Raw genomic sequence first — 57,671 nt, forward strand, 5'->3', positions numbered from 1 at the left:
AGCTCGGCGTGCGCCGGCACCTGCACCTGGCCGAGTCGGCCTGGGAGGCGGAGTACACGATGCACGGCCGCGGCGACCTGGCGGAGCAGTGGCGCCGCTGGGGTTACGACGCCTTCCACCTGCTGCGCAACGGCGGCAGCGCGCTGCGGCCGGTGGCGTACGCGGAGACGATCGGTGCGCTCGGCGACGACGTGCACATCGCGCACGGGATCTACGTGGACGCGGACGATCGCGCGACGCTGCGGCGCACCGGGACCTCTGTGGCGCTGTGTCCGCGCTCGAACGCGGTGATCGGGCTCGACGAGGCACCGGTCGCCGACTACCTGCGCGAGGGGAACGCGATCGCGGTCGGGACGGACTCGCTGTCGTCGACGCCGTCGCTGGACCTGCTCGGGGACGTGGCCGAGCTGTGCCGGATCGCGCGGGCGCAGGGATACGCGGGGCGCGATCTGCACGCGCGGCTGCTCGCGGCGGCGACGCTCGGCGGCGCGGTGGCGATGGGGGCGGCGGAGTCCTTCGGCACGCTGGTGCCGGGGGCGCTCGCCGACCTCGCGGTGCTGGGGGTGTCCGGTTCTTCCTCCGACGACGTGCTCGCCGCGGTCGTCGAGGCCGGCGAGGGGACCGCCCTCGCCACGATCATCTCCGGGGAGGTCCGATGGCAGGCGCGGAGGTGAGCGGGTTCGTCGACCGGCTGAGCGTCGACGGGCGGGTGCTCGAGCGGGTGCGGCGGCCGGCGCTCGCCGAGACGATGGGGCTGGAGCCGCATCCCGAGGGCGGCTGGTATCGGCGGACGTGGGAGTCGCCGGAGCGGCTGACGCTCGTCGGCGCGGACGGCTCGGTGCGGGAGCGGCCGGCGGCGACGCTGATCGTCTTCCTGCTGCCGGCGGGTGAGGCGTCGGCCTGGCACCGGGTGTCCTCGGCCGAGACGTGGATCTGGAACGGGCCCGGGCGGGTGGCGCTGCAGTACGGCGGGCTCGGCGAGGAGCCGGAGGACGGCGAGACGGTCGTGCTCGGCTCCGCGTTCGAGGGGCTGCCGGTGCAGGCGCTGGTGCCGGCCGGCGTCTGGCAGCGGACGCTGCCGTCGGCGGAGGACGCGGTGGTGAGCTGCCTGGTGTCGCCGGGCTTCGACTTCGCGGACTTCTCGATGCCGGAGTAGGGGGCGGGGCGGGTCTCGAGACGCCGCTGTTGCATGCGGATCGAGTAGGCCGCGAAGCGGGCGTATCGAGATCCACCAGCGTCGGAACGCCGAGTCTGCAGACCCGCCCTGCTGAGGACGGTGGGTCTCGATACGCCCCTGCGGGGCTACTCGACCAGCATGTCTGCGGGCGTCTCTTCCCAGTAGATCCACCACCGTCTGCACCTGAGTTCGCAGACCTGCTCTGCTGGTGACGGCGGGTCTCGATACGCCCCTGGCGGGGCTACTCGACCAGCATGGACGGCGCACGCCGGCGGCTGCTCGGCCGGCGTGCGCCGGGTCACTCGAAGAGCGAGAGGGTGAGCGTCGAGCTGTAGTCGCCGGCGTCGATGGTGGTCGGCGTCTTGAGGGTCAGGGCCGCGTTCGCGGTCCAGGAGCCCTCCTCCGCCACTCCGGCGGAGTCGTTGGTGATCGCGAGGAGCTCCTGGTCGACGAGGCCGACGCCGTCGGGGCCGCCGTCGATGGCGGTGTCGACGACGTCGCCCTCGGCGACGAGGCCGGAGTCGCCGCCGTCGATCAGGTTCGGCGCCCAGCCAAGGTTCTCGGCGCCGATGGTGTCGCCGGTGGACGAGGTGAAGTCGCTGGCGGTTCCGAGGACGTACCAGCCGGCGCCGGCGGGGATGTCGGCGGCGTCGCGGGTGTCGGTGACGGTGACCGTGGGGAGGGTGCCCGTGAACTGGCGAGCCACGCTGGTCGAGCCGTTCTCGGTCAGGGCGGTGGAGCCGCTCGCGACGGTCATCGAGAGGGCGCCGCCGCCGGTGAGGGGGGCGATCTGCACGTTGACGTCGACGTCGTCGGCGCCCTGCTGCTCGTCGGCGAACGCGGTGCCGGCGACGCCGAGCAGGAGCAGGCCACCGGCCAGTCCGGCGGCGCCGCGGGTGAGCAGGGATCGGGTGGTGGAGGTGTGGTTCTGCATGCGGGTGTTCTCCGTTCTCGAGGCGGCGTCGTCGCCGTCCTGTCGGGCTGAGCGGGAGGGGTCGAGCGGGGTGGGGCGCCGTGCATCCGGCGCCCCACCCCGCTCGAGGTGCGACTAGCGGCAGGACGCCGCCGCGTACGCGGGCTTCTGCTGGTCGGTGAGCGTCGCTCCGTCGACGGTGCCGGTCGAGTCGACCGTCACCGAGCCGGCGTCGAGGGACACCTGGCGCGTGGTGAAGGCGCCGGTCGCGTTCTTGCCCGGCGCGACCGCGGTGAAGGTCTTCGATCCGAACGCCGACGTCATGACGATGTCGATCGGCGAGGAGCCGGTGTTCTTCGCCGTCGTCGTCAGCACGACCTTCCCGGCGACGCAGCGCGTCGTCGACGTGGTCGCCACGGAGAGCGCGCCGGTGGAGGCGACGAGCGGGGTGACCGAGATCCTGTCGATGTTCGGCGCGTACTGCGAGACGAGCTGGACGCCGGGGAACGTGTCCGACAGGTAGGTCTCTCCGTCGAAGCCGGGCAGCTCCTTCGAGGTGATTTCGATGCTGTTCGCGCCCTTCTTCAGCGTGACGGGCACGCTGAGGTCCCAGAGCTGGTTCTGGTGGAAGGTGTGCGGGAACAGGACGCGCTGCGTGACTCCGTTGACCGTGATGTCCGCGTGGCGGGCGATCGGGTCGGGGTTGTAGTGCGTCGCGGGGGACTGCTCCTCGTTGGAGTAGCGCAGCGTCAGGGCGTACGAGCCGTCGGCCGCCGCCTGCACGTCGCCGAAGACGATCTTCGACGCTCCGTCACGACCGCCGCCGATCTGGCCGACGGCCTTTCCGCCGGAGGCCAGCGAGAGATCGCGGACGACGGCGGGACCGGTGATCATCGCCGCCTCCGCCTCGTAGGAGACGGTCGGCTGGGGCGAGACGGCCTTCCCGATCACGACGCGGTCGACGAGAAGTGTGCCGCCGGTGCCGACGACCTCGATCTTGTTGACGCCGCCCGAGAGGAAGATCTGCCTCGTGCTGCTGGTGCTGACCGCTCCGATCCTCACGCCGTTGACCCGGAGGTCGCCGGTGCCGCCGCCGAGGGTGTCGACGGTGACCGCGGACGGCGCGTCCTTCGCGCTGTAGGCCCAGACGACGCTGCTCGCGCCGGTGGTGAGCTTCGCGGTGCCGGAGCCGGAGACGCCGGTGCGGGAGTAGTCGGCCGTCGCGCCCTCGCCGAGCGTGCTCAGCTCGGACTCGTAGATCGTCGAGGCGGCCGCGGCGCTGGGCAGCGACAGCTCGATCTTGTCGACGATTCCGTCGCCCTTCGTGCCCTTGGTCCCGGCGAGGTTCTTGGCCGAGAGGCTGATCGTGTGCGTTCCGGCGGTGAGCGTCACCTTGGTGTCCACGTGGTCCCAGACGACGAACTTGTACGCGAGAGGGAGGAAGATCTCCTGCTCGGCCGCGCCGTCGACGGTGAGGAACGTGTTGATCGGGCCCTGCTCCGCGTTGGCGGCGAAGGTGTTCTGCGAGTTGCCGAACACGCTGAGGTCGTACTCGCCGTCCTTCGGGACCGTGACCTGGAAGTCCACCTTCAGGTCGCCGCCCGTGCGGAAGCCGCCGATGTTGCGGCCGCCGGAGGTGTAGAAGCCGCCGACGTTGCTGGGCGAGCCCTCGGGTCCGTTGAGGAAGCGCTGACCCGTGAAGGGAGCGGCCTCGGCCTCGTACTTCTGGCGGAAGTCGACCGGCGACGAGGAGGGGGAGGTCGCGTTGGCGCCGGGGGTCAGGACGACCTCGTACGCCGAGTCGATGTCGAGCGCGGGGAGCGAGCCGCCGAAGTCGAGCACGACGCTGCCGTTCACGGGCGAGATGTCGAACTCCTTCACCGCCTGCGGCGCTCCGGAGTCGCCGACCTGGCCGGTCCAGCGGATCTCGCGGACCGAGACGTGCACCTTCGAGCCGAAGGTCGCGGCCGGGATGCGGTCGAAGCCGACGGTCTGCGGCCCGCCGGAGCCGCCGAAGATCGTCCTGGCCTGCTTCAGGCCGGTGTCGAGGGTGGCGACGCCCTGCAGGGTGTAGCTCTCGCCCGGCTTCGGCGGGGTCACGGCGACGGTCTCACCGCTCATCTGCGCGTAGGCGTTCAGCAGCCACCACTGGCCGTTGGCGCGGTTCGCCTGCACGGCGGAGTCGCTGAGGTTGCCGTCGATGTTCCAGTAGGCGATGTCGCCGTCGACCTTCTTGTCCTCGAGCGCGCTGATCCACTGGATCATCTGCCCGGGAACGGAGGTGTGGTAATTGAAGGCGTACTCGTTGAGGTTGACGGGCAGGTGCTTCCCGGCGTACTCGGTGCCGGCGAAGAGCTCGTCCTCCCACTCCCGGTAGCGGTCCACGTTCTTGCGGATCTCGCCGGGCGCGCTGAGCTCGTGCCAGGTCATCACCTCGGGCAGGGTGCCGGCCTCGAGGGTGTGGGTCATGAAGCCGCGGACCTGGGTGTAGAGAACGCTGGTGTTGGGGCCGGCGATGCGCGCGTCCGGCATCTTGGATTTGATCAGCGCGTGCGCGCGGTCCCAGGCGGCGAAGAAGTCGGTCGGATCGTTCAGCCAGCTCGTGCCGTCGTAGCTCCACTGCCCGTCGCCGAACATGTTGCCCTCGGGCTCGTTGAACGGGACGAAGACGATGTTGTCCTGGTACTCCTCGGGCAGGGCGAGGACCTGGTCGACCTGGGTGCCGATCTTGCCCAGGTAGTCGTCGAGCTTGGCCTCGGGAGTGCTGCCGGGCCACTCGTAGGGGAAGCCGCGGTAGATGTCCGTCATGTAGATGTAGGTGTCGCCGTCGGAGGTGTCGGCGACCGCCCGCGCCACGTCGAGGGCGTCGGCGCCGGGGTGCTGCGGTCCGTCCTGCGCCTTCGTCGAGACGGTGCGCAGGTCGATGCCCTCGAGCAGGTTGTCGGAGGGGAGACCCTTGCCGTAGACGCCGTAGAGCGTGCCGGAGGCGCCGCCCATGAAGTCGCCGGTCGGCGCTCCGAGGTCGACGGTCAGCTCGCCGGCGGTGCGGACGGCGACGGTCGCGGTGACGGGGTCGCCGGTCTCCGTCACCGTGCCCTTCACGGTGAACGAGCCGCGCGCGGCGTAGGAGGAGGGAGCGACGGCGTCCCAGGTGACGGGGGCCGTCCGGTCGATCCCGTCGGAGTAGCGCCCGGGCACGCCGGGCAGCACCGGGGCGACGCCGAGGGCGGTGGTGACCTGGACGGTGCTCGAGACGAGGCCCGTCAGCGTCGGCGCCGTGCTGCCCGCGAGCCCGCGGATCTGGTCGGCGGTCAAGACGCGGTCGTAGACGCGGAAGTCGTCGATGGCGCCGTCGTAGTAGGGGTGCACGTTCCAGAGCGCGCGCCCGATGTTGCCGCTCTTCGAGGCCGACGGCGAGAACAGCTGCGCCGCCAGGTCGACGGAGGCGGGGGCCGTCGCGACCTGCAGGCCGTTGACGAAGAGGACGATCGAGGTGCCGTCCATCGTCGCGGTGACGTTGACCCACTGGTCCTTCTGCAGCGGGGTGGTGCTCGAGACGCCCGCCTCGCCGCCGCCCCGCAGCTGCTTGACGATCGCGCGGGCGCTGCCGTCGCCGTCGGTGAACGAGGGCGAGAAGGCGGAGGCGGCGTCCGGGCTGATGCCGAGGCACCAGAGCCACTGGAAGCCCGCGCTGCCGGACCATTTCGTCCACGCGGAGACCGTGGTCGCGCTCACGCCCTGGAAGAGGCCGTTCGGCACCGTGATGTACGGAGCGGTCGTCGAGTCCGCGGCTCCACCGGGCAGGTCGATCGCCGTGGTCCCGGGGGTCCGGCCCTCGACGTAGGCGGCTCCGGCGCTGTTCACGACGGTGCCGTTCAGCTTCTTCGAGCCCTGGTCGGTGACGGTCGCGCCGTTCACCTGGCCCTGCTCGAAGTCGTACTTCAGCAGCAGCGCCTCGGCGGGGATGGACGTGTCGGCCGCGACGGCGGCCGGGGCGCTCGGGAGAGCGACGGCGAGGGCGGCGAGGGTCGCGGCGCTCAGGGAGAGGGCGAGCGTGCGTGCTCCGCGCCTCCGGAGGGACATCGTTGTCACAGTGATCGCTTTCTGTGCGGCGGGCCGGCCGGCGAGGGCGGTGCGCCTCGCCGAGGTCGAGAGCGTCAGTGCTTCGAACCGGTTCGACGACAGTACGGTCCTCGCCCGTCGACGCACAAGGGCACGGTCCAGACCCGGCTCAGAGCGGGGCGGCGCTGCCGCGGTCGACGAGCCGGGCGTCGAGGAGCCGCACGGCGGGGTCCTCCGCGTGCTCCGGGTGCTCGATCCGCTCGACCAGGCGCTCCACGACGCGGGCGCCCAGCTCGGACGGTCCCGTCTCGACGTAGGTGTAGGGCAGGGAGAAGTCCCGGGCGAACTCGCCCGAGTACAGGCTCACTACGGAGAGCTGCTCGGGGACCGCGACGCCGCGGCGGCCGAGGATCGAGGGGAGCATCGCGACGGCCCGGTCGCTGTGCACGACCAGGGCGGTGAGACCCGGGTTCTCGTCGAGGAACCGCGTGATCATCGGCTCCATCGCCTGCGCGGTCGCACCGGCGGGCTGCACGGCGAGGTCGAGGTCGAGGGCGGCGGCGGCCTGCACGGCGGCGTCGCGGAAGCGGACGCCGTAGGTGCCGCCGCGCTCGAAGACGTGGGCGGGCGGGGTGATCACGCCGATCCTGCGATGACCGAGGCCGGCGAGGTGCCCGACGAGGACCCGCGCGGCGTCGCCGAAGTCGAGGTCGACGACGTCGACGCCCGCGGCGTCCAGCGGTACCCCGATCGCAGCGCCCGGCTGCCTCGCCGCCCTCAGTGCCGGGAGACGGTCGTCCTCCGTCGAGACGCTCAGCAGGAGCAGCCCGTCGACCATCCCCGAGCTCGCCACTCGGGTCAGCGCGGTGGCGCCGTCGGGCTCGGTGACCATCAGGATGTCGTAGCCGAGCTCCCTCGCCCGCGTCGTGATCGGGAGGATGTACTCGAGCATCGCGGGGGCGAACTCGTCCGGGTCGAAGTGCACGAGCAGCCCGAGCGCCATGGTGCGGCGGGTGGCCAGCGCGCGGGCTCCGGCGTTGACCGTGAAGTCGAGCTCGCGGATGGCCCGCTCGATCCGCTGCTGCGTGTCGAGAGAGATGGAGCGCTTGCCGGACAGGGCGTACGACACGGTGCTGCGGGAGACGCCGGCCGCCTTCGCCACGTCGCCGATCGTGGCCATGTCCGCCTCCTCGCCCGCGCATCCCCGGGTGTTCTCGGAGTGGTCGCCCCACAGTAGCTCCGCGATCGGCCGCTCCTCGGAGCGCGACGCGCGGGTTTCCGCGCTCGATACGCTGAGCCCATGGTGACCATCCGGGACGTCGCGGCCGATGCGGGGGTCGCCCGCAGCACGGTGTCGTACGTGCTGTCCGGCAACAAGAAGCTTCCGGAGGCGACCCGGCTGCGCGTCCTCGAGAGCGTCGCGCGGCTCGGCTACCGGCCCGACCCGATGGCGCGGGCCCTCGCGCTGCGGCGGACGAACATCCTCGGCTTCTTCGCCTCCGTCGACCCCGAATCGCGGCAGACCGACGTCGACGTCTTCATGCGCTTCGTGCGCGCTGCCATGTACGCGGCGCGGGCGCGCGGCTTCGACCTGCTGATGATGGGCACCGGCGAGGGCGAGCTCGCGCGCGACGTGCTCGCGGACGCGCTCGTGGTGATGGACATCCGCCGCGACGACCCGCGTCTGCCGATCCTCGCGGGCATCGGGCTGCCGACGGCGCTCGTGGGCTATCCCGGCGACGGCAGCCCGTTCAGCGCGATCGACCTCGACTTCGACAGCGCGGCGCGGGTGGCGGTGGACCACCTCGCCGACCTCGGGCACGCCGAGATCGCGGTGCTCGGGATGGGCCACGACGCCTACGAGAGCGGCTACGCCTTCGCGCTGCGGTTCCGCGAGGGCTTCCTCGATCAGTGCCGGATCCGCGGGGTCCGCGGGGCGGTCATCCCGAGCACCGAGCACGTCGACGACTGGTTCGAGCAGGCCCAGGAGCTGCTGCCCGGCCTCAGCGCGGTGGTGACGCACGGTCCCGGCGTGCTCGAGCCGTTCCTGCAGCGGCTGTCCGAGCTCGGGCTCGCCGTCCCGGGCGACTGCTCGATCATCACGATCGCGCCGGAGGCCGTGATGCGGCACGCCGACCGCCCGGTGACCGTCATCGACCTGCCCGGTGACGAGATGGTCTCGCGCGCGGTCGACCTGGTGCTCGACGAGCTGGCCGGCACGGCCGCGCCGGGGGTCACGGAGCTCCTGCCCGCCGTTCTCGTCGACCTCGGGACGACGGCTCCCTTCGCCGCCGGGGGCGGCCGCAGCGTCGTCGCCTCCTGGCGCCTCGCCCGCGGCTGACCCTGCTCCCGGTCCTCTCGACCTCCCTCTCGCGCCGTCGGAGAACCGGTTCTCCGAAATCTATTGAACCGGTTCTCCAACTCGATTAGGCTCGCCACGATCTCAGGACGGACGCCCCCGGCGGGCGCCTCCGGAGGGCTTCCCGGCGCGAGCGCATCGCTCGACCCGACCGTATTCAGAGAGGAATACCGTGAAGAACAGCATCCGACGGGCCGCAGGCGCGGCCTCCCTCGTCCTCCTCGCCGGAGTCGCCCTCAGCGCCTGCAGCGCCGGGGGAGGGTCCGATTCCTCGTCGAAGTCGCTGACCCTGTGGGACAGCTTCACCCAGTACGACGCAGCCTCGCCGTACGGGCAGCTGCTCGCCGGCTGCGAGGCCTCGACCGGGATCACCCTGGAGCGCACGTCCGACCCGGACCTGACCACCAAGCTGCTGCAGTCGGCGGCGTCGAAGACCACGCCGAACCTGGTCGTCCTCGACAACCCCAACATCGCGAAGTTCGCCGACACCGGCCTCCTCGTCGACAACGAGACCTCGGGGCTCGACACCGCCGACGTCCTGCCCAACGTCCTCGCCGCCGGCCAGCTCGACGGCAAGACCTACGGCTCCTCGATCGGCTCGAACACCCTCGCGCTGTTCTACAACAAGGCGCTGTTCGAGGCCGCGGGCGTCACCCCGCCCACGACCTGGGCCGAGCTCACCTCCGCCGCCGCCGCGCTGACCTCGGGCGACGTGACCGGCATCGGCTTCTCGGCGGTCGGCACGGAGGAGGGCACCTTCCAGTTCCTGCCGTTCTTCTGGGGCTCCGGCGCCACCCTCGACGACATCTCCTCCGACGACGCGGTCTCTGCTCTCACGCTCTGGACCGACCTCGTGAAGAGCGGGTCGGCCTCGCAGTCCAACGTCAACGCGAACCAGCAGGACGTCCGCGACCAGTTCCTCGCCGGCAAGCTCGGCATGATGGTCAACGGCACCTGGCAGCTCTCGGCCCTCGACGAGGCCGGCATCGACTACGGCGTCGTGCCGATCCCCGCGGCGGACGGCGGAGCGGCACCCAGCCCCCTCGGCGGCGAGTTCGTCGAGGTCGTCACCAGTGACGCGAGCAAGCAGGCGCTCGCAGCGGAGTTCGCCCAGTGCGTCATCGCGCCCGACAGCCTGAAGGCGTGGGCGGCCGGCCAGTCGTACATCATGCCGTACGCCGACGCGGCCGCCGAGCAGGCGACCGAGAACCCGGAGCTCCAGCCGTGGGTCGAGGCGATCTCGGTCGCGCAGGGCCGCACGAGCGACCTCGGCGTCGCCTACCCCGACACCTCCAAGGCGATCTGGACCGCGATCCAGGAGGCGCTGACCGGCTCGAAGACGCCGCAGGCCGCGCTCGACGACGCAGCCGCGAGCCTGAAGAAGTAGCGCATGACCGACCCCGCCGTGCTCACGGCGCCGGTCGCGGGCGAGGCGGCCACCCGGCCGCCCGCCCGCCGTCGGCCCCGCTCCCACCTGAGGCTCGCCGCCGCCGCCTTCATGGCTCCCGTGGTGATCTTCCTCGCCGTCTTCTTCGTCTACCCGATCGTCCGCGGCGTCGTCCTGAGCTTCCAGGACTTCGGCCCCTCGGCCTTCGTCACGGGCGACGCGCCCTTCGTCGGATTCGGCAACTACGTCACCGTGGTCACGGATCCGATCTTCGGCAGCATCGCCTGGCACACGGTGGTCTTCACCGTCGTCTCGCTCGTCGGACAGTTCGCGATCGGCATGGCGCTGGCGCTGTTCTTCAGCCGCCGGTTCCCGCTCTCGGCCACCTTCCGCTCGCTGATCCTGCTGCCCTGGCTGCTGCCGCTGATCGTCTCGGCGACGGCCTGGCGCTGGATCTTCGACCAGCAGTTCGGCATCCTGAACGCCGCGATCGGCACGCAGGTGGGCTGGCTGACCGACCCGTCCGTCTCGCTCTGGGCGGTCATCATCGCCAACATCTGGCTGGGCATCCCGTTCAACATGGTGCTGCTGCACGGCGGACTGCAGGGCATCCCCGAGAGCCTCTACGAGGCGGCCGCGCTCGACGGCGCCACCCGCTGGCGCACCTTCTGGAGCATCACCTGGCCCCTGCTGCGCCCCGTCACCTCGGTCACGCTCCTGCTCGGCCTCGTCTACACGATCAAGGTCTTCGACGTGATCTGGATCCTCACCAAGGGCGGTCCGGCGAACAGCTCGCACACGCTCGCGACCTGGGCCTACGAGCAGTCCTTCACCGACCTGCAGTTCGGCGTCGGAGCCGCGGCCGGCCAGATCCTCGTGATCGTCGCCCTCGTCTTCGGCCTGATCTACATCCGCGCCCAGCGCAAGGAGGACCTCGGATGAACCAGATCACCACTCCGCTCCGCCGCGGCATCGACGTCGCCATCGCGATCGTGCTCTGCGGATTCCTGCTCTTCCCGCTCTACTGGATGGTCAACGTCTCGCTGACCAAGCCGCAGAACCTCATCCAGACGCCGCCGAGCCTGTTCCCCAGCGATCCCACTCTCGACGGCTACGTGCAGGCGTTCTCGACCCAGCTGCCGAACCTGGTCACGAGCCTCGTGATCTCGATCGGCTGCGTGATCCTCACCCTCGCGATCGCACTGCCCGCGGCGTTCGCCATGGCGAAGTTCCGGGTGCGCGGCACCGGTGCCGTGATGTTCGTCTTCCTGCTCGCGCAGATGATCCCGGGCATCGTGCTGGTCACGGCGCTCTTCGCGATCTACAACGCGCTCGGGCTGCTCAACACCTACCCGGGCCTGATCCTCGCCGACGCGACCGCCTCGGTCCCGTTCGCGGTGATCATCCTGCGCGCGTTCATGCTCGGCATTCCCGACGAGCTGATCGAGGCGGCCCGGATCGACGGGGCGAGCAACTGGCGCTCCTTCGTCTCGATCGTGATCCCGCTCAGCCGCAACTCGATCGTGACCGCCGGGCTGTTCTCCTTCCTGTTCGCGTGGGCCGACTTCCTCAATGCGAACTCGCTCACCTCGGGCAACAGCATCGTGCCGTTCACCCTCGGGCTCTACCGCTACATCGGATCCACCACCACCAACTGGAACGGGATCATGGCGACCGCTGTGATCGCCTCCATCCCCGCAGCCGTGCTGCTGATCGTCGCGCAGCGCTACGTCGCCGCCGGCGTCACGGCCGGCGCGGTCAAGGACTGAGCGCCGTGACGGCCTCGAGGAAGCAGGAGCAGATGGATACCGAGGCGTTCGAGCTCGACGACGTCCGCCTCGTCTGGCGGGGGGACGGCGAGACGATCGTCGTCGAGCCGTGGGGGAGGGACAGCGTGCGCGTCCGCGCGGTCCGTTCGGGCGAGGTGCTCGACACCGACTGGGCGCTCGTGAGCCCCGAGAGGATCGAGCCGGAGGTGACGATCGAGGGCGCGCGGGCGACGCTGCGCTCCGGCGGCCTCACTGTCGTCCTCGAGCAGCAGGAGGGCTACGGCTACCAGACCGGCTATCACGAGCTCTCCTGCTCCCTCTCCTTCTACGACCGCCGCGGCGATCTGCTGTTCTCCGAGCTCGGGAGCGGGGGAGCGCTCAAGCTGCGCGCCCGGGAGCAGCGGCCGCACCTCGGCGGCGACTTCCGGCTGACCGCGCTCTTCGAGACGGCGCCCGACGAGAAGCTGTACGGGATGGGGCAGTACCAGCAGGACATCCTCGATCTGAAGGGCTGCACGCTCGAGCTCGCGCACCGCAACTCGCAGTCCAGCGTGCCCTTCGTGCTGTCGAGCCGCGGCTACGGCTTCCTCTGGCACAACCCCGCGATCGGCCGCGCCACCTTCGCGGCCAACCGCACCGAGTGGTTCGCGGAGTCGTCGAAGCAGCTCGACTACTGGGTGACGGCGGGGGAGACCCCGGCCGACATCACCCGGGCCTACGCCGACGCGACCGGCCACGTGCCGATGATGCCCGAGCACGGGCTGGGCTTCTGGCAGTGCAAGCTGCGCTACTGGAACCAGGAGCAGCTCCTCGAGGTCGCCCGCGAGCACAAGCGGCGCGGTCTGCCGATGGACGTCATCGTCGCCGACTTCTTCCACTGGCCGCACATGGGCGACTTCCGCTTCGAGGAGGAGTTCTGGCCCGACCCGTCCGCGATGGTCGCCGAGCTCCGTGAGCTGGGCATCGAGCTGATGGTGTCCGTCTGGCCGCAGGTCTCGGTCGAGTCCGAGAACTACGTCGCGATGAAGAAGGGCAACCTGCTGGTCAAGGCCGAGCGGGGACTCGACCTGCACATGCAGTTCGAGGGCCCGAGCGCCTTCTACGACGCGACGAACCCGGCCGCCCGCCGCTTCGTCTGGGAGGCGTGCCGGCGCAACTACGCCGCGCACGGCATCCGGCTGTTCTGGCTCGACGAGGCCGAGCCCGAGTACGGCGTCTACGACTTCGACAACTACCGCTACGCGGCGGGCCCCACCGTGCAGGTCGGCAACCTCTACCCGCAGGCGTTCTCCCGCGGCTTCTTCGAGGGACAGCGCGAGAGCGGCGAGACCGAGATCGTCAATCTCGTGCGCACCGCCTGGGCGGGCAGCCAGCGCTACGGTGCGCTGGTGTGGTCGGGCGACATCCACTCGACCTTCGCGGATCTCCGGCACCAGATCACCGCGGGGATCCACATGGGCGTCGCGGGCATTCCGTGGTTCACGACCGACATCGGCGGCTTCGCCGGCGGCGACCCGACCGATCCGGCGTTCCGCGAGCTGCTGGTGCGCTGGTTCCAGTTCGGCGCCTTCAGCCCCGTGATGCGGCTGCACGGCGACCGCGCGCCGTCCGCACCGGTGCACGCCGCCGACGGATCCCGACGCGCGGCGACCGGCGCCGCGAACGAGATCTGGAGCTTCGGCGACGAGGTCACCCCTGTCCTCACCGGCCTCCTCGAGCTCCGCGAGCGGCTGCGGCCCTACACCCGGGAGGTGATGCGCGAGGCGCACGAGCTCGGCCAGCCGGTCATGCGCGCGCTGTTCCACGAGTTCCCCGGCGACCCGCTCGCCTGGGACATCGGCGACCAGTACCTCTTCGGATCGGATCTCCTCGTCGCTCCGGTCACGGCGGCCGGCGCGGTCTCCCGCAGGGTGTACCTCCCGGCCGGTGCCCGCTGGACCGAGATCAGCACCGGCGTCGAGCACGAGGGCGGGCAGTGGATCGTCGCCGAGGCGCCGCTCGCGGTCGTGCCGGTCTTCGCGCGCGACGGCCGGCAGGCCGGGCTCCTCCGGGGGGAGTGACGCGGGGCTGCTCGACACGCATGGTTCAGCGTTGCTGCGGCTGGATCACTCGAGACGTCGGGGGGCACGGATTCCGTCAACACTGACGTGAACCCGTCATCGCTGTGCTTCCGCCGCCCGCGATTTCTCTGGTGCGGTGGGAGGGCCTCACCCTGGTGTGCAGGTACGCCGTCGCCGACCGTGGCAGCGGTCGTACCTCGACACCACGGGAGACGCACTGATGGCGCACGACGACGATCGCCCGACGACCTCCGATGGTCGAAGCGCAGTGGAACGGCGGACGCTCGTCGCCGGAGGGGTCTGGGCGGTGCCCGTCGTCGCCCTGGCGGTGGCGGCTCCGGCCGCATCGGCGTCTCCTGCCCCCTGCCCGTCGGTCACCGATCCCGCCCAGTGGCGGCGCACCGACAACGGCTACGCCTACCAGGGGGCGTCCGGCATCGAGGAGAAGGACGGCTACGTCTACTTCCTCCAGCAGGCGGACGATGCAGCGTCCTATGAGGGGCTCAACCTGGAGGTCTGGTTCCGGGCCGCGCTGCCCGTCGTCGCGGGGACGACCTACACCTTCCTCTATCGGGCCGGCGGCGAGTACGGGCAGACCCGCGACCCGAGGACTCACGGTCCGCAGTACGCACGGCTCGAGATCGACGGTGCGGCCGTCTCGCCCGACTACAGCACCGACACGACCCAGTACGGCACCGTGCAGCTGACCACGGACTTCTCCTTCGTCGACTACTCCTCGCTCTGGGTGGCGAAGACCACGGGAATCGTCCAGCTCACCTGGCACTTCGTCGTCCCGGGGCGGAAAGGTCGGAGGACCGACGCGAACGACGACATCCGCATCACGCTGCCGCTCATCGCCTGCTCCCGGTAGGGGCGCCGAGTAGCCCGTGGGGCGGGCCTCTGCATGCTGATCGAGTAGCCCGTGCAGCGGGCGTATCGAGATCAACCGTGGCCTGGAGGGTGGGTCTCGATACGCCGCGTTCCGCGGCTACTCGGCCGGCATGAAGCGCGCGGCCTGCGGCTGGTCGGCCGGCAGGGGTGCGCGGACCGGGCGGGTATCGTGAGCGGCATCATGCCCGCTGACTCCGCCCTCGAGGCCTCCGGCTCGGGCAGACGCCTGCAGCGCCGGGTCGCCGAAGGGCTCGGGCGGGAGATCGCGTCGGGGGTCCGGCCGGCGGACTCGCAGATCGTGCCGGAGGAGATCGGCCGCCGGTACGACGTGTCGCGGACGGTGGTCCGCGAGGCCTTCCGGGCTCTCGAGGCGCGGGGGATGATTCGGGCCAGGCCACGCGCGGGGACGCAGGTCCAGCCGGAGAGCTCGTGGAACCTCCTCGATCCCGACGTGATCCAGTGGCGGGCGGCCGGGCCGGCGAGCGAGACGCAGCTGCAGGAGCTCCTCCTGCTGCGCGAGGCGGTCGAGCCGGCCGCGGCCCGGCTCTTCGCGGCGAGCGGCCGGACCGCCCGGCAGCAGGAGCTGTCGGCCGCGGCGGCGGAGCTGGCCCTCGCGGCCGAGGCGCGATCGCTGCCCCGATTCACGAGCGCCGATCAGAGCTTCCACCGGATCCTGGTCGAGGGGTCGGGCAACGCGGTGCTCGCCCAGCTGCTCGGCACCATCGCCGCGGCGCTGGACAGCAGGTACGGCAGCGGCGTTCCGACCTTCACCGCCGCGACCGATCGTGCGGTCGACCAGCATCGGCGGCTCGCGGCGGCGATCGCCGACGGGGACGCCGATCTCGCGGAGAGCGCGGCGCGCACGCTCGTCCGCGACACCGCCGAGGAGATCCGGGCGACGTCGACCGGCCGAGGGACGGCCTGAGCCGAGGCTGGCAGGGGTGCCCTCAGGCGCCAGACTCGATCACTCCGCGGTTGCGAGGCCCTCGTACGCGCGACTGGGGATCTGCGTGGCGAGCTTGCCGCCGCTGACGTCGACGAGCGTGCCGGTGATGTAGCTCGCGGCGTCGCTGGAGAGGAAGCAGAGCAGGTCGGCGATGTCGTCGGGCGTGCCCCAGCGGCGCAGGGTCAGCGTGTCGAGGAGCCGTGCCTTCGCGGCCTCCGGCATGTCCGCGAAGCCGTTCATCGCGGTGGGGATCATCCCCGGCGCGTAGGCGTTGACGGTGATGCCCCACGGCCCGAGCTCGCCGGCGAGGACCCGGGTGAACTGCACGACCGCCGCCTTCGAGGCTCCGTAGGCGGCGGCGCCGATGCTCGGGACGATCGCCGCGAACGAGGCGGCGTTGATGATGCGACCGCCGCCGCGCGCCTTCATCACCGGGACGACGGCCTGCGAGACGAGGAAGGTGCCGCGGACGTTCACGTCGAACGCGGCGTCCCAGCGCGACGGATCGAGGGTCTCGACGGTGCCCTCGACGTTGATGCCGGCGTTGTTGACCAGGACGTCGACGTGGCCGAACCGCTCGACCACCGCGTCGATCGCCGCCCGCACGGACGCCGGATCCGTGACGTCGCAGACCAGCTGCTGCGCGTCGCCCGAGGGGGAGGGGAAGGCCAGATCGAGGGCGGCGACCCGCGCGCCCTCCGCCAGGAAGCGGTCGACGATCGCGCGGCCGATGCCGCGCCCGCCGCCGGTCACCACGACGACCAGACCGGTGAGATCGATGAGCACGGCAGCCTCCTATTAGTATGATTAATCGATCGTCACCGTAGCATCGAAGGGACGCCCCATGGACACCGAAGTCGCTCGCAGAGTCGCCTGGATCACGGGAGCCGGCTCCGGGATCGGGGCCGCGTCGGCCGAGCGCCTGGCGGCGTCGGGCTGGACGGTGGCGCTCAGCGGGAGGTCCCGCGAGCGCCTCGACGCCGTCGCCGAGCGGATCGGCAGTGCCGGCGGGGACGCCCTCGTCGTCCCCCTCGACGTGAGCGACCGGGAGGCGGTACCCGCTGCCCGGGACGCGGTGCTGGCGGCGACCGGCCGGATCGACGCGCTGGTCCTCGCGGCCGGGCTCAACTCCCCGCGGCGGACCTGGGGGGACCAGCGGCTGAGCGAGCTCGAGGAGATCGTGCGCACCAACCTGCTGGGGCCGGTGGGCGTCATCGACGCGGCGCTGCCCGAGCTGAGGGCGCACGCCGGAGCGGTGGTGCTCGTCTCCTCCTACTCGGCCTGGGCGTTCGCCCCGATCGCGGGGGTCGGCTACAGCGCGAGCAAGAAGGCGCTGGCCGAGATCGCCCGCACTCTGAACGCGCAGGAGGCCGCCTCCGGGATCCGCGCCTGCCACCTCTGCCCCGGCGACGTCGCGACGGACTTCCTCCGCCACCGGCCGCAGGTGCCCGACGACGTCGCGCGCGCGGCGATGCTCTCGCCGGACGACGTCGCCCGCGCGGTCGAGTTCGTCCTCGAGTCCCCGGCCCACGTCCGCATCGACGAGCTCGTGCTCTCGCCGGTGTCGCAGCGCTGACGGGCTCCGTGCCTTCGTCGGCGACCGCTCGACGGTCGCGTTCGTGCCGGGCTGTGCCCGCGCGTCCGCGGACGGCCGACCCTGCTACTTCGGAGTCGGCTGCGTCTTCGGCTGGGCGGGAGACGCAGCCGACTTCCCGACGGAAGCACTGCTGCGGGTGACGTACCGGCCAGTGGTCGGGCTGATCCGCGCGCCGCTCACTCGGAAGCCGCCGTTGCCGAGGCTCTGGAACGAGTTGCTGCTGCTGTTCGTCATCGCTGTCTCCTTGTCCTTCGTCGATCGTAGTTGCGCGAGGCGGCTCACACGAGGGAGTCGCTCAGCCGTTCGCTCCACGCGTTCGCGCTGTCGAGCACCTGGTCGAACCACATCGCCTTCGACGTGGAGAACGCCTCCGCGGTGCCGGGAAGGCCGACGCTCAGCACCGCGGTCGCGATGTCCGGCAGACCCGCGAAGGACACCCTGATCGGAAGGGCGAGCACCGTGCCCCAGCGATTCGTTCCGGCCGGGTCGAGATTCTGGAACACGATGCTCTCCGCACCGAGGGTCCGGCCGGCGACCCAGGCGCTGTCGTGTCCGCTCGGCACGAGGCGGATGTCGGACGTTGCTCGATAGGTCCGGTCCTGGGAGGCGTACCGTCCGACGCTGCCCGCTCCGTCCGCGAGCCACAGGCTGACGCCGAGCTGCTCGACGTCGAAGGCGTCGCGCAGCGTCCGCGCGTCGTCGTCCAGTGCGTCGGAGTACTCCGGCTGGCGGACGTCGAAGCCGTCGACGTGGAGATCCCAGAGCGCGGTCGCCCGCTGCTGCGGCGAGCGGTACCGAGGTCGATGCAGATGACGGAGCTCGCGGATGATCTGCGCGGCATCGGTGAAGTCCTCGAGAAGGATCGGCTGCAGTCCGGCAGCTCTCCACTGCCCGGCGAGGGCGCTCTTGATCTCGTCGAATCGCTCTCTCGAGACGCCGAAGGCCTGGCGCGCGAGAAGCACCAGCGCCGCGTTGCCGTCAGGCGAGTCGGCAAGAGCGACGTGGAGCCAGCGCCGGACGTCCGGATCTCGGTAGGACGTTCCGGCGATGACGATGGCGCCGTCCTGCGCTGCCTTCTTGAGCAAGCGCTGCTGCCAGCAGTCCTGGTCGCCGAGCAGCTCGTTGTAGTCGGACAGGGTGAGGACGACGCCCTCGCTCCGCGAAGGGGAGGCGATTCCGTGCAGGTGGTGCACGACGTACGCGGTCGAGGACACCTCGTCGTCGACGCGGCCCTCCGCGGTCCCTTCGATGTCGACGGCGTCCTCGAGGAGGATGTCGAAGTTCAACGTCGCCACCGTGGTCTCGTCGGTTCCCCCAGCGAGGGCGTGGCCGGCGGCTGCGAGATGCAGTGATGAGGGCGACAGATCCTGCAGCCCTTGGTAGAGCGCGGCCCTGACGCGCTGGTCCCACCGGTTCAGAGTGCTCTTCGCGGCTTCAGCGACGAGGAGTGGATCCTGCCGCTGCACGAGCTCCTGCGCGGCGGTCTCCGAGCGGACGGCTCCACTCTTCAGGAGGAGCCGAACGGCGAGTTCGTCCCACCCGGGCAGCCCCGATGACGTCGATGCACCGGCGCCGAGCAGCAGGGTGACATGTCGATCGATGCCGGAGTCTCGGAACGGAGCCAGGACATCCGCGTTCAGGTCGGGGGCGCTCACCAGCGCATGATGCCACGCGGGTCAGCTGCGCTCGGCGGCCAGGCGCGACACGTTCTGATCGGTCGGGGTGGGTGGGTCTCGATACGCCCCTGCGGGGCTGCTCGACGTGCAGGAAGAGGCCTGCCCGACCGGAAGCATGCTGGTCGAGTAGCCGCGGGACGCGGCGTATCGAGACCCGGCGTCAGCCGGAGGACTCGCGGGGGACGAGGCGCACGGGCATCGAGCGGACGCCGGGCGTCGCGCGGCCGTGGATGGCGTGGGAGAGCTCCTCGGCGGCGGCGCGGCCGAGGGCCTCGAGCTGCATGTCGATGCTGGTGAGCGGCGGGCGGGCGGCCTCGACGAGGAGGTCCCAGTTGTCGAAGCCGACGACGGCGACGTCGCGCGGCACGGGGTGGCCGCTCTCGCGCAGGTGGTCGAGGGCGCCGCGGGCGATCTGGTCGCTCGCGCAGATGACGGCGTCGAGGTCCGGGTGCGCGGCGAGCAGCGACTCGGCGCACTGGCGGCCCCAGCTCTCCGACCACTGGCCGTAGAGCACGTCGCCGCCGACCAGCGGGAGCCCCGCCTCCGTCAGCGCGCGCTGGACGCCGCGGGCGCGGTCGTGCGCGGCGGTGTAGCTGGGCTCGCCGTTGATCAGCGCGATGCGGGTGCGCCCGCGCTCGATCAGGTGGCGGGCGGCGAGCACGCCTGCGAGCGTGTTGTCGGGGGTGAACGAGGAGTCGCGCTCGTCCTCGGAGGGCGCATAGGCGTAGACGACCGGGACGGGGATCGTCGCCGTGATCGACGGGCGCGGGTTGGTCGTCCGGCCGAGCACGACGATGCCGTCGACGCGCTTGGCCAGCAGGTTCTTGATGTGGTGCTGCTCGCGGATCGAGTCGCCGCGGGCGTCGCAGAGGAACACCGAGGTGGAGCCGGCGCCGAACGCGTCCTCGGCGCCCAGCAGCACGGGCAGCACGAAGCGGTTGTCGAGGTCGTTGGTGAGCATCCCGATGGTGCCGGTGCGGCGCGAGTTGAGGGCCTGCGCGAACGGGTTCGGGGTGAAGGAGAGCGCGGCGGCGGCGTCGAGCACCTTCTGGCGGGTCTCGGCGCGGACCTGGTCGCGGCCGTTCAGCGCCTTCGACGCGGTGGCGATCGAGACGCCGGCCTCGCGGGCGACGTCGGTCAGCGTGATGGTGCCCGTGGGCTTGCGCGGCGCGATGACGTCCTCCTTCCACGGGACGCCGGTGCGCCCTGGACGATCCTCGCACAGGATCCCGCGAACCGAAAACACCGAAAACGCGACAACTCTTGACTCGACCTTCCCGCCGTGTCTACTTTGAACCCGCAGAAAGTAGTTTCGGTCCGGCGGTCGCCGAGACCGGCCAGCACCACCCGTCAACGACGAAGGGAACATCCGCGATGAAGAGGAAGCACACTCGGGGCCTCGCCGCCGCCGTCCTGCTCGGGACCGCAGCCGCAGCGCTGACCGGCTGCGCGGGAGGCTCGGGAGGCGACTCCTCCGCCGCCGGCGGCACCTACACCTTCTGGGACCCGTACCCCCAGTTCGACGAGTCGTCCGACTGGGCGAAGCTCATCGACTCCTGCGGTACCGAGGCCGGCGTCACCGTCGAGCGCACCGGCTACGACACCACCGACCTGACCAACAAGGCGCTCCTCGCCGGGCAGCAGGGCAGCTCGCCCGACATCCTGCTCGTCGACAACCCGGTCGTCTCCACGCTCGCCGAGTCGGGGATCCTGACCACCACGGCCGAGAACGGCCTCGAGACCGGCGACATCGACGCCAACATCCTGGCCGCGGGCGAGGTCGGCGGCGACACCTTCGGCGTCCCGATCGGCGCGAACACACTGGCGCTGTACTACAACAAGACCGTGCTGGCCACGGCCGGCGTCGACGTCTCCTCGATCACCGACTGGGCGAGTCTCACCGCGGCGCTCGAGAAGGTCACCGCCTCGGGCGGCAAGGGCATCACGTTCTCGGGCATCGGCACCGAGGAGGGCACCTTCCAGTTCCTGCCCTGGTTCTGGGGCTCCGGCGCCGAGCTGACCGAGCTCGACTCGGACGCCGCCGTGGACGCGGTCTCGCTCTGGACCGACTGGCTGGAGAAGGGCTACGCGCCCAACTCCGTGATCGGCAACACCCAGACCACCAGCTGGCAGGAGTTCGAGACCGGCGAGTACGCCTTCGGCGAGAACGGCACCTGGCAGCTCGCGAACGCCAAGGCCTCCGGCATTGACTACGGCATCCTCACCATCCCCGCGAAGGACGGCGGCTCGGCCCCCGCGCCGACCGGCGGCGAGTTCCTCACCCTGCCCGTGCAGAAGGACGAGGCGCGCTACGAGACGTCGACCGCGATCGCCGAGTGCCTCACCTCGACGGACAACCTGGTGACGACGGACGACACGCTGTCGTACATCGCCCCGACGGCCGCGGCGCAGGAGGCGCAGGTCGCCGGGAACGCCGACCTCGAGCCCTGGGTCGAGGCCGTCCAGGCCGCGAAGGGCCGCACCTCGGACGACCTCGGGACGAAGTACCCGAAGATCTCCGAGCAGCTCTGGTCCGCGGTGCAGACCGCGCTGAGCGGCTCGCAGTCGCCGGCCGACGCGCTGAAGGCCGCGCAGTCGGCGGCCGAGTCCGCGACGCAGTGATGAGCGGTGTGGAGCCCCTTGCTGATCGAGTAGGCCGCGCAGCGGGCGGCTCGAGATCTGCCGGCGTCGGAGGGGCGGTCGGCAGGCCCGAGGTTCGTGCGGTGGTGGGTCTCGATACGCCCCTGCGGGGCTACTCGACCAGCATGCACGGGGCGCTGCGGGGCTACTCGACCAGCATGCAGGGGGCATCATGACGACGGCCACGGAGACGGGGCGGCTGCTGCGCCGCGAGGCGGAGCCCGGGGTCGCGGCCGTCGCGGCTCCGGCGCCGAGGCGGCGACGTCGGCCGGGCGGGCAGCTCGCGGCGTGGGCGTTCCTCGCCCCGCTCGTCGTCTACCTGCTCGTGTTCTACGCCTTCCCGCTCTACCGCAACCTCGAGCTGAGTCTGAAGGACTACACGGTCCGCTCCTTCGTCCAGGGCAACGCCCCGTTCGTCTGGTTCGACAACTACGTGCAGGTCTTCCGCGACCCGACCTTCGGCCCCGCGCTGCTGCACACCGCGGTGTTCACCGGAGTCTCTCTGGTCTTCCAGTTCACACTGGGGCTCGCGCTCGCGGTCTTCTTCTACCGGCGCTTCCCGCTCGCGAGCACCCTCCGGGCGCTGTTCCTGGTGCCGTGGCTGCTGCCGCTGATCGTCTCGGCCTCGACCTGGTCGTGGATGCTGAACAGCGACTCCGGGATCGTCAACGCGTTCCTCGAGTCGTTCGGGATCGGGCAGATCAACTGGCTGACCTCGCCGTCGACCTCGCTGATCGCGGTGCTGATCGCGAACATCTGGATCGGCATCCCGTTCAACCTGGTCATCCTCTACTCCGGGCTGCAGAACATCTCGCAGGACCTCTACGAGGCGGCCTCGCTCGACGGCGCGACCGGCGCCCAGCAGTTCTGGCGGATCACGCTGCCGCTGCTGCGCCCGGTGTCGGCGATCACGATCCTGCTCGGCCTGGTCTACACGCTGAAGGTGTTCGACATCATCTGGATCATGACCAAGGGCGGTCCGGCCGACTCGTCGACGACCCTGGCGACCTGGACCTACCAGCTCGGCTTCGGCTCGATGCTGCCCGACTTCGGCCCCGCGGCGGCGGTCGGCAACCTGCTGATCATCCTCGCGCTGGTCTTCGGCCTGATCTACATCCGCGTCCAGCGGAAGCAGGCCGACGCATGAGCGCCCGGCGCCCCTGGTGGCTGACCCTCGTGGGCGTGCTGCTCACCGCGGTCATGCTGTTCCCGGTCTACTGGATGATCAACGTCTCGCTGACGCAGACCGGATCGATGCGGAAGGATCCGCCGGACTGGTTCCCGTTCGCGCCCACCTTCTCCGGCTACCAGGCCGTGCTGAGCGAGCAGCTGCCCTACCTCGGCACCAGCCTGATCGTGGGTCTCGGCACGGTGCTGCTGACCGTGGCGATCGCCGCTCCGGCCGCGTACTCGCTCGCGAAGCTGCGGCCGCGCGGCGGGCAGGGGCTCTCGTTCGTCCTCCTGATCGCGCAGATGATCCCGGCGATCATCATGGCGATGGGCTTCTACGCCATCTACCTCAACCTGGGTCTCTTGAACTCGATCCCGGGGCTGATCGTGGCCGACTCGACCATCGCGGTGCCGTTCGGCGTGCTGATCTTCACCGCGTTCATGTCCGGCATCCCCGACGAGCTGACCCAGGCCGCGCGGATGGACGGCGCGAGCGCCTGGCGCACCTTCACCTCGGTGATCATGCCGATCAGCCGCAACTCCGTCGTCACGGTGTCGCTCTTCGCGTTCCTCTGGGCCTGGTCGGACTTCATCTTCGCGTCGACCCTCGACAGCGGCGGGAAGCTCCAGCCGATCACGCTCGGCATCTACAAGTACATCGGCAACAACAACCAGGAGTGGAACTCGATCATGGCGACCGCCGTGGTCGCCTCGCTCCCGGCCGCCCTCCTCCTCGTCGTCGCCCAGCGGTACGTCTCGGCGGGTGTCACCGCCGGTGCCGTCAAGGACTGACCCTCTTCCTCCTAGGAGATCCTCGTGACCCTGACCACCACCGTCGCCCTCGGCGGCCCCGTCGCCCCGACCGCGGGCGCGCTCCGGCCGCTGCGCCAGGACGAGATCCGGCTGACCGGCGGCTTCTGGCAGCACTACCAGCGGCTCGGCGCGGACGCCGTGATCGGCCACTGCCTGAGCTGGATCGAGCGGGTCGGCTGGGCCGGCAACTTCGACCGCGCGGCGAACGGCACGATCTCCTCGGCGGCCGGCGGCGACCTCCACGCGGGCATCGAGTTCGTCGACTCGGAGGTCTACAAGCTGCTCGAGGCGATGGCCTGGGAGCTGGGCCGCTCCGACGATCCGGAGCTCGCCGCGCAGTACGAGACGCTGGTGCTGCGGGTCGCGGGGGCCCAGGACGAGGACGGCTACCTGCACACGAGCTTCGGCCGGCCGGGGCAGCGGGCGCGCTACTCCGATCTGGAGTGGGGGCACGAGCTGTACTGCTTCGGCCACCTGATCCAGGCCGCCGTGGCGCGGCTGCGCACCGGGCACGACGACCTGCTGCCGGCCGTGGCGCGGCGCCTCGCCGACCACGTGATCGCGGTGTTCGGGGCGGAGGGACGTGTCGCGGTCTGCGGGCATCCCGAGATCGAGCCGGCGCTCGCCGAGCTGGCGCGGGCCACCGGCGACGGGCGGTACCTGGAGCAGGCGCGGCTGTTCGTCGAGCGGCGCGGCACGGGGACGCTCGGTCCGATCGCCTTCGGGCCCGAGTACTTCCAGGACGACGTGCCGGTGCGCTCGGCCGAGGTGCTGCGCGGGCACGCGGTGCGGGCGCTGTACCTCTCGGCGGGGGCGCTCGACGTCGCCGTGGAGACGGGCGACGCGGAGCTCGAGGCCGCGGTGCAGCGGCAGTGGGCGGCGACGGTCGCGCGCCGCACCTATCTGACCGGCGGGATGGGCTCGCACCACCAGGACGAGGCGTTCGGCGCCGACTTCGAGCTGCCGCCGGACCGCGCCTACGCCGAGACCTGCGCGGCGATCGCGTCGAACATGCTGTCGTGGCGGCTGCTGCTGCGCTCGGACGACGCGGCCTACGCGGATCTGATGGAGCGGACGCTGCTGAACGCGGTGCTGCCCGCGACGCGCGAGGACGGGCGCGCCTTCTTCTACACGAACACGCTGCAGCAGCGGGTCGACGGGGTGGCGCCGGACGAGAGCGTCGAGACCGACCGGGCGCAGTCGAGCCTGCGGGCGCCGTGGTTCTGGGTGTCCTGCTGCCCGACGAACACGGCGCGGACCCTCGCGAGCGTCGAGCTGAGCTTCGCGACCGCGACGGACGACGGGGTGCAGTTGCACCAGTACGGGGCGTACCGGGTGACGACGGGCGACGTGTCGCTCGAGGTGGAGACCGCGTATCCGGAGGACGGCGAGATCGCGGTGCGGATCCTCGCGGACGCGGAGTTCGCGCTGACGCTGCGGATCCCGCCGTTCGCGCGCGGGACGGCGCTGCTCGACGGGCAGGCGGTGGACGCGGGGCTCTCGACGGTGACGGTGCGGCGGGCGTTCGCAGCCGGCGACGTCGTGCGGCTGTCGCTGCCGATGCCGGCGCGCTTCGTGACGCCGCACCCGCGGATCGACGCGGTGCGCGGCCAGGTCGCGGTGGAGCGCGGGCCGTTCGTGCTGGCGCTGGAGTCGCTCGAGCTGCCGGACGGCCTCGACACCGAGCACGTCGCGGTGGACGCTGAGGTCTCGCCGGTCGCTGTCGGCGACGGCGCCCGGGTGGCGCTCGTGCGCCGCGACGCCCCGGCGTCCCCGTGGCCCTACTCCGTGCCGGCGGAGCTCGGCGAGCGCTTCACCGCCGAGTTCCACCCCTACTACCGCTGGGCGAACCGCGGCCCCTCCACGATGCGCATCTGGACGCCGACGCTCTGACGCGCCTCCCGCGAGATGCCACTTGTGCACGCCTTGCACGGCGTGTCGCGCGCACAAGTGGCATCTCGCGGCGCCGACAGGTCGTCCGTGTACGCCCACGCTGGTCGAGTGGCCCCGGAGGGGGATTCATGCTGGTCGAGTAGCCCCGGAGGGGCGTATCGAGACCCGGCGCCCTCAGCGGGGCGGGTCTGCGGGCCCGCCTTCTGACGGTGGGGGGATCTCGATACGCCCGCTGCGCGGGCTACTCGATCAGCAAAGGGGACCCGCTGCGCGGGCTACTCCAAAGGGGACCCGTTGCGCGGGCTGCTCGATCAGCGAAGGGGCGCGGGCTTCTCGGTCGGCGAGCTGCTGCGAGATGCCACTTGTGCACGCTTTTTGCGGCGTGTCGTGTGCACAAGTGGCATCTCGCGGAGGGGGTCAGTGCTCGCGGCGGGAGGGGGCGTCGGCCGGGGTCTCCAGGGGGGCGTCCTGGACGGTGGAGCGGTCGGACTTGGAGCGGTCGCCGCGGGTCTTCAGGAGGCTGGCGATCGTGGCGACGGCGATGGTCGAGCCGATGAAGGTGAGCGAGAACCAGATCGGGATCTCGGGGACCCAGAGCAGGGGCTCGCCGCCGTTGATGAACGGGACCTCGTTGACGTGCAGGGCGTGGAAGACGAGCTTCACGGCGATGAAGCCGAGGATGACGGCCAGGCCCTGGCTGAGGTAGACGAGGCGCTCGAGCAGTCCGCCGATCAGGAAGAACAGCTGGCGCAGGCCCATCAGCGCGAAGGCGTTCGCGGTGAAGACGATGTAGGCCTCGTTGGTCAGTCCGTAGATGGCGGGGATCGAGTCGAGCGCGAAGACGAGGTCGATGAAGCCGATGGCGACGATGGTCAGCAGCATCGGGGTGACGAAGCGGCGGCCGTCCTTCTTCACCGTCAGCTTGTCGCCGTGGTACTCGTCGGTGACGGGGAGGATGCGGCGCACCAGGCGCATGAACGCGTTGTTCGAGGGGTCGCCGTGGTCGCCCTTGATTTGCTGGTAGGCCAGCACGAAGAGCAGGGCGCCGAAGAGGTAGAAGACCCAGGAGAAGTTCTCGATCAGGGCCGCGCCGACCGCGATGAAGCCGCCGCGCATGATCAGCGCGATGACGATGCCGATCATCAGCACCTTCTGCTGGTACATCTTCGGCACCGCGAAGCCGGTCATGATGATCAGGAAGAGGAAGAGGTTGTCGAGCGACAGCGCCTTCTCGGTGAGATAGCCGGCGAAGTACTCGCCGCCGTAGCGCCAGTCGGCGACGATGCCGATCCCGACGCCGAAGAGCAGCGCGAGGCCGATGTAGAAGGCCGACCAGCGGGCGGACTCGCCGATGGTCGGCTCGTGCGGCTTCCGCACGTGCGCGAAGAACTCGTAGACGAAGAAGGCGATCGTCACGGCGATGGTGATCAGCCAGATGATGGGAGTGATCTGCACGGGGGTGCTCCAAGAGGGTCGGTCGATGAGGGACCAAGGTCTCCTCCACTCCGGCCGCGACCTCTCGGAGGTGGTGGCGGAGCCGATGGCCCGGGACGCTCATTCGCATCCGTAATGACGGGCTCACCGCAGTCGGGAGTACTCCCCTTGCTGTCTGCGATTCTACTCAGGGACCGCGTGCACAAGGCTGGGAGAGTACCGATACGTCGCTTCTGGATCCATACCGCTCTATATTGGATCCAGCGGCAGCGTGCCGCGCGAGAGGCGGCGCATGGCCATCCAGACGGTCCTCGGCCCGGTCGAGGCGGCGGAGCTCGGCGTCGTGTCGATGCACGAGCACCTGCTGACCGACGCGAGCGCGCTGCAGCGGCCCGGCGTCGAGGCGCTCGATCCGGACGCCCCGGTCACCGCCGAGCTCGCGGCCGCCCTGCGCTGGAGCCAGCTCGCGCTCGCCGACAACCTCCGCCTCGACGATGTCGACCTGCTCGCCGACGAGCTCCGCGCGGGAGCCTCGGCCGGGCTCGCCGCCGCCGTCGACCTCAGCTCGCTCGGCTTCGGGCCCGACCACTCCCGACTGCCCGCCCTGTCCGGCCAGGCGGGCGTCGCGATCGTCGCCGGGTACGGCGCGTACCTCCCGCGCCTCCTGCCCGAGTGGTTCCTCGCGCTCGACGTCGACGGCCGCACCGGGCTCTTCACCCGGGCGCTGACGGAGGCGATCCCCGGCACGACCTACCGCGCGGGACTCCTCGGCCTGATGGGCACGACCGGCGCCTTCGCGACGCTCGAGGGGGAGCAGGAGCGGATCAGCCTCACCGCCGCGGCCCGCGCGGCCGCCGCCACCGGCTCCGCGATCACCGTGCGGCTCGCCGCCGACGCCCGCAACGGCCTCGAGGTCCTCGCGCACGTCGTCGCCGAGGGAGTGGATCCCTCCCGCGTCGTGTTCAGCACCGTCGACGAGTTCCTCGACCTGCCCTACCTCCGCGACCTCGGAGAGGCCGGCGCCGTGCTGGAGCTCTGCTTCGGCAACGAGGGCGCGCACGTCGGCCGCATCCGCAACGCGAGCGACCCGCAGCGCCTGGACGCGCTGCTGGAGCTGCTCGACAGCGACCCCGGCATCCGCTGGGTTCTCGGCCACAGCACCTGGACGAAGGGCCAGCTGCGCCGCTTCGGCGGGCACGGCTTCGACCACCTCGGTGCGCGCGTCCTGCCGGGGCTCCGCGCGCTCGGCGTCGCCGACGACGTGCTGCGGCGGATGAGCGTCGAGGAGCCCGCCCGGCTGCTCGACCGGCCCTGACCGACCGGCTCTGACCGACCATTCCGCCCCCTCGGCCCCGACGATTCCGGCCCCGACCCGGCCCCCCGATGAGAGAGACGCAGACCCCATGAGAGACACCCTCGCCCCGCTCGCGCCGATCGAGCCCTTCCTCGTCGACGGCGCCTGGCTCGCTCCCGAGGGCGCGGAGCTGCTCGACGTCGTCGATCCGGCCACGGAGGAGCTGCTCACCCGCGTCCCGCAGGCCGGCCCCGCCGAGATCGAGGCGGCCGTCACCGCCGCCCGCCGCGCGCACGACGACGCGCGCTGGAGCGGGATGAGCCCGCACGATCGCAGCCGCATCCTGAACCGCATCGCCGACCTGATCGAGGAGCGCCTCGAGGAGCTCGCGGTGCTCGAGACCCGCGACAACGGCAAGCCGATCGAGCGCTCGCGCGCCGACACCGCGACCTCGGCCCGTGTCTTCCGCTACTACGCCGGCGCCCCCTCGCGGCTGACCGGCACCGTCGTGCCCGTCGACGCGCAGCACCACGTCTACACGACGCTCGAGCCGGTCGGAGTCGCGGCGCTGATCCTGCCGTGGAACTTCCCGATCATGACGGCGAGCTTCAAGCTGGCGCCGGCGCTCGCCGCGGGCTGCACCGTCGTCGTGAAGCCGGCCGAGCAGACTCCGCTGACCATGCTGCGCCTCGCGGCACTCTGCGAGGAGGCGGGCGTCCCCGCTGGAGTCGTCAACGTGCTCACCGGCGACGGCCGGGTCGGCGCGGCGCTCACCGAGCACCCGCTGGTCAGCAAGGTCTCCTTCACCGGCAGCACCGAGGTCGGCCGCAAGGTGATGCGCGCCGCGAGCGAGGACTTCACCCGCTTGACTCTGGAACTGGGCGGCAAGAGCCCGAACATCGTGTTCGAGGACGCGGACCTGGACGCCGTGGTGCTGACCGCGATGCGGGCGTCGTTCGGCCACTCCGGCCAGATGTGCACGGCGGGCAGCCGGCTGCTGGTGCAGCGCTCGATCCTCGAGGAGACGACGGAGCGCGTGGCCGCGGCGGTGCGGAAGGTCGCGCTCGGCGACGGGCTGGCCGGCGGGGTGACCGTCGGGCCGCTGGTGTCCGAGGAGCAGCGGCAGCAGGTGCTCGGCTACATCGCGCAGGGCGAGGCGGAGGGCGCGGTCGTCGCGGTGGGTGGCGGCGTGCCGGACCGGCCGGGCTACTACGTCGAGCCGACGCTGTTCACGGGGGTCACGAACACGATGACCATCGCGCGCGAGGAGATCTTCGGGCCGGTCGTCGGCATCATTCCGTTCGAGGACGAGGACGAGGCGGTGGCTCTCGCCAACGACCAGACCTACGGCCTCGCCGCGGGGGTGTGGACGAACGACCTGGCGCGGGCGCACCGGATGGGGCGGCGGCTGCGCGCGGGCACCGTGTGGGTCAACACGTACAACCTGTTCGATCCGGCGCTGTCGTTCGGCGGCGTGGGGGAGTCCGGCATGGGGCGCGACCTGGGCGAGGAGGCGCTGCGCTCGTTCTGCGAGCTGAAGAGCGTGGTCGTCGCGCTCTGAGCCCGGCGCCGGTTCGATCTGCAGGCGATCTGCGCGGGAACGGGCTGATCGCCGCGTCACTTCGTCTCCTGACAGGGCGATCGCCTGCAGATCGGACAGCAGCCCTCCGCAGTGCAGGTGCGCGTCTGTTGTGCAGGTGCGCGTCTGTTGTGCAGGTTATGCGGCGCGGAAGCCGCTTACCGGCGCGAGGTCGGGGGCAGGAGGGGCGGATCACCTGCGGATCGGACGGGGGCTGCCCGTCAGATCCAGCCGTTCTCGCGGGCCTCGATCACGGCGCGCTGGCGGGTGTCGACGTCGAGCTTGCGCAGGATCGACGAGACGTGGTTGCGCACCGTGCCCGCGGACAGGTGCAGCGCCTTGCCGATCTCGCCGGTGGTCTCGCCGCGGGAGCCGGCGCTCAGGACGTCCAGCTCGCGGTCGGTGAGCGGACTGCGCGTGGTCGCGAGGGCGTCGGCGGCGATCTCGGGATCCACGTAGCGGCGGCCCGCGGCGACCTGGCGGATCACCTCCGCCACGTCCTCCACCCGCCGCGACTTGGGCAGGAACCCGCTGACCCCGACGGCCAGCGCGCGGCGCAGCACGCCGGGCCGCGCGTGCCGGGTGACCACGATGACGCGGGTCGCCGAGACGCGGCGAAGTCGCTCCGCGGCCTCGATGCCGTCCATGCCGGGCATCTCGACGTCGAAGAGGCAGACGTCGGGCTCGAGGCGCACGGCCTCGGCGACCGCCTCCGCTCCGTCGCGGCACTCGCCGACGATCTCGAGATCGGGCTCCAGCCGGAGCAGGGCGGCGAGGGCGGTGCGGATCATGTCCTCGTCGTCGGCGAGGAGCACCCGGATCACGCGGCACCGCCGGGCAGGCGCGCGTCGAGCTCGAAGGAGCGGCGCACGGTGCGGGTGCTGAGGGTGCCGCCGGCCCGCTCGATCCGCTCGGTCATGCCGAGGACGCCGGAGCCGGTGCAGGCCTCGATGCCCTCCGACTCGGCCCCCTCCGACTCGGCCCCCTCCGGCACGTCGTTCACCGCCTGGAAGCGCCACGACTCCGCCTCGCACGCCAGCCGCAGCCGGGCCGACTCGCCGCCGCCGTGCTTGAGGATGTTGGTCGTGCTCTCGCGGACGACCGGCCCGAGCACGTCGGCGGGGGCGCGGTCCGCGTCGGGATCGACGGCCAGCTCGACCCTTAGCCCCGCCGAGCGGAGCAGGTCGGCGGCGTTGGCGAGCTCGTCGGCGAGCGAGACGCTGCGGAAGCGCGTCGCCAGCTCGCGGGTGCCGGTGCGCGCGTCGTCGACCGAGCGCTGAGCGGCCCGGAGCTGCTCCAGGGCGCCGTCCGGATCGTCGCGCAGCAGCCGCTCGGCGAGCTCGAGCTGCAGGGCGATCACCTGCAGATGGTGCCCCTGGAGGTCGTGCACGTCGCCGGCGAGGATCAGCCGCTCCTGCGCGGCCGCCAGGCGCCCCTCCGCCACCCGCGCGCGGTCGAGCTCGCGGACGATGTCCCACCACCAGAGCATGCTGACGATCGCGAGGGGCAGCGCGGCCGCGAACGCGAACAGGACCGGCGCGGCACCCGGTGCGAGCGAGAGCGGCGTGGTGCCGATCGCCTGATCGTGCTCGAGCCAGGCGCTGACGGCGAGCAGCACGGTGAGGAACGTGGTGACCCGCCAGCGGATCCCGCGCGGCCAGGGCAGCAGCACGACGAGCACGAAGGCGAGCGAGAGCGGGAGGGTGGGGCTGCCCGCCGCCAGTCCGGTCGCCGCGGCGCCGACGAGACCGAGGGCCTGGAGTCCGAGGGTGGCGGGGCCGAGGCGCGCCGGGGCGTCCCGGTCGGCCCGGCGGTAGCGCTGCGCGGAGACGGTGAAGACTGCGGCCCAGACCGTGGCGGCGAGGAGGTAGCCGACCACCCGCCACGGCGACGGGTCGCCGACCAGCAGCGGCACCAGCCAGACGAACAGCACCGCGAGGACGAACGAGCCGGCCGAGAGCAGCGTGTACCACCAGGTCGCGGCGACGCCCTTGCCGGAGGGCGGAGCGGCAGCGGTGTCGTCGGGAGCGAGGAGCGCGGTCGGCATGCGGCCCAGGCTACGGCCATGACAGATGTCACCCGTGGGGCGGCCGATCCTCCCGGGCGGCGGTGACGGGAGGGCACTGCCGGGCACCCCGTGCGGCGGGCTGGGATGGACATGTCCCGATCGACGGGGCAGCGGCCAGGCCGCTCAGCCAGAAGGAGACACCGCCATGTCGACCATCGTCAGCGACGCGATCCTCGGATTCCAGGGCCTCATCCAGGACGTCCCCGACCTCGTCCAGCCGCTCGTGGTGGCGCTCGCCGGAGCCGTGCCGTTCATCGAGGGCGAGGGAGCCGCGACGATCGGCATCATCGGCGGGATCCACCCGGTCGTCGCCGCCGTCTCGGCCGCCGCGGGCAACTTCCTCTGCGTGGCGCTGCTCGTTCTCCTCGGCGCGGGCGTCCGCTCGGCGATCACCGGCGGGAAGCCGCGGAAGCGCGCCACCGCCCGCCGCGAGAAGTTCCAGCGGGCGTTCACCCGCTACGGCGTGCCCGGCGTGAGCCTGCTCGGCCCGCTGCTGCTGCCCACCCACTTCACCGCGGTGATGCTCGCCGGTGCCGGCGTCGCGAAGGGCCGCGTCCTGCTCTGGCAGGGCATCGCGATCGCACTGTGGACGACGGTGCTCACGGTGATCGTGTCGCTGGCGATCGGCGGCGCCGGGCTGGCGTGAGGGGTGGGGCGGCGTCCCCTCCATGTCCGTACACGTGGATCTACTTGGAAGAGACGCCCGCAGACATGCTGGTCGAGTAGCCCCGCAGGGGCGTATCGAGACCCACCACCGCAAGGACGTCGGTCTCTTCCCCGCCCTGCGCTGGCGCCGAAGGCGCTCCCTCCGCTCGATACGCCCGCTGTGCGGGCTACTCGATCAGCATGGAGTTCCCCGCACTGACGAGGTGGCCTTTCCTGGTCAGCATGGAGTTCCCCGCTCACGAGGCGATCTCTGCTCGGAGCCCTCGGCGAGGATTCCGCGCCTGCGTCGGCAGCTCGTGCGGCGATTCCGGCACCCTCGTCACGTCTCCTCGTCGAGGAGGAGAAGAGGAGGGACGGAGCTGTGAGTGTCGAGGACGTCGGACCGGTCGAGGCCGTGTGGGCCTTCGTGAACGCCTACGACGAATGGGCCCAGCGGGGCTACACGCGGAGCGTTCCGGAGGAGCTGGCCGAGGCGGTGACCGAGAAGGGGCTCCCGGGCCTCGACTCGGATGCTCGGTGGTACTCGCGGGGCAAGGTGAGGCAGGTCGGGAGCATGGTCGTCTCCGAGGTCGAGCTGCTGTCGAACTCGGGTACCGACGCCGTCGTCGGGGCGCTCCTCGACACGACGGGCATCCGCGTCCTCGCCAACGGCAAGGAGACGTTCCGCAGCACCGAGGAGGCGGACCTGATCCACCGCGTGCGGATCGGCCTCGTCTTCGACGGCCGCTGGCGGATCGACGTGATCGACACGGTGGAGTAGCGGCGCTATCACTCCGCAGGAGTCGTCGTAGCGGGTGGTCCGGTACGACGACTCCTGGAGAGTGGGGGCGGCTGAGGGGCGGGCGCGGCCGCGGGTGCGCAGAAGTTGTCGTGGTGGGTGCTCGAGCACGACAACTCTTGAGGAGTGGGAGAGGCAGCGCGCGCGTCAGGTGGGGAGCGGGCGGGACGACGCGGCCAGGCGGCGGACGGCGTCGCGGGGGGCGTGGGTGACACGGGGCGACTCCGCGAGGAGGAGGGTCGCGCGGGACGGGGCGTACGAGGGCCAGTCGGGGCCGGGGGTGCCGGTGGCGGCGAAGGCGGACCAGTGGCGGGTGAGGGTGTCGCGGAGGGACGTGGGGGCGGCGTCGCCGACCTCGGTGCGGGCGAGGTCGGAGTCGTCGAGGTGACGGAAGAGGAACGGCAGCTCGAGGGAGTGGCCGGCCCGCCGCGCGCCGGTCGAGGCGGGCTGCTCCCAGGTGAAGAGGTACGCGCGGGTGGAGCCGGTGGCGCCGGCGCGGGCGTCGAGGAGGCGCTGGCTGGGCTGCCGGTAGATCGTCTCGGCGAGGCACGTCTCGAGCAGCTCGGCACCGGACACCTCGCGGCCGAGGTCGGCGCGCAGGGCGGCGGCGAACGCCTCCGTCCGGCTGCCGCGCGACGCGGGCCAGTGCGGCAGGAGCAGCGCCAGCTCGCGCTCGAGGAGGTCCGGCGACGGGTCCGGGCCGCCGGGATCGACGAAGCCGGAGCCCTCGTTCACATTCGTGCCGACGATCAGATCCACCGTCGAGGACGCTCCGGCGGCGACCGCGTCCACGGGCGCCGCAGGCAGCACGCGGCCGTCGAGGCTCGGCCGGAAGGCGGGCGTCGGGTTCGGGTGCCCGGCCGAGCGCCGCTCGATCAGGCGCTGCTGGGCGGCGACCACGTCCTCCCAGGGCAGCGTGAGCAGCCGCGACGGGTCGTCCGCCAGGCCCAGGAGCGCGAGCAGCTCGGCGGTGACGCCCTCGCCGAAGGCCCGCGAGCCGATCCGCTCCGGATTGCCGCTCTGCAGCACAGCCCGCTGGAAGAGGCCGGCGGCAGCGGGCGCGGCGAGCAGCGCCGACACCAGCACCGCGCCCGCGGACTGCCCGGCGAGCGTCACCCGCGACGCGTCCCCGCCGAACGCGGCGATGCCCGAGCGCACCCAGCGGAGCGCGCCGATCACATCCAGCAGCGCGAGGTTCGCGGAGTCGGCGTACTCCGCACCGAGCAGGTGCTCGAGGGTCAGGAAGCCGAGGGCGCCGAGCCGATGAGCGACGGAGACGACGACCATCCGGCCCGCGGCGGCGAGACGCGCGCCGTCGGAGAGCGGCTCCGCGTTCGATCCGACGATGTGCAGCCCGCCGTGCACCCAGACGAAGACCGGCAGGCCGCGGGCGGCGGGATCGGGTGTCCAGATGTTCAGGTGCAGCGAGTCCCGCTCGGAGACGGGCGCGTCGGCGAACGGCTGCGGCGCGAGAGGCCCGCGTGAGACGGCCGGACGCACACCCGCCCACGGCTCCACCGCCACGCCGGGCCGGAAGCGCTCGGCCACCCGCAGGTACGGCACGCCGAGGAAGGCGTGCACCGCCCCGTCCGGCGTCTCGACCACCCGGCCGCGCACCGTGCCGCCCGGAGTGACGACCTCGGTCATGCGGGCTGGTGCAGCACGGGCCCGTGGCCGGGCGAGAGCGTGCTCTGCAGCACGAGGGAGGAGGCGCCGATCGCCGCGGCGTCGCGCGGGTTCGCGGACAGCTCGACGCTGATCGGGTGCGCGCGGCGGGCGAAGCGGCGGGCCTCCAGCCGGGAGCGCAGCGCCCGCGTGTAGATCGAGCCGGCGATCGCGACGCCGGGGCCGGTGAGGACGAGCGCGTCGAGGTCGAAGAGGTTGGCGAGGGTGACGGCGCCGTCGGCGAGGTGCCCGGCGGATCGCTGCAGCAGCGACTCCGCAGCGGGGTGGCCGTTGATCGCGGCGAGGCTCAGCACGTCGAAGTCGCGGGCGTTCTGCTCCACCTCGAAGGTGAGATCGAGGTCCGCGAACGAGCCGCGGTCCGCGCCCGCGTCCTCGACCACGACGGAGGGCGCCGCGTAGCGCTCGAGGCAGCCGATGTTGCCGCAGAAGCACTCCCGGCCGCCCGGGGCGATGGTGATGTGGCCGATCTCGGCGGCGTTGGAGCTCGCGCCGCGGAAGAGCGCGCCGTCGAGGACGATGCCGGCGCCGATCCCGGTGCCGATGTAGATGCTGCCGAAGGTCTCGTGCCGCGAGACGCCGCGGCTCCAGAACTCGCCGATCGCGGCGGCGGCCGCGTCGTTGTCGAGCAGGATCGGGATGCCGAAGCCGGCGCCGAGCTCCTCGCGCAGGGGGAAGTCGCGCCAGCCCTGCAGGGTGGGCGGGCCGAGGATCCGGCCGGCGGCCTGGTCGATCGGGCCGGGGGCGACGACCGCGACGCCGGCGATGGTGCGGCGGTCGAGGCCGGTGCCGCGGACGAACGCGGCGTAGCCGTCGACGATCCGCCGGGTGACCTCCTCCGGGGCCGCGAGCGCCGCCCCGCGGATCTGCTGGCGCGCGAGCACCCCGCCGCCGGCGTCGGTCGCCACGAAGGTGATCGACTCGAAACCGAGCTGGACGCCGACGCCGATCCGCGCCCGGGTGTTGATCTCGAGCATCTGCCGCGGCTTGCCGCCGCTGGCCGTGGATCCGGTCTCGCGGACGATGCCGTCGGTCAGCAGCTTGCGCACGATCAGCGAGATCGACGGCTGGGTCAGGCCGGTCGCCGAGGTGAGCTCGACGCGGCTGATCGGTCCGGAGGAGCGGATCAGGTCGACGACGAGGGCGCGGCTGCCCGGGGCCGCGGGGGTCGCCTCACGACGCGCCATGCCTGCTCCTCACCGCTCGACCGCCAGCGTACGGGACCGGGCGCCGCGGCCCGCGCCCGCGCCTACGCTGGTACCGCCCGTCCGAGAGAGAGCCGCCATGACCGATCCGAGACCGCCGCGGCCCCTCGGGCTCGCCCTCGTCCGCGCCACCGAGATCATGGGCGCCGAGCCGTACTTCCACGAGTTCATCGCGGGGGTGGAGCACGCGGTCCGCCCGGCCGGTCACTCGGTGCTGCTGAACGTGCTGCCCGACCGCGACGCGGAGATCGAGACCTACCGGCGCTGGGCCCGCGACGGCGAGGTCGACGGCGTGGTGCTCGTCGACCTGGAGGTGGACGACCCGCGGCCGGCGCTGGTGCGCGAGCTCGGGCTGCCCGCGGTGATCGTCGGCCCGCCTTCCGCGGCGCGCGAGCTGCGCGCGGTCTGGACGAACGACGACGACGCGATGCGCGACGCGGTGCAGTTCCTCGCCGACATCGGCCACGAGCGGATCGCGCACGTCGGCGGGCCGGAGGAGCTGCTGCACACGCGCATCCGGCGCGAGTGCTTCCTCAAGGAGTGCGCGGACCGGGGCATCGAGGCGGTCGAGCGCTCCGGCGACTACTCGCGCGAGTCCGGCGGGCGGGCGCTGCGCTCGCTGGCGGAGGAGTCGCAGCCGGCGACCGCGGTGATCCTGGACAGCGATCTGATGGCGATCGGCGCGCTCGACGCGGCCCGGGAGCTCGGGCTCGACGTACCGGGGGCGATGTCGCTGCTGGCCTGGGACGACTCCGCGCAGTGCCAGCTGAGCGAGCCGTCGCTCTCGGCGGTCTCGCACGACGTGCAGGTGATCGGCATGCTGACCGGCCAGGAGCTGCTGAGCGAGATCGCCGAGTCGGCGAGCGGATCGATCGCCAGCCCGCCGGTCGTGGTGGTGGCGCGCGGCACGACGAGTGCACCCGCGCAGCCCGGACGCCAGGAAGCCTGAGCCTCCGGAACGGTCGGGTCGTCGCTGATTCGCCATGCCCGATCTTTACATAAATTATTAATCTTTGTACTTGACGCGGGGCGGGAGCATCAGCGACTCTGGGCACGTCGCCGCGGTGATCGACTCCCGATCAGCTGCGGCGCCGAGACACGTCACCGGTCGAAGGAGCCTGGCTAACCCATGACACGTGCCCACCGCACCCCCTCCGCGTTCTCGCGGGTCCCCCTGCGCCGCTCCCTCGCCGGAGCCGCACTGCTGGCCGTCACGGCCGGGTCGCTGGTCGTCCTCGCGCCGGCCGCGGCGCCGACCGCCTCGGCAGCGGCGATCGCCCCCGACTGGACGAGCGAGAACACCGCCTTCGTGCAGCGCGACGGCAGCGCACTGACCCTCGACGGCGAGCGGTTCCGCGCGAGCGGCACCAACATCTACTGGCTCGGCCTCGACGAGAACGTCGGCGGCGTCGACTACCCCACCTACTTCCGCATCAAGGACGCCCTCGACACCGCCGCGCAGATGGGCGTCACCGTCGTCCGCTCGCACATGATGACCTCGACCGGGCAGAACGACGAGGACCCGCTGGCCCTGATGCCGCGCCTCGGCGAGTACAACGAGGAGGCGTTCCGCACCATCGACTTCGCCGTCGCCTACGCGGGTACCCTCGGCATCCGCCTGGTGCTGCCCCTCACCGACGAGTGGGCGTACTACCACGGCGGTCACCGCGACTTCACGACCCCGCTCGGGCTGGAGTCGGACGACTTCTACTCCGACCCGGCCGCGATCGCCGCGTACCAGGACTACGTCGACGTGATCCTCGGCCACACCAACACGATCACCGGCACGCGCTTCGTCGACGACCCGACGATCATGGCCTGGGAGCTGGGCAACGAGCTCGAGGGGATGACCCTCGACTGGATCAACGCGCAGGTCGCGTACATCAAGGAGAAGGCCCCGGAGCAGCTCGTCGCCGCCGGCCGCCGCTTCGACATCGACCCGGACACCCTCGCGGCGCCCGACCTCGACATCGTCGACGTGCACTACTACCCGCCGACCGCCGAGCGGGTCTCGGCCGACGCCGCGACGGTCGCCGGCGCGGACAAGGTCTACATCGCCGGCGAGTACGCCTCGACGGCCGCGAGCGAGGACCTCCTCGGCGCGGCCGCGGCCGACCCGAACGTCTCGGGCACCTTCTTCTGGTCGCTGTTCGGCAACAACGACCGCGGCGGCTTCGTGCCGCACGACGACGGCTTCACCCTGCACTACCCGGGCGAGACCTCGCGTGAGCAGGAGAGCGTCGACGCGATCGAGCAGTACGGCACCGCCACGGGCAGCACGCCCGGCGAGCTCGAGCTCGGCGCCCCGCTGATCACCGCGATCGACCAGGACTACGGGATCAACGAGGTCTCCTGGCGCGGCACCGCGGGCGCCACCGGCTACCTGGTGCAGCGCTCGACCGGCGGGGAGTGGAGCGACGTCACGGACGGAGTCGTCTCGGCCTCGGCCTCGCCCGTCACCGACTACGACTCCCCGGCCGGCGCGCGCTACCGCGTCGTCCCGGTGGGCGACGACGACCAGCGCGGTCCCGCCTCCGACGCGGTCGCCGCCTCCGCCGGCGGTGCCGTGCTGGTCGACCCGCTGCAGAGCTGGCTGCTGACCGCCGGCCACGAGAACGCGGAGATCGCGCCGACCCCCGCGGGCGGCGTCGTCAGCGCGACCGGCGACGCGAGCGTCACCTGGCAGCGCGACGGGATCGGCGCGGCGGAGTTCGTCGTCTCGGACCCGTCCGCGATCACCGTGGCGACGAGCAGCGACGGGCAGACCTGGACCGGCGCCGCCACCACGACCATCGAGCGCGACGGCGCGAGCGTCGTCGCCGCGACCGGCCTCTCCGGCGACCGGGTGCGGGTGAGCTGGAGCACCGGCGTGCTGCAGCGGGCGACGATCACGAGCGCCGCCGCGCAGGTCGCGCTCGTCGACCCGCTGGACGACTTCTCCCGGACGGCGGCCCACACCGGCAGCCTCTCCTTCGACACCGGCAACCCGGCGCTCTTCGGCGGCGACGCCTCCCGGGTCAAGCGCGACAGCGCCGACCCGGCGAGCCTCGAGTACGCCTTCGACGACATCAGCGGCGCCGACATCACCGCCTGGTACTGGCCCGACCAGCCGGTCGTGCCGCTCACGGTCGAGGGATCGGCGGACGGCACGACCTGGACGCCGCTCGCCGTCGAGACGCGCGGCGGCACCGGGAACTGGCGCGAGTACACGTACTCGGTCCGCGACCTGACCGGCGTGAACCGGCTCCGGATCTCCTGGCCGCAGGGCGCGGGCGAGGTCTGGACGCCGCAGATCGGCGCGGTGAGCCTCTCCTCCCCGAACGCCGCGCCGTTCGGTCTGCCCGCGGCCCCCGCGCTCGGGGCGCCCGCCGACGGCACGGCGGACGTCACCGCCACGCCGACCTTCTCGTGGGAGCCGGCCGCGGACGCCGCGTACTACCGCTTCGTCCTCTCCAGCTCGAGCGACCTCGCGGACCCGCTGGTCTCCGCCACCGGGCTCTCGGCCACGAGCTACCGGCCCCCGGTCGAGCTCGACCCGGAGACGACGTACTACTGGCAGGTCTCCGCGGTGAACGGGCTCGGCGCCACGGCGTCGGCGACGCGCACCTTCAGCACGGCGGCGCTGCCGACCGAGCCGGTCGTGGTCGAGGACTTCGACGGCTACGCCGACGACGCCGCGCTGCAGGCCGCCTACGTCCGGAACACCGGCGGCGGCACCATCACGCCGACGCTGGTGCCGAGCCCCGCGAACGACACGAGCGCCGCCCGCTTCGACTACGACACCGGCACGGCCGGTTATGCCGGCACGGTGCGGACCTTCGCGGCCGCGCAGAACTGGTGGGGCTACTCCGGCCTGTCGCTCACGGTCGACGCCGACCGGGCCGTGCCGCTCGCGGTGCAGTTCGTCGCGAACGGCGCGTACTGGGAGGCGACGGTCACCCCGTCCGCCGACGGCGTGCAGCGGATCGAGATCCCGTTCGAGGACTTCGCGCCGCCCGCCTGGGCGCCGCAGGCCGATCTCGACCTCACCTCGGTCACGCAGTACGCGCTCTACGTGAACGGCTCGAGCGCGGGCTCGCTGGTGCTCGACGACGTCGAGACCGTGGTGGCGGAGGCGACCACGCCGACGCCGACGCCCACTCCGACCGCTCCGCCCACCGCGACGCCGACGCCGACCGCGACGCCGACGGCCACGCCCACCGCGACCCCGACCGCGACTCCCACGGTCACGCCCACCACCCCGCCCACCGCGACCCCGTCGCCCACTCCGACCCCCGCGCCCGCCGTGCCCTCGTGGCTGGAGTCGCTGGTGAAGAAGTACCTGCCGAACCTCTGGCAGTGGTGGCTCGGCCGCCACTAGCCGCGAGCCGCAGCCGGCACCGCCCCCGCACCACCCCTCCGTTCCCACCACCACCTCCCGTCGCCGAAGGCGGCGACGGCCCACCGAGGAGAACTCCTGTGCACCGACCCACCACCCGCCGCCCGGCGCCCGCCCGCCGCAGCACGCTGATCGGCCTCGCCGCCGTCGCCGCATCGGCCTCGCTCGTCCTGTCCGGCTGCTCCGCCGGCGCGAGCAACGACTCCGGCGAGCCCGCCGGCGAGATCACCGTGCTGACCAACCGCACCGACCTCGTCGACACCACCTTCGCCGACTACGCCTCGACCTTCGAGAAGCAGTACCCCGGCACCACCGTGAAGTTCGAGGCGCTCACCGACTACGAGGGCGACACCAAGATCCGCCTGAACTCGAAGGACTACGGCGACGTGCTGCTCATCCCGAGCTCGAACGTCACCAAGGACGACTACGCGAACTACTTCGAGCCGCTCGGCTCGACCGACGAGCTGTCCGAGAAGTACCGCTTCACCAACGAGGGCTCGTTCGACGGCACCGCGTACGGCATCTCGACCTTCGGCTCCGCGATGGGCTACGTCTTCAACCGCGACGTCTGGACCGCGGCCGGCGTCACCGACCCGCCGCAGACGGAGGAGGAGTACCTGGCCGACCTCGAGGCGATCAAGGCGACCGGCGTCACTCCCTATTACACGAACTACAAGGACGGCTGGCCGCTCGCGACCATCGAGGGCAACCTCGGCACGGTGCAGGGCGAGGATGTCCGCACCGAGATGATCAACGACGACGCGCCCTGGACCGAGGGCAACGACCAGTACAACATCGACGGTCTGCTCTACGACACGGTCGCCGCCGGCCTCAGCGAGGACGACCCGACCACCACGAACTGGGAGGAGTCGAAGGACCTCCTCGCCCAGGGCGAGATCGGCTCGATGGTCCTCGGCTCCTGGGCCGTCTCGCAGATGCAGGACGCCGCCGAGAAGGCCGGCAAGCCGCGCGACACGATCGGCTTCTGGCCGATGCCGTGGGCGCAGGACGGCGCGTTCACCTCGGTGACCGCCTCGGACAAGTTCCTCGCGATCAACAAGAACTCCGACAACAAGGCGACCGCCCGGGCCTGGATCGACTGGTTCACCGAGGACTCCGGCTTCGCCGCCAGCCAGGGCGCGATCAGCCCGGTGATCTCGGATCCGGCGCCCGACACCCTGTCCGACTTCGACGCGCTCGGCGTGACCTACCTCGAGCTCGCTCCGGACCCGGTCGGCAAGGAGGCCGTCATCAACGACATCGCCAACGAGGCCGAGATCGACCTCTTCGGCAACTCCTACCGCCAGAAGCTGATCGACGCCGCCCGCGGCGCCGGCGACGGCGACAAGCAGTCGCTCTTCGACGACCTCAACGCGCGCTGGGCCGCGGCCCGCGCGGACGTCGCGGAGTAGCAGCCCCGCCTTCCGCCCCGGGGGCGACCCGCCACCCGCGGGTCGCCCCTCCCCACCCCCTCACGACCGCATTCCCCGGGATGCCGAAAGGATCGACATGGCGATCACCGACGCTCCGCCCCTCGAGGTCGGAGCGAGCAAGCGGGCCGGCGGCGGCCGTCGCGGCGACAGGCCCTCCGGCCGCCGCCAGCGGCTGACCGGGCGCCGCAGCACGCCCTGGCTGTTCCTCGCCGTGCCGCTGGCGTTCCTCGTCGTCCTGACCTACATCCCGGTCGCGAACATGTTCTGGTACAGCGTCACCGACTGGGACGGCCTCGACCCGGACAAGACGTTCGTCGGCCTGGAGAACTACGTCGAGATCTTCACCCGGCCCGAGATCTTCCAGGTCTTCTTCGTCAGCCTCTTCTACCTGGCCGGCGCGGTCGCGCAGCTCGGGCTCGCGCTGTTCTTCGCGACGCTGCTCAGCTTCCAGACCCGGTTCCGCAACTTCTTCAAGGGCGTCATCTTCTTCCCGTACCTGATCAACGGGGTCGCGATCGGGCTGATGTTCCTCTACTTCTTCCGCCCCGACGGCACCCTCGACGCGGTGCTCGGCGCCTTCGGCGTGCAGGACACCCCGCAGTGGCTCGGCGACCCGTCGGTCGTCAACGTCTCGCTCGCCGCGACCTCGGTCTGGCGCTACATGGGGCTGAACTTCGTGCTGTTCCTCGGCGCGATCCAGTCGGTGCCGGAGGAGCAGTACGAGGCGGCGGACATCGACGGCGCGACGTCGTTCGACAAGTTCCGCTACATCATCGTGCCCAGCATCCGCCGGATCCTCGGGCTGTCCTTCATCCTCGCGATCGCGGGCGCCCTGTCGGCGTTCGAGATGCCGTACATCATGACCGGCGGCGCCAACGGGTCCGAGACCTTCGTGATCCAGACCGTCGACACCGCGTTCCGCTACTCGAAGGTCGGCCTCGCCTCGGCGATGGCCGTCGTCCTGCTCGCGATCGTGCTGATCATCACCGCGGTGCAGCGCCGCGTGTTCCCCGACGAGAAGGCGGGCCAGGAATGACCACCACGCAGCCCCGGACCGAGGCCGTCACCGGCCTGCCCGTGACCCCCGCCCCCCGCGGCTCCCGCCGACCCCGGCGCGGCTCGGTGCTCGGCGCGATCGGCAAGTACACCTCGCTGATCGTCGCCTGCCTGTTCGCGCTGGTGCCGATCGTCACGATCTTCATGCTCGCCTTCAAGACCTCGACGGAGTACCGCAGCACCGGTCCACTCGTCCCGCCGAGCAACTGGTTCAACTTCGAGAACTTCGCGATCGCCTTCAGCCAGGGCGGGATGGTGACCGGGTTCCTCAACACCGGGATCATCCTGCTGGTGTCGGTGGCGGGGACGATCCTGATCGGCACCATGGCCGCCTACGCGATCGACCGCTTCCGCTTCCGCGGGCGCCGGCTCGTGACGGGGCTGTTCCTGCTCGCGACCCTGGTGCCGTCGGTGACGACCCAGGTGGCGACCTTCCAGGTGATCAACGCCCTCGACCTCTTCAACACCCGCTGGTCGGCGATCCTGCTCTTCACCGGCACCGACATCGTGGCGATCTACATCTTCCTGCAGTTCATGCAGTCGATCCCGGTCTCGCTCGACGAGGCGGCGATGCTCGACGGCGCCAGCCGCTTCACCGTCTACTGGCGGATCGTGCTGCCGCTGCTGAAGCCGGCGATCGCCACGGTCGTGATCATCAAGGGGATCGCGGTCTACAACGAGTTCTACATCCCCTTCCTCTACATGCCCTCGCAGGATCTCGGGGTCATCTCGACCTCGCTCTTCCGCTTCATGGGCCCCTTCGGAGCACAGTGGGAGGTCATCGCCGCCGGCACGATCCTCGTCATCGTCCCGACGCTCGTCGCCTTCCTCTTCCTCCAGCGCTTCATCTACAACGGACTGACCTCAGGAGCCACCAAGTGACCCACCTCAGCACCGAGCGACTCTCGGCCACCCTCCGCCCGCTGCACGACGGCTGGAGCGTGCGCGCGCTCCGCGGCCCGATCCCCGCGGAGATCGCGGGCGCGACGGTCCCGGCGACCGTCCCCGGACTCGTGCACACCGACCTCCTCGCCGCCGGCCTCATCCCCGACCCGTACCTCGACCAGAACGAGAAGAAGGTCACCTGGATCGGCGAGACCGACTGGGAGTACGCGTCCGTCTTCGCCTGGTCTCCCGACGGGCACGACCGGCACGAGCTGGTCTTCGAGGGCCTGGACACGGTCGCGACGATCACGCTGAACGGGTCCGTCGTCGCGAGCACCCGCAACCAGCACCGCACGTACCGCTTCGCCGTCGACGGCCTGCTGGTGGAGGGCGACAACACGCTCGTCGTCCGCTTCGCCTCGCCGATCGCCGAGGCCGACCGGGCCAGCCTCGAGATCGGCTACCGCCCGCACACCTACTCGCACCCCTTCAACGCGCTGCGGAAGGCCGCCTGCAACTTCGGCTGGGACTGGGGTCTCGACGCCGCGTCGGTCGGGATGTGGAAGCCGGTCTCGCTGCACGCCTGGAGCGAGGTGCGGCTCGCCGCCGTCCGCCCGGTCGTGACGGTCGACGGGACGACCGGCCGGGTCGCCGTGCACGTGGACCTGGAGCGGACGACGGAGGACGAGGTGGAGCTGACGGCGAGCGTCGACGGCGTCACCGCCTCCGTCACCGTGCCGGCCGGGGAGCGCTCGGCGGTGCTCGAGCTCGCGGTGGCGGACGCGGCACTGTGGTGGCCGCGCGGCTTCGGCGAGCAGCCGCTCTCGCTGCTCGACGTCGAGGCGCGCGTCGGCGGCGCGGTGGTCGACGGCCGGACGCTGCGCATCGGCTTCCGCACGATCGAGGTGCAGCTGGACCGCGACGAGGAGGGCACCTCGTTCCGCTTCGTCGTCAACGGCGAGCCGGTCTGGATCCGCGGCGCGAACTGGATCCCCGACGACGCCTTCATCACCCGCGTGGACCGCGCGCGCCTCGCCCGCCGGATGGACCAGGCCGAGTTCGCGAACATGAACCTGCTGCGGATCTGGGGCGGCGGCTACTTCGAGTCCGACGACTTCTACGAGCTCTGCGACGAGCGCGGGATCCTCGTCTGGCAGGACTTCCTCTTCGCCTGCGCCTCCTACGCCGAGGAGGAGCCGCTCTGGAGCGAGGTCGAGGCGGAGGTGCGCGACAACGTGACGCGGATCATGCCGCACCCGAGCCTCGCGCTCTGGAACGGCAACAACGAGAACATCTGGGGCTACGAGGAGTGGGGCTGGGAGAAGCGCCTCCAGGGCCGCACCTGGGGCCTGGGCTACTACCTCGACCTGCTGCCGCGCCTGGTCGCCGAGCTCGACCCCGAGCGCTCCTACACGCCGGGCAGCCCCTGGTCCGGCGACACCGCGATCTTCGCGAACGACGTCGACCACGGCTCCGTGCACCTCTGGGAGCTGTGGAACCGGGTGGACTACCCCGCCTACCGCGACGTGCACGCCCGCTTCGTCGCCGAGTTCGGCTGGCAGGGCCCGGCCTCCTGGTCGACCGTCCAGCGCTCGATCTCGGACTCGCCGCTGACCCCCGAGTCGCCCGGGATGATCCACCACCAGAAGGCGACCGACGGCAACGACAAGCTGACCGACGGACTCGTCGCGCACCTCCCGCTGCCCGACGACACCGAGGACTGGCACTGGGCGATGTCGCTCAACCAGGCGCTCGCCGTCACGCTGGCGATCGAGCACCAGCGCTCCGAGAGCCCGCGCTGCATGGGCTCGGTGGTCTGGCAGCTGAACGACTGCTGGCCGGTCACCTCCTGGGCCGCGGTCGACGGCGACGGGACGGCGAAGCCGCTGCTCTACGCGCTCAAGCACGTCTACGCGGACCGGCTGCTCACCGTGCAGCCGCGCGGCGAGGGGCTCGCGGTCGTCGCGGTGAACGACAGCCCCGAGGAGTGGGCCGGCGAGGTGGTCGTGCGCCGGGTGCGCTTCGACGGGACGGTGCTCGCGGAGGAGCGGCAGGGGGTGTCGCTGGACGCGCGGTCGGTCGTCACCGTGCCGGTCGGAGTGGGTACCGCGGACGATGTCGCGGGCGAGCTGCTCGTCGCCGAGCTCGCGGGCGAGCGCGCGTTCTGGTTCTTCGCGGAGTACCGGGAGTCGGCGCTCGAGGTGGCGCGGCTGACGACCTCGGTGCGCGCCGTCGACGGCGGGGCGGAGGTGACGGTCACCGCGGAGAACCTCGTGCGCGACCTGACGCTGCTCGTCGACAAGGTCGACCCGGCGGCGGTCGTCGACGACCAGCTGGTCACGCTGCTGCCGGGGGAGTCGGTGACGTTCCGGGTGAGCGGGGCCGGGCTCGATCCTGCCGCGCTCGTCTCGCCGAGCGTGCTGCGCACCGCCAACCAGCTCGTCGCCGACTGGGGCTGACGCGCCGCTCTCCGCGGCGACTCTCCGCGGCGATCGACGGAGCCGACCGGGACCGGCGCACGCCTCCCGGTCGGCTCCTCCGCGCTGATCGCGACCGGCGTCGGCCACTACCCGCGTCGCCCAGAAGAACCTTCCGGAGGAAGAGATGACCCCGCAGCTCGCGCTCGCCGTCGACGTCGGCGGCACCAAGATCGAGGCGGTGCTCGTGCGCGCCGATGGCGTGCTCGTGCCGGGCTCGCGCAGCCGGCGGCCGACCGGGCCGGCGCTGACCCCGGCGGAGTTCGGCGCGGCCGTGGAGGGGTGCGTCGTGGAGGCGCTCGCCGCTGCGGGTGCGGGCTCGCTCGTCGGCGCGGGGATCGGCTCCGCCGGCCCGCTCGACCTCGCCGAGGGGCGCATCCGGCCGAAGAACCTGCCGCTGCTGCACGGGTTCGCCCTGCGCGCGGTGGTCGAGCGGCTGCTGCCCGGGCGGCCGGTCGCCCTGCGGCTCGACGGCACCTGCATCGCGCTCGCCGAGCACTGGGTGGGCGCCAACCGCGGCGCGGCGTCCTCGGTGGCCCTGGTCGTCTCGACGGGGGTCGGCGGCGGGATCGTGCTCGACGGCCGCGCGGTCGCGGGCCGCTCCGGGAACGCCGGGCACATCGGGCAGATCCACGTCGGCGACGCGGACCCGGAGGAGAGGAGCGACGGCACGCTGGAGAGCATCGCCTCCGGACCGAGCAGCGTCGCCTGGGCGCGGCGCCGCGGCTTCGCGGGGACGACCGGCGAGGAGCTGGGGCGGGCGGCTGCGGCGGGCGATCCGGTGGCGCTCGCCGCGGTGGCGCGCTCGGCCGCGGCGGTCGGCACGGCGATCGCCGACGTGGCGACGCTGCTCGACGTCCGCGACTTCGCCGTCGGCGGCGGCTTCTCGGCGGTCACGGCGTCGTACCTCGACCTCGTGCGCGAGGCGGCGTGCGAGCGCGCGGTCTTCGACTACGCCCGCGGGCTGTCGATCCGCGCCTCCGGCCTCGGCGGCGCCGGCCCGCTGATCGGCGCGGCGGCGCTGGTGCACCTGCCGGGCCTGCTGGCGCCGTCCGCGGACGCCGCCCGCTGACCGCGGAGCCCGCGCGGCGGTCACTCCATTCCTGGCGACTGAACCCGCGCGGCGGGCACTCCTTTCCTGACTACGGAGCCCGCGCGGCGGGCACTCCATTCCTGACTACGGAGCCCGCGATGCGGGCCTACATGCTGATCGAGTAGCCCGCGGAGCGGGCGTATCGAGATCCACCGTCGTCAGGACCAGCGCCTGCAGACCCGCGTGCTGACGGGGGTGGGTCTCGATACGCCGGCCTCCGGCCGGCTGCTCGACCAGCATGAAAGCCCGCCCGATCGGTCGGCCCGTTCCGCGGTCCCTGGCGACCGCGGAGCACTCGCCGCTCAGTTCAGGATCTCGCCGCGCGGGTCGTCGCGGAGCTCGGCGAGCCGCGTCCGCCACGCCCGCAGCGCCTCCGGGGTCAGCCGCGTCCAGTCGTGCACCTCGCGGACGACGCGGAGCGGCTCGACGCTGCGGTACGAGCGCGTCGGATTCCCCGGGAACTTCTTGTCCGTGACATTCGGGTCGTCCTCGAACGGCCCGGTCGGCTCCACCTCGTAGACCCGCGGCTCCGCCTCCCCGGGCGCGAGCTCGGCCGCGAGCCCCGCGCCGTCCGGCAGCGCCGTGAAGTACACGTGGTTCATCACGACCTCGGGCCGGTAGTTCGAGCGCCGCCCCGCCACCAGCAGATCGCCGACCCGCAGGTCCGCCTTCGTCCCGTGGAAGAACGGCCCGCTCTCGTCCGCAGCATTCATGCGCAGGACCCTACTCCCGGGCCGGACGCCGGCGATCCGTCACGACCGGCTCCCTCTCCGCGCGGGAGGCAGCCGGTCGTGACGGATCGCCGAAGCCGCAGGGTCAGGGGAGCGTGAGCTCGCCCTGGTTGAGGACGCGGGGGTGGAAGTAGGCGCTCTGGATGGCGGCGTTCGTGTTGCTGCCGCGCAGCTGCTCCGACCAGATCATGAAGTAGGACCAGCGCGTCTGGCTCTGCAGCAGCGACGCGTCGGGCACCTTCCCCATCTCGGCGATCGCGATCGGCTTCGCGCCGGCGATCGACTGCAGCTGCTGGTAGTCGCCGGAGCTCGGGAAGCCCTTGTACCAGACGTCCAGCGACACGACGTCGACGTAGTTCGCGCCCGGATAGTAGCCCGCCCAGCCGCCCGCGGGGTTGTCCTGCACGTTCCAGACCCAGATCAGGTTGGTCAGGCCCTGCGAGTCGAAGTAGTCGCGCATCTGCTGGTAGATCTTCGCGCCGCCGTTCGCGCCGGAGCGGCCGCCCCACCAGTTCCAGGTCTCGTTCATCTCGTGGAACGGCCGGAACAGCACGGGGACGCCCGCGTCCTTCAGCTGCCGGAGGTACGGCACGACCTCGCTCATCCGCTGCCTCCAGGTCGTGTTCAGCGCCGTGCCGCCGGTCACGATCTGCTGGAACTGCGTGTCGGTGATGCGGCTCTTCACGCCGCCGTCGAACGCGCAGGTGCTCGGCCCGGTCGGCGGGCACGCGTGCCAGGCGAGGGTGACCAGCGAGCCGTTGGCCCACTCCGTCTTCGCCTGGTCGACGACGCGCTGGCGGTTCGCGGCGTCGGCGGCGGTGAAGAACAGGTCGCCGCCCCACAGACCCGGGTACTGCCCGGTGATGTCCTTCACCTGCTGCGTGTACTGCGCGGGGGAGCTCGCCGGCTCCTTGTTGTGCTGGCCCGAGACGATGCTCGTCCCGGCGATCGACTGCAGGTACTGCAGGACGGCGGCCTTGGACTTCGCCGGGAACGCCTGCGCCGCGTCGGGCGACGGCGTGACCAGCGGTGCGAGCAGCGCGGCCCCGAGCGCGGCGGCCAGGAGGGTGCGGCGCAGCGGGCCGCGGCGGGCGCGGGATGCGCGGGTGGTGACTCCTCGTCGAGTCATGGTGGTCCTCTCCGCGGGCCCTCGTCGGTGAGCGCCCGCAGGGTCACCCTGACCCCTCGGCGCGGAGCGGTCAACCCTTACATCGATTACTAATGATATCCCCGCGATCCACTGCGCAGGAGTTGTCGTACTCGGCGGTCGAGTACGACGACTTCTGGAGAGGGGATGCCGACAGCGGGCCCGCACGTTCGCCCGCGCCCCGCCGACGGCCCCCGCGCAGGCGCCGCTCGGTACTGTGGAACGGTTCCCCGCACCACCCGCCCCCGCCCGAAGGAGCCCCCATGCCCACCACTGTGAGCGGCGTCATCGCCCGGTCGAAGGGGGCTCCCGTCGAGCTCGTCGACATCGTCGTCCCCGATCCGGGACCCGGCGAGGCCGTCGTCGACATCGAGACCTGCGGTGTCTGCCACACCGACTACCACTACCGCGAGGGCGGGATCAGCGACGACTTCCCGTTCCTGCTCGGCCACGAGGCCGCGGGCCGGGTCAGCGCGATCGGCGAGGGCGTCACCCACGTCGCGGTCGGCGACTTCGTCGTGCTCAACTGGCGGGCCGTCTGCGGCGAGTGCCGCGCCTGCGTCCGCGCGGAGCCCTGGTACTGCTTCAACACCTTCAACGCGACGCAGAAGATGACCCTCACGGACGGCACCGAGCTCAGCCCCGCGCTGGGCATCGGCGCCTTCGCCGAGAAGACGCTCGTGCACGCCAAGCAGTGCACGAAGGTCGACCCGGCCGCCGACCCCGCCGCCGTCGGCCTGCTGGGCTGCGGCATCATGGCGGGCCTCGGCGCCGCGATGAACACCGGCAACGTCACCCGCGGCGACTCCGTGGCCGTCATCGGCTGCGGCGGAGTGGGCACCGCGGCCGTCGTCGGCGCGAAGCTGGCCGGCGCGAGCACGATCATCGCGATCGACCGCGACCCGAAGAAGCTCGTCAAGGCCGAGGAGCTCGGCGCCACCCACGCGATCGACTCCAGCGGACTCGACGAGGACGGCGTGGTCGCCGCCGTGCAGGCGCTGACCGACGGCTTCGGTGCCGACGTCGTGATCGACGCGGTCGGCCGTCCCGAGACCTGGCGCCAGGCGTTCTACGCCCGCGACCTGGCCGGCACCGTCGTGCTCGTCGGCGTGCCGACGCCCGAGATGACGCTCGAGATCCCGCTGCTCGACGTCTTCGGCCGCGGTGGCTCGCTGAAGTCGAGCTGGTACGGCGACTGCCTGCCCGAGCGCGACTTCCCGATGCTCACCGACCTGTACCTGCAGGGCCGGCTGCCGCTCGACGAGTTCGTCACCGAGCGGATCGGCATCCGCGACATCGAGCAGGCCTTCACGACGATGGCCGGCGGCGACGTGCTCCGCTCGGTGGTGGTGCTCTGATGGCCGCCCGCATCGACCACCTCGTCACCAGCGGAACCTTCGCCCTCGACGGCGGGACCTGGGACGTGGACAACAACGTCTGGATCGTCGGCGACGACGCGGAGTGCGTCGTCATCGACGCGGCGCACGACGCGGAGGCGATCCTCGCGGCCGTCGGCGACCGGACGCTGCGCGCGGTGCTGCTCACGCACGCGCACACCGACCACATCGACGCGGTCGCCGCGCTGCTGGAGTCCGTCGACGTGCCGGTGCTGCTGCACGACGGCGACCGCGTGCTCTGGGACGCGTTCTACCCGGACTCCGCGCCGAGCGGCGTGCTCGAGGACGGCCAGGTGATCAGCGTCGGCGGCACCGAACTGGAGGTGCGGCACACGCCCGGGCACACGCCCGGCGCCGTCTGCTTCGTCGCCGCCGAGCTGGGCACCGTCTTCACCGGAGACACGCTGTTCGAGGGCGGACCCGGCGCGACCGGCCGCTCCTACAGCTCCTTCCCGACGATCATCGACTCGATCACCGACCGGCTGCTGACCCTGCCGGACGACACGGTCGTCCGCACCGGCCACGGCCCCACGACCACGATCGGCACGGAGAAGCCCGACCGCGAGGCGTGGATCGCCCGCGGTCACTGACGCGGCGCTCGCGCCCTCATGCTGATCGAGCAGCCCGCGGAGCGGGGCCCCGCATGCAGATCGAGTAGCCCGCGGAGCGGGCATATCGAGATCCACCCTCCGAACGACGTGGGTCTCGATACGCCCCGTCCCGGGGCTACTCGACCAGCATGTCTGCGCGCGGTCGCGCTTTCTCCTGCCGATGGAGCAGCCCGCTGAGCGGGTCCCTCTCATGCTGATCGAGTAGCCCGCGGAGCGGGCGTATCGAGATCCGCCAGCGTCAGCAGGTGAGTCTGCAGACCGGCTCTGCTGACGACGGTGGGTCTCGATACGCCCCTGCGGGGCTACTCGACCAGCAAGAGGGACGCCACCAAGCGGCGGGCCAGGGGGAGCGACGCGCTCAGCGGCGCACGCGGCGGCGCAGCACGACGCCGAGCGCGGCGAAGGCGGCGGCCATGGCGAGGCCGCCGATCAGGAACGGGGTGCTTCCGCTCGCCAGGCCCCAGGCGGCGAGGGCCGCCCAGAGCGCGGCGAGCACGAACGCGGTCCGGGGAGTCATCGTGGTCCTCATCCCCCGATCCAACTCCCTCGGTACCGGATGTGCGACGTCAGGCGCCATCGATCCGTCGGGAACGGCGGTGTCCGCCCGAGTCGGGCGACCGTTCGTGACGGATCGGCGCGGCGCGGCGCGGCGGCGGGTCAGCCGACGGTGACCGGGGCGGCGGACGGGCGGCGCCCCTCCTTCATCCAGACGAAGAAGCCGAGCAGGGTGAAGGCGCCGTAGAAGACGTACATCAGGCCGGAGGCGTAGTAGCCGGCCGAGAAGAGCAGCGGGACGCCGACGATGTCGACGGCGACCCAGATCAGCCAGAACTCGACCCAGCCCTTGGCCATGCCGTAGGTGGCGAGCAGCGAGCCGACGAAGATCCAGGCGTCGCTCCACACGGGCTCGTAGGAGCCGAGCGCGCGGAACACCGGGGTGAGGATCGCGGTGCCGCCGACCATCCCGAGCACCAGCAGTCCGCGGGTGCGCCAGGAGGCCCAGCGCGGCGAGATCAGCGTGGTCGCGTCGCTGGGACGGTGCGTCCAGCGGTACCAGCCGTAGATGCTCACGATGACGAACATGATCTGGCGGCCGGCCTGGCCGAGCAGGTTCACCGGGTTCGGAGTGTCGAACAGCGCGCCCATGAAGACGGTGAAGAGCAGCGCGTTGCCGAAGATGCCGATGGGCCAGGCCCAGACCTTGCGCCGCATACCGCCGAGGGCGCTGAGCAGGCCGAAGACGTTGCCGATGACCTCGCGCCAGAGCACCGTCTGGTCGCCGATCACGATCTGCGCGTCGAACAGCCAGTCCACGATCTGCACGGGGAGCCTCCATCGGGCGTGTCGGAGCCCACCCATGAAACCTCGGCGGGGGCGTCGTCATTCCGCGTGGCGCCGATTCGACGGTCACCCGTCCGCTGGGCAGGGTCCCGTCCGTTGTGCAGGCGATCCGACGCGGGGCGCGCGTGCCGAGCGGGCCCCGCGTGTTCTGCGCGCGATCACCTGCAGACCGGACCGGGTCCCGCCCGCCGTGCGCGCTGTGGTCCGTTGTGCAGGCGATCCGGCACGGCGAGCGTCTGCCGGGTGCGTGTGGGCGCGTTGTGCGTTCGATCACCTGCAGATCGGACGGGTGGCTGCTCGTCGGGTGGGTGGCGGTCCGTTGTGCAGGCGATCCGGCATCGGGAGCGGCTGCCGGGTGGGCGTCAGCGCGTCGTCGGCAGGATCGCCTGCAGATCGGACGCGGGTCGGCAGGACCTGCACCGGCAGTGCCTGCGGGCTACGCGGCGACGAGCGAGTGCGCCGCGAGCAGCGCGACCGAGCGCAGGCGGGCGGGCGTCGCGAGCGAGGCGTGGGCGACGATGACCTCGTCGGCCTCCGCCGAGCGCGCGAACTCGGCCACGTAGTCCGCGACCTGCTCGCCGGTGCCGACGCCGGTGTAGTGGGTCATGCTCGCGACGTGCGCGCCGACCGGGGCGGTCAGCAGGTGGTCGAGCTCCTCCTCGGAGAACTGCTGGTCGACGGGGATCTGGCCGCTCTGGCGCAGCAGCATCATCAGGCGGGCGCGCTTCATCTGCGCGAACTGCTCCTGCGCGTCCTCCTCGCTGTCGGCGGCGATGGCGTTCACTCCGGCGATCACGTAGGGGGCGTCGAGCTGCTTCGAGGGGCGGAAGCCGCGGCGGTACTCGGCGACGGCCTGGTGCAGCGCATCCGGCGCGAAGTGCGAGGCGAAGGCGTACGGCAGACCGAGGGCGGCGGCCAGCTGGGCGCCGAAGAGCGACGAGCCGAGGATGTAGAGGGGGACGCGGGTGCCGGCGCCGGGGGTCGCGCTGACGCCGGGGATGCGGGACTCGCCGGCGAGGAAGCCCTGCAGCTCGACGACGTCCTGCGGGAAGCGCTCCGAGGAGTCGTGCTCGCGGCGCAGGGCGCGGAAGGTGGCCTGGTCGCTGCCGGGGGCGCGGCCGAGGCCGAGGTCGATGCGGCCCGGGTGCAGGGTCTCGAGGGTGCCGAACTGCTCCGCGATGGTCAGCGGGGAGTGGTTCGGCAGCATGACGCCGCCGGAGCCGAGGCGGATGGTCGACGTCTGCGAGGCGACGTGCGCGATCAGCACGGAGGTCGCGCTCGACGCGATCGAGGCCATGTTGTGGTGCTCGGCGTACCAGACCCGCCGGTACCCGCTCCGCTCGGCCTGCTGCGCCAGAGCGACGGAGGCGGCGAAGCTGTCGCGCGCGGTCTCTCCGGGTGCGATGGGGGCGAGGTCGAGGATCGAGAGGGGAACGGTCATGAGAGAGCCAACGCGGGCGGCGGCCTCCGTGTTCCCGCGGCGGCGGGATCGGGCGTGTGCGGCCTGCCGGAGTCGGCTCCGGCTCGTGGAACCGGCTCGGGCTCGCGGGATCAGCCGGTTCCGGCGTGCCGAGGGTGGTTCCGCGTGCCGGGGGTGAGGCTCGGGCGCTCGGGGAGACCTTCGGCTCGCGGAACGAGCTCGGGCTCGCGGGATCAGCCGGTTCCGGCGTGCCGACGGTGGATTCGCGTGCCGGACGTGCCGGAGTGGCCGTCCTGTCGACGTTCGGCTCGCGGTTTCGGCTCGGGCACGCGGGATCGGCGGTCTCGGGCGTGCCGGAGGTGGTTTCGCGTGCCGGCCGCGTGCGGCCGGCCGCGGGGCGACCTTCGGCTCGTGGAACCTGCTCCGGCTCGCTGGATCCGCGGCGTCCGGCGTGCCCGGAGTGGTTTCGCGTGCCCGAGGTGGGGGCGGGCTTCCGAGGTGGCCTTCGGCTCGTGGAACCTGCTTCGGCTCGCTGGATCCGCGGCATCCGGGGTGCCCGGAGTGATTCAGCGTGCCCGAGGTGGGGGCGGGCTTCAGGGGTGACCTTCGGCTCGCGGGACCGGCTCCGGCTCGCTGGATCCGCGGGTCTCCGCGTGCCGGAGGTGATTCCGCGTGCCCGGAGTGATTCCACGTGCCGGAGGTGGGGAGGAGACGGGCGGGCGCGCGGACCCCCGCCGCGGATCCGCCCGATCAGCCCTCGATCGGCAGCAGGATGCCCTTCACCGTCTCGTCGGTGGCCAGGAACTCCTGAACGGCCGGGTCCTGGAAGGCGGCGACGAGCTTCTCGATGTTGGCGGTGTCCTTGTAGTTCGAGCCGATGGTCAACTGGCCGGCGAAGTCGTCCGGGGCCTGGGGCGCGAAGATCTGCTTCTCGATCGGGATGTCGGCGGCGAGGTAGTACTCGGTGTAGCCGACGGCCGCGTCGAGGTCGGGCAGCGCGCGGGACTGCGCGGCGAAGTCGAGCAGCGTGAACTTGAGGTTCTTCGGGTTCGAGGCGATGTCGTCCTGGGTCGCGGTGCCGGGCTCCGTGCCCTCCTTCAGCGTGATCAGGCCGGCCGACTGCAGCAGCCAGAGGCCCTGGGCCTCGTTCGCCGGGTCGGAGTAGAGCGAGATCGTGCCGCCGTCGGGGATCTCGGAGACGTCGCCGTACTTGTCGCTCCAGAGCCCGAAGCCCCAGCGGAAGACGGGGGTCGCCGCCTCCTCCTCGAAGTCGGGGTTGGCCTCGAGGACCTGGCCGAGCCAGAGCTTGTGCTGGTAGACCGTCGCGGCCACCTCGCCCTCGCTCACCGCGCGGTTGATCGTGTTGCTGTCCGAGAGGCCCTTGAAGGCGACGGTGATGCCGTAGCGCGGCGCCACCTCCTCCGCCACGAAGTCGACGAGGGCCTGCTCCGAGGCGTTGCCCTCGGCCGTCGCGACGTAGAGAGTCGCGCCCTCCTGCTCGTTCGCCGACACGGCGGGCGAGAGCAGCGGCACGGCGACGAGCGCGCCGACGCCGACCACGACGACGGCGGCTGCGGCGATCCAGGGCCAGCGGCGCTTCTTCTTCAGCTCGAAGCCGAGGTCCTCGGGGCCGGCGTTCTCGGGGCCGGACTTCGCAGGGCCGTACTTCTCGGAGCGGGGGTTCTCGGGGCCGTGGTTCTCAGTGGACATGGCAGTGCCTTTCGAGCGGTCGCGGCCGGACGGCGGCGCGCGGGAGGGACGCCCGGGCGGAGGGCCCGGGGCGGGATCGGGGGAGCTGCGGCTAGACGGCGACCGCGACGCGCGGGGTGCGCCGGGACCGGGAGGCGCTCGGCGTGGTCGCGCGGACCAGGGCGTCGCCGGTGAGCTGCACCACGGCGACGGTCGCGACGAGGATGACGATCGTCGCGAGCATCACGGTGGTGTCGAAGCGCTGGTAGCCGTAGGTGACGGCGACGTAGCCGATGCCGCCCGCGCCGATCGTGCCGGCGATGGCGGAGTACTCGATCATCGCGATGGTGTTGATCGTCAGGCCGCCGAGGATCTGCGGCACCGCCTCGCTGAGCTGCGCCGAGCGGATCACCTGCAGCCGCGACGCTCCGGAGGCGCGGGCGACCCGGGTCAGCGCGAGCGGCACGCTGCGCAGCGCGTTCTCGACGATGCGGGTGAAGAAGGCGATGCCGGCGATCGACATCGGCACGACGGCCGCCGCGATGCCGATGTTGGTGCCGGTGATCAGCCGGGTGAACGGCATGATCGAGGCCATCAGGATGAGGAACGGCAGCGACCGGCCGATGCTGATGATCCAGCTGAGGCTCTGGTGCGCGGCGCGGTTCTCGAACAGGCCGCCCGGAGCGAGGTTGTGCACGGCGGCGCCGAGCGGGACGCCGACGAGCACGACGATCAGCATCACGATGCCGACCATGATCAGCGTCTCGCCGAGCGCGGGGAGGACGAGCGCGGGGATGTCGGCGAGGGGGACCTTGTTGTCGAGGCGCAGGGCGCCGAGGGCGTGCACAGTGTCGAGGTGCAGCGCACCGAGGGCCGCCGAGGAGATCAGCGCGCTCATGCCGCCGCCTCCTCGACGAGGGCGTCCGACCGGACCGCGCCCCGCCGCACCGACAGCCCGAGAGCGTCGGCGGCGTGCGCGAGCCGGCGCTCCTCGACCGGCCCGAGGCCGATCGTCGCGTGGCCGACGGCGCGTCCGTCGACCGTCTCGATCGCCGCGCCGAGCAGCGCGACCGGCCCGACGGCGTCGGACAGCCGCGTCACCCAGTCGGCCGGCACTCCGTCGCGGGCGTACCCGACGACCCACTCGTCGAGCCCCGCGCCGGGCAGCACCGACGGGCGCACCGGGTTGAGCGCGAGGCCGAGCGGCGAGGACGCGTCGCGCAGCAGGTCGACGAGGCGCCCCGACTCCACGATGCGGCCGTGATCGAGGCGCGCGACGGAGTCGGCGACCTGGCGGACCGTCTCCATCTCGTGCGTGATGAAGAGGATCGACAGGCCGAGGTCGTCGCGCAGCTCCTTGAGGAGCGTGGTGATCGCGGTGGTCGAGGCGGGGTCGAGTCCGGAGGTCGCCTCGTCGGAGAGCAGGACGGAGGGGCGCAGGGCGAGGGCGCGGGCGATGCCGACCCGCTGGCGCTGGCCGCCGGAGAGCTGGTGCGGGTAGTACCGGGCGCGGTCGCCGAGGCCGACGCGCTCCAGCAGCTCGGCGACGCGGCGCTTCGTCTCGGCCGCCGTGACGCCCAGGTATTCGAGCGGGAGGGCGACGTTCTGCTCCGCGGTCCGGCGGCTGAAGAGGCCGTCGGACTGGAAGACGGTGCCGATGCGGCGGCGGGCGACCCGCAGCTCCGCCTCGGACAGCTGGGAGAGAGCGTCGCCGTTGACGACGACGGTGCCGGAGGTGGGCCGCTCGAGCAGGTTGACGCAGGCGGCGAGGGTGCTCTTGCCGGCGCCGCTCGGCCCGACGACGGCGTAGATCTCGCCGGTGCCGACCGAGAAGTCGAGGCGGTCGAGCACGGTCACGGCGTCGGCGCCCTGCCCGTAGACCTTGGTGAGCTGCTCGAGGCGGATCATGGCGTCGGTCCTTCCGGGAGGGTGCGCGGGCGCGCCGGAGAGCGC

The 57,671-nt window shown here is 71.9% G+C and carries 47 protein-coding genes (1 of these 47 only partly in view); 27 read left to right on the forward strand and 20 right to left on the reverse strand.

Annotated elements, in window-relative coordinates; genetic code table 11:
- Positions 1-674, forward strand: the 3' portion of a protein-coding gene (locus EDF36_RS00545; RefSeq protein WP_311316369.1) for an amidohydrolase family protein. The gene continues 652 nt to the left of window position 1, outside the view; only the last 674 of its 1,326 coding nucleotides appear in the window; the start codon falls outside the window, past its left edge; it ends in the stop codon at positions 672-674.
- Positions 671-1,156, forward strand: a complete 486-nt coding sequence (locus tag EDF36_RS00550; protein WP_260300466.1) for a cupin domain-containing protein — start codon at positions 671-673, stop codon at positions 1,154-1,156. The genes EDF36_RS00545 and EDF36_RS00550 overlap by 4 nt, the downstream gene beginning before the upstream one ends.
- A gap of 319 nt (positions 1,157-1,475) precedes the next feature.
- On the opposite strand, the gene EDF36_RS00555 is transcribed toward EDF36_RS00550, so the two are convergent.
- The 3 genes from EDF36_RS00555 to EDF36_RS00565 all read right to left on the reverse strand — a co-directional run bounded on the left by EDF36_RS00555 (position 1,476) and on the right by EDF36_RS00565 (position 7,332).
- Complete coding sequence (locus EDF36_RS00555) at positions 1,476-2,111, reverse strand: hypothetical protein (RefSeq protein WP_123731456.1); 636 nt, start codon at positions 2,109-2,111, stop codon at positions 1,476-1,478.
- A 114-nt stretch (positions 2,112-2,225) separates the two neighbouring features.
- Positions 2,226-6,173 carry a LamG-like jellyroll fold domain-containing protein gene (locus EDF36_RS00560; RefSeq protein WP_123731457.1) on the reverse strand — a complete coding sequence of 1,316 codons (3,948 nt, stop codon included), beginning with the start codon at positions 6,171-6,173 and terminating at the stop codon, positions 2,226-2,228.
- A gap of 148 nt (positions 6,174-6,321) precedes the next feature.
- A complete protein-coding gene (locus tag EDF36_RS00565; RefSeq protein ID WP_123731458.1) occupies positions 6,322-7,332 on the reverse strand; it encodes a LacI family DNA-binding transcriptional regulator in 1,011 nt (336 codons plus the stop codon).
- A gap of 120 nt (positions 7,333-7,452) precedes the next feature.
- Between EDF36_RS00565 and EDF36_RS00570 the strand changes: the two genes are divergently transcribed.
- The 7 genes from EDF36_RS00570 to EDF36_RS00600 all read left to right on the forward strand — a co-directional run bounded on the left by EDF36_RS00570 (position 7,453) and on the right by EDF36_RS00600 (position 15,543).
- Positions 7,453-8,493 (forward strand): LacI family DNA-binding transcriptional regulator, encoded by a 1,041-nt coding sequence (locus tag EDF36_RS00570; RefSeq protein ID WP_123731459.1) that lies wholly within the window; start codon positions 7,453-7,455, stop codon positions 8,491-8,493.
- Between the two features lie 190 nt (positions 8,494-8,683).
- Positions 8,684-9,898 carry an extracellular solute-binding protein gene (locus EDF36_RS00575; protein WP_123731460.1) on the forward strand — a complete coding sequence of 405 codons (1,215 nt, stop codon included), beginning with the start codon at positions 8,684-8,686 and terminating at the stop codon, positions 9,896-9,898.
- A 3-nt stretch (positions 9,899-9,901) separates the two neighbouring features.
- Positions 9,902-10,840: a carbohydrate ABC transporter permease gene (locus EDF36_RS00580; protein ID WP_123706143.1), complete on the forward strand. Its 939-nt coding sequence runs from the start codon at positions 9,902-9,904 to the stop codon at positions 10,838-10,840.
- Positions 10,837-11,667 (forward strand): carbohydrate ABC transporter permease, encoded by an 831-nt coding sequence (locus EDF36_RS00585; protein ID WP_123731461.1) that lies wholly within the window; start codon positions 10,837-10,839, stop codon positions 11,665-11,667. The genes EDF36_RS00580 and EDF36_RS00585 overlap by 4 nt, the downstream gene beginning before the upstream one ends.
- A gap of 32 nt (positions 11,668-11,699) precedes the next feature.
- Complete coding sequence (locus tag EDF36_RS00590; protein WP_123731909.1) at positions 11,700-13,727, forward strand: TIM-barrel domain-containing protein; 2,028 nt, start codon at positions 11,700-11,702, stop codon at positions 13,725-13,727.
- Between the two features lie 268 nt (positions 13,728-13,995).
- Positions 13,996-14,598 carry a hypothetical protein gene (locus tag EDF36_RS00595; RefSeq protein ID WP_123731462.1) on the forward strand — a complete coding sequence of 201 codons (603 nt, stop codon included), beginning with the start codon at positions 13,996-13,998 and terminating at the stop codon, positions 14,596-14,598.
- A gap of 201 nt (positions 14,599-14,799) precedes the next feature.
- Complete coding sequence (locus EDF36_RS00600; RefSeq protein WP_148059933.1) at positions 14,800-15,543, forward strand: FadR/GntR family transcriptional regulator; 744 nt, start codon at positions 14,800-14,802, stop codon at positions 15,541-15,543.
- Between the two features lie 39 nt (positions 15,544-15,582).
- On the opposite strand, the gene EDF36_RS00605 is transcribed toward EDF36_RS00600, so the two are convergent.
- Positions 15,583-16,350 (reverse strand): SDR family NAD(P)-dependent oxidoreductase, encoded by a 768-nt coding sequence (locus EDF36_RS00605; RefSeq protein WP_123731464.1) that lies wholly within the window; start codon positions 16,348-16,350, stop codon positions 15,583-15,585.
- A gap of 58 nt (positions 16,351-16,408) precedes the next feature.
- Between EDF36_RS00605 and EDF36_RS00610 the strand changes: the two genes are divergently transcribed.
- Positions 16,409-17,140 carry an SDR family oxidoreductase gene (locus EDF36_RS00610; RefSeq protein WP_123731465.1) on the forward strand — a complete coding sequence of 244 codons (732 nt, stop codon included), beginning with the start codon at positions 16,409-16,411 and terminating at the stop codon, positions 17,138-17,140.
- Positions 17,141-17,224: 84 nt separating this feature from the next.
- On the opposite strand, the gene EDF36_RS21065 is transcribed toward EDF36_RS00610, so the two are convergent.
- The 3 genes from EDF36_RS21065 to EDF36_RS00620 all read right to left on the reverse strand — a co-directional run bounded on the left by EDF36_RS21065 (position 17,225) and on the right by EDF36_RS00620 (position 20,083).
- A complete protein-coding gene (locus EDF36_RS21065) occupies positions 17,225-17,395 on the reverse strand; it encodes a hypothetical protein (protein WP_159423922.1) in 171 nt (56 codons plus the stop codon).
- Between the two features lie 44 nt (positions 17,396-17,439).
- The gene (locus EDF36_RS00615; RefSeq protein WP_185020317.1) at positions 17,440-18,456 is read right to left on the reverse strand and encodes an SIR2 family protein; all 1,017 of its coding nucleotides are present in this window, start codon (positions 18,454-18,456) and stop codon (positions 17,440-17,442) included.
- Positions 18,457-18,997: 541 nt separating this feature from the next.
- Positions 18,998-20,083 (reverse strand): LacI family DNA-binding transcriptional regulator, encoded by a 1,086-nt coding sequence (locus EDF36_RS00620; RefSeq protein ID WP_311316370.1) that lies wholly within the window; start codon positions 20,081-20,083, stop codon positions 18,998-19,000.
- A gap of 128 nt (positions 20,084-20,211) precedes the next feature.
- Between EDF36_RS00620 and EDF36_RS00625 the strand changes: the two genes are divergently transcribed.
- The 4 genes from EDF36_RS00625 (at position 20,212) to EDF36_RS00640 (ending at position 25,353) form a co-directional block, all read left to right on the forward strand.
- Entirely contained in the window at positions 20,212-21,459 is a 1,248-nt protein-coding gene (locus EDF36_RS00625; protein WP_123731468.1) for an extracellular solute-binding protein, read from the forward strand.
- Positions 21,460-21,649: 190 nt separating this feature from the next.
- Complete coding sequence (locus EDF36_RS00630; protein ID WP_123731469.1) at positions 21,650-22,624, forward strand: carbohydrate ABC transporter permease; 975 nt, start codon at positions 21,650-21,652, stop codon at positions 22,622-22,624.
- Positions 22,621-23,439: a carbohydrate ABC transporter permease gene (locus tag EDF36_RS00635; protein WP_123447302.1), complete on the forward strand. Its 819-nt coding sequence runs from the start codon at positions 22,621-22,623 to the stop codon at positions 23,437-23,439. Before EDF36_RS00630 ends, EDF36_RS00635 begins: the two co-directional genes overlap by 4 nt.
- 24 nt (positions 23,440-23,463) lie before the next feature.
- A complete protein-coding gene (locus tag EDF36_RS00640; protein ID WP_123731470.1) occupies positions 23,464-25,353 on the forward strand; it encodes a glycoside hydrolase family 127 protein in 1,890 nt (629 codons plus the stop codon).
- Positions 25,354-25,770: 417 nt separating this feature from the next.
- Here the strand turns inward: EDF36_RS00640 and EDF36_RS00645 are convergent, their stop codons facing one another.
- Positions 25,771-26,808 (reverse strand): TerC family protein, encoded by a 1,038-nt coding sequence (locus EDF36_RS00645; RefSeq protein WP_123731471.1) that lies wholly within the window; start codon positions 26,806-26,808, stop codon positions 25,771-25,773.
- A gap of 271 nt (positions 26,809-27,079) precedes the next feature.
- On the opposite strand from EDF36_RS00645, the gene EDF36_RS00650 reads away from it, so the two are divergent.
- Positions 27,080-28,102: a phosphotriesterase gene (locus EDF36_RS00650; RefSeq protein ID WP_123731472.1), complete on the forward strand. Its 1,023-nt coding sequence runs from the start codon at positions 27,080-27,082 to the stop codon at positions 28,100-28,102.
- Between the two features lie 88 nt (positions 28,103-28,190).
- Positions 28,191-29,642 carry an aldehyde dehydrogenase gene (locus EDF36_RS00655; protein ID WP_123731473.1) on the forward strand — a complete coding sequence of 484 codons (1,452 nt, stop codon included), beginning with the start codon at positions 28,191-28,193 and terminating at the stop codon, positions 29,640-29,642.
- A 239-nt stretch (positions 29,643-29,881) separates the two neighbouring features.
- Here the strand turns inward: EDF36_RS00655 and EDF36_RS00660 are convergent, their stop codons facing one another.
- Positions 29,882-30,484, reverse strand: coding sequence for a response regulator transcription factor (locus EDF36_RS00660; RefSeq protein WP_123731474.1), 603 nt, complete (start codon positions 30,482-30,484; stop codon positions 29,882-29,884).
- Positions 30,481-31,707 carry a sensor histidine kinase gene (locus tag EDF36_RS00665; protein WP_123731475.1) on the reverse strand — a complete coding sequence of 409 codons (1,227 nt, stop codon included), beginning with the start codon at positions 31,705-31,707 and terminating at the stop codon, positions 30,481-30,483. The genes EDF36_RS00660 and EDF36_RS00665 overlap by 4 nt, the downstream gene beginning before the upstream one ends.
- 166 nt (positions 31,708-31,873) lie before the next feature.
- Between EDF36_RS00665 and EDF36_RS00670 the strand changes: the two genes are divergently transcribed.
- Entirely contained in the window at positions 31,874-32,374 is a 501-nt protein-coding gene (locus tag EDF36_RS00670) for a small multidrug efflux protein (RefSeq protein WP_123731476.1), read from the forward strand.
- A 381-nt stretch (positions 32,375-32,755) separates the two neighbouring features.
- Positions 32,756-33,154: a hypothetical protein gene (locus tag EDF36_RS00675; RefSeq protein ID WP_123731477.1), complete on the forward strand. Its 399-nt coding sequence runs from the start codon at positions 32,756-32,758 to the stop codon at positions 33,152-33,154.
- A 165-nt stretch (positions 33,155-33,319) separates the two neighbouring features.
- On the opposite strand, the gene EDF36_RS00680 is transcribed toward EDF36_RS00675, so the two are convergent.
- Both EDF36_RS00680 and EDF36_RS00685 read right to left on the reverse strand, forming a co-directional pair.
- Positions 33,320-34,819, reverse strand: a complete 1,500-nt coding sequence (locus EDF36_RS00680; RefSeq protein WP_123731478.1) for a carboxylesterase family protein — start codon at positions 34,817-34,819, stop codon at positions 33,320-33,322.
- Positions 34,816-36,042: an ROK family transcriptional regulator gene (locus tag EDF36_RS00685; RefSeq protein ID WP_123706162.1), complete on the reverse strand. Its 1,227-nt coding sequence runs from the start codon at positions 36,040-36,042 to the stop codon at positions 34,816-34,818. The genes EDF36_RS00680 and EDF36_RS00685 overlap by 4 nt, the downstream gene beginning before the upstream one ends.
- A gap of 97 nt (positions 36,043-36,139) precedes the next feature.
- On the opposite strand from EDF36_RS00685, the gene EDF36_RS00690 reads away from it, so the two are divergent.
- From EDF36_RS00690 to EDF36_RS00720, 7 genes are all read left to right on the forward strand, one after another.
- Positions 36,140-37,009 carry a LacI family DNA-binding transcriptional regulator gene (locus EDF36_RS00690; RefSeq protein ID WP_123731479.1) on the forward strand — a complete coding sequence of 290 codons (870 nt, stop codon included), beginning with the start codon at positions 36,140-36,142 and terminating at the stop codon, positions 37,007-37,009.
- Positions 37,010-37,189: 180 nt separating this feature from the next.
- Positions 37,190-40,420, forward strand: a complete 3,231-nt coding sequence (locus EDF36_RS00695) for a carbohydrate binding domain-containing protein (RefSeq protein ID WP_123731480.1) — start codon at positions 37,190-37,192, stop codon at positions 40,418-40,420.
- Between the two features lie 98 nt (positions 40,421-40,518).
- Positions 40,519-41,850: an ABC transporter substrate-binding protein gene (locus EDF36_RS00700; protein ID WP_123731481.1), complete on the forward strand. Its 1,332-nt coding sequence runs from the start codon at positions 40,519-40,521 to the stop codon at positions 41,848-41,850.
- A 97-nt stretch (positions 41,851-41,947) separates the two neighbouring features.
- Positions 41,948-42,907 carry a carbohydrate ABC transporter permease gene (locus tag EDF36_RS00705; RefSeq protein WP_123731482.1) on the forward strand — a complete coding sequence of 320 codons (960 nt, stop codon included), beginning with the start codon at positions 41,948-41,950 and terminating at the stop codon, positions 42,905-42,907.
- Positions 42,904-43,809, forward strand: coding sequence for a carbohydrate ABC transporter permease (locus EDF36_RS00710; protein WP_123731483.1), 906 nt, complete (start codon positions 42,904-42,906; stop codon positions 43,807-43,809). Before EDF36_RS00705 ends, EDF36_RS00710 begins: the two co-directional genes overlap by 4 nt.
- Complete coding sequence (locus EDF36_RS00715; protein ID WP_123731484.1) at positions 43,806-46,271, forward strand: glycoside hydrolase family 2 protein; 2,466 nt, start codon at positions 43,806-43,808, stop codon at positions 46,269-46,271. Before EDF36_RS00710 ends, EDF36_RS00715 begins: the two co-directional genes overlap by 4 nt.
- A 145-nt stretch (positions 46,272-46,416) precedes the next feature.
- Complete coding sequence (locus EDF36_RS00720; RefSeq protein WP_123731485.1) at positions 46,417-47,361, forward strand: ROK family protein; 945 nt, start codon at positions 46,417-46,419, stop codon at positions 47,359-47,361.
- A 323-nt stretch (positions 47,362-47,684) separates the two neighbouring features.
- On the opposite strand, the gene arr is transcribed toward EDF36_RS00720, so the two are convergent.
- Together arr and EDF36_RS00730 are read right to left on the reverse strand one after the other, a co-directional pair.
- Positions 47,685-48,095, reverse strand: a complete 411-nt coding sequence (arr, locus tag EDF36_RS00725; protein ID WP_123731486.1) for an NAD(+)--rifampin ADP-ribosyltransferase — start codon at positions 48,093-48,095, stop codon at positions 47,685-47,687.
- A 103-nt stretch (positions 48,096-48,198) separates the two neighbouring features.
- Positions 48,199-49,242: a glycosyl hydrolase gene (locus tag EDF36_RS00730; protein ID WP_123731487.1), complete on the reverse strand. Its 1,044-nt coding sequence runs from the start codon at positions 49,240-49,242 to the stop codon at positions 48,199-48,201.
- Positions 49,243-49,523: 281 nt separating this feature from the next.
- On the opposite strand from EDF36_RS00730, the gene EDF36_RS00735 reads away from it, so the two are divergent.
- Together EDF36_RS00735 and EDF36_RS00740 are read left to right on the forward strand one after the other, a co-directional pair.
- A complete protein-coding gene (locus EDF36_RS00735) occupies positions 49,524-50,618 on the forward strand; it encodes an S-(hydroxymethyl)mycothiol dehydrogenase (RefSeq protein ID WP_123731488.1) in 1,095 nt (364 codons plus the stop codon).
- Positions 50,618-51,247 (forward strand): MBL fold metallo-hydrolase, encoded by a 630-nt coding sequence (locus EDF36_RS00740; protein ID WP_123731489.1) that lies wholly within the window; start codon positions 50,618-50,620, stop codon positions 51,245-51,247. Before EDF36_RS00735 ends, EDF36_RS00740 begins: the two co-directional genes overlap by 1 nt.
- A 379-nt stretch (positions 51,248-51,626) precedes the next feature.
- Here EDF36_RS00740 and EDF36_RS21070 read toward each other — a convergent pair whose 3' ends face one another.
- The 6 genes from EDF36_RS21070 to EDF36_RS00765 all read right to left on the reverse strand — a co-directional run bounded on the left by EDF36_RS21070 (position 51,627) and on the right by EDF36_RS00765 (position 57,626).
- Positions 51,627-51,797 carry a hypothetical protein gene (locus tag EDF36_RS21070; RefSeq protein WP_185020318.1) on the reverse strand — a complete coding sequence of 57 codons (171 nt, stop codon included), beginning with the start codon at positions 51,795-51,797 and terminating at the stop codon, positions 51,627-51,629.
- 128 nt (positions 51,798-51,925) lie between these two features.
- Positions 51,926-52,591, reverse strand: coding sequence for a nicotinamide riboside transporter PnuC (gene pnuC / locus EDF36_RS00745; RefSeq protein ID WP_123731490.1), 666 nt, complete (start codon positions 52,589-52,591; stop codon positions 51,926-51,928).
- Between the two features lie 454 nt (positions 52,592-53,045).
- Positions 53,046-54,050 carry an LLM class flavin-dependent oxidoreductase gene (locus EDF36_RS00750; RefSeq protein ID WP_123731491.1) on the reverse strand — a complete coding sequence of 335 codons (1,005 nt, stop codon included), beginning with the start codon at positions 54,048-54,050 and terminating at the stop codon, positions 53,046-53,048.
- Positions 54,051-54,779: 729 nt separating this feature from the next.
- A complete protein-coding gene (locus tag EDF36_RS00755) occupies positions 54,780-55,739 on the reverse strand; it encodes a MetQ/NlpA family ABC transporter substrate-binding protein (protein WP_123731492.1) in 960 nt (319 codons plus the stop codon).
- A gap of 91 nt (positions 55,740-55,830) precedes the next feature.
- A complete protein-coding gene (locus EDF36_RS00760) occupies positions 55,831-56,616 on the reverse strand; it encodes a methionine ABC transporter permease (protein WP_123731493.1) in 786 nt (261 codons plus the stop codon).
- A complete protein-coding gene (locus EDF36_RS00765; protein ID WP_123731494.1) occupies positions 56,613-57,626 on the reverse strand; it encodes a methionine ABC transporter ATP-binding protein in 1,014 nt (337 codons plus the stop codon). Before EDF36_RS00765 ends, EDF36_RS00760 begins: the two co-directional genes overlap by 4 nt.
- Positions 57,627-57,671: the final 45 nt, after the last annotated feature.

It is taken from the genome of Rathayibacter sp. PhB152 (genome assembly GCF_003751395.1).
Lineage (GTDB): Bacteria > Actinomycetota > Actinomycetes > Actinomycetales > Microbacteriaceae > Rathayibacter > Rathayibacter festucae.

Excerpts from the sequence above, each read along its gene's own strand:
- EDF36_RS00555 (WP_123731456.1), bottom strand. The coding sequence starts at position 2,111 with ATGCAGAACCACACCTCCACCACCCGATCCCTGCTCACCCGCGGCGCC.
- EDF36_RS00560 (WP_123731457.1), bottom strand. The coding sequence starts at position 6,173 with ATGTCCCTCCGGAGGCGCGGAGCACGCACGCTCGCCCTCTCCCTGAGC.
- EDF36_RS00565 (WP_123731458.1), bottom strand. The coding sequence starts at position 7,332 with ATGGCCACGATCGGCGACGTGGCGAAGGCGGCCGGCGTCTCCCGCAGC.
- EDF36_RS00570 (WP_123731459.1), top strand. The coding sequence starts at position 7,453 with ATGGTGACCATCCGGGACGTCGCGGCCGATGCGGGGGTCGCCCGCAGC.
- EDF36_RS00580 (WP_123706143.1), top strand. The coding sequence starts at position 9,902 with ATGACCGACCCCGCCGTGCTCACGGCGCCGGTCGCGGGCGAGGCGGCC.
- EDF36_RS00585 (WP_123731461.1), top strand. The coding sequence starts at position 10,837 with ATGAACCAGATCACCACTCCGCTCCGCCGCGGCATCGACGTCGCCATC.
- EDF36_RS00590 (WP_123731909.1), top strand. The coding sequence starts at position 11,700 with ATGGATACCGAGGCGTTCGAGCTCGACGACGTCCGCCTCGTCTGGCGG.
- EDF36_RS00600 (WP_148059933.1), top strand. The coding sequence starts at position 14,800 with ATGCCCGCTGACTCCGCCCTCGAGGCCTCCGGCTCGGGCAGACGCCTG.
- EDF36_RS00610 (WP_123731465.1), top strand. The coding sequence starts at position 16,409 with ATGGACACCGAAGTCGCTCGCAGAGTCGCCTGGATCACGGGAGCCGGC.
- EDF36_RS21065 (WP_159423922.1), bottom strand. The coding sequence starts at position 17,395 with ATGACGAACAGCAGCAGCAACTCGTTCCAGAGCCTCGGCAACGGCGGC.
- EDF36_RS00625 (WP_123731468.1), top strand. The coding sequence starts at position 20,212 with ATGAAGAGGAAGCACACTCGGGGCCTCGCCGCCGCCGTCCTGCTCGGG.
- EDF36_RS00630 (WP_123731469.1), top strand. The coding sequence starts at position 21,650 with ATGACGACGGCCACGGAGACGGGGCGGCTGCTGCGCCGCGAGGCGGAG.
- EDF36_RS00635 (WP_123447302.1), top strand. The coding sequence starts at position 22,621 with ATGAGCGCCCGGCGCCCCTGGTGGCTGACCCTCGTGGGCGTGCTGCTC.
- EDF36_RS00650 (WP_123731472.1), top strand. The coding sequence starts at position 27,080 with ATGGCCATCCAGACGGTCCTCGGCCCGGTCGAGGCGGCGGAGCTCGGC.
- EDF36_RS00655 (WP_123731473.1), top strand. The coding sequence starts at position 28,191 with ATGAGAGACACCCTCGCCCCGCTCGCGCCGATCGAGCCCTTCCTCGTC.
- EDF36_RS00665 (WP_123731475.1), bottom strand. The coding sequence starts at position 31,707 with ATGCCGACCGCGCTCCTCGCTCCCGACGACACCGCTGCCGCTCCGCCC.
- EDF36_RS00670 (WP_123731476.1), top strand. The coding sequence starts at position 31,874 with ATGTCGACCATCGTCAGCGACGCGATCCTCGGATTCCAGGGCCTCATC.
- EDF36_RS00680 (WP_123731478.1), bottom strand. The coding sequence starts at position 34,819 with ATGACCGAGGTCGTCACTCCGGGCGGCACGGTGCGCGGCCGGGTGGTC.
- EDF36_RS00685 (WP_123706162.1), bottom strand. The coding sequence starts at position 36,042 with ATGGCGCGTCGTGAGGCGACCCCCGCGGCCCCGGGCAGCCGCGCCCTC.
- EDF36_RS00690 (WP_123731479.1), top strand. The coding sequence starts at position 36,140 with ATGACCGATCCGAGACCGCCGCGGCCCCTCGGGCTCGCCCTCGTCCGC.
- EDF36_RS00695 (WP_123731480.1), top strand. The coding sequence starts at position 37,190 with ATGACACGTGCCCACCGCACCCCCTCCGCGTTCTCGCGGGTCCCCCTG.
- EDF36_RS00705 (WP_123731482.1), top strand. The coding sequence starts at position 41,948 with ATGGCGATCACCGACGCTCCGCCCCTCGAGGTCGGAGCGAGCAAGCGG.
- EDF36_RS00710 (WP_123731483.1), top strand. The coding sequence starts at position 42,904 with ATGACCACCACGCAGCCCCGGACCGAGGCCGTCACCGGCCTGCCCGTG.
- EDF36_RS00720 (WP_123731485.1), top strand. The coding sequence starts at position 46,417 with ATGACCCCGCAGCTCGCGCTCGCCGTCGACGTCGGCGGCACCAAGATC.
- arr (WP_123731486.1), bottom strand. The coding sequence starts at position 48,095 with ATGAATGCTGCGGACGAGAGCGGGCCGTTCTTCCACGGGACGAAGGCG.
- EDF36_RS00730 (WP_123731487.1), bottom strand. The coding sequence starts at position 49,242 with ATGACTCGACGAGGAGTCACCACCCGCGCATCCCGCGCCCGCCGCGGC.
- EDF36_RS00735 (WP_123731488.1), top strand. The coding sequence starts at position 49,524 with ATGCCCACCACTGTGAGCGGCGTCATCGCCCGGTCGAAGGGGGCTCCC.
- EDF36_RS00740 (WP_123731489.1), top strand. The coding sequence starts at position 50,618 with ATGGCCGCCCGCATCGACCACCTCGTCACCAGCGGAACCTTCGCCCTC.
- EDF36_RS21070 (WP_185020318.1), bottom strand. The coding sequence starts at position 51,797 with ATGAGGACCACGATGACTCCCCGGACCGCGTTCGTGCTCGCCGCGCTC.
- EDF36_RS00750 (WP_123731491.1), bottom strand. The coding sequence starts at position 54,050 with ATGACCGTTCCCCTCTCGATCCTCGACCTCGCCCCCATCGCACCCGGA.
- EDF36_RS00755 (WP_123731492.1), bottom strand. The coding sequence starts at position 55,739 with ATGTCCACTGAGAACCACGGCCCCGAGAACCCCCGCTCCGAGAAGTAC.
- EDF36_RS00760 (WP_123731493.1), bottom strand. The coding sequence starts at position 56,616 with ATGAGCGCGCTGATCTCCTCGGCGGCCCTCGGTGCGCTGCACCTCGAC.
- EDF36_RS00765 (WP_123731494.1), bottom strand. The coding sequence starts at position 57,626 with ATGATCCGCCTCGAGCAGCTCACCAAGGTCTACGGGCAGGGCGCCGAC.